48 protein-coding genes and 1 pseudogene (1 of these 49 only partly in view) are annotated in these 55,665 nt (G+C 75.2%); 26 read left to right on the top strand and 23 right to left on the bottom strand.

Annotated elements, in window-relative coordinates; genetic code table 11:
* Positions 1–132 precede the first annotated feature (132 nt).
* From ACPC54_RS34710 to ACPC54_RS34720, 3 genes are all read right to left on the bottom strand, one after another.
* Positions 133–1,500 carry a TolB family protein gene (locus tag ACPC54_RS34710; RefSeq protein ID WP_498970450.1) on the bottom strand — a complete coding sequence of 456 codons (1,368 nt, stop codon included), beginning with the start codon at positions 1,498–1,500 and terminating at the stop codon, positions 133–135.
* A 174-nt stretch (positions 1,501–1,674) separates the two neighbouring features.
* Positions 1,675–2,445 (bottom strand): lysophospholipid acyltransferase family protein, encoded by a 771-nt coding sequence (locus ACPC54_RS34715; protein ID WP_498970451.1) that lies wholly within the window; start codon positions 2,443–2,445, stop codon positions 1,675–1,677.
* A gap of 291 nt (positions 2,446–2,736) precedes the next feature.
* Positions 2,737–3,162: a DUF4395 domain-containing protein gene (locus ACPC54_RS34720; RefSeq protein WP_498970452.1), complete on the bottom strand. Its 426-nt coding sequence runs from the start codon at positions 3,160–3,162 to the stop codon at positions 2,737–2,739.
* 226 nt (positions 3,163–3,388) lie between these two features.
* On the opposite strand from ACPC54_RS34720, the gene ACPC54_RS34725 reads away from it, so the two are divergent.
* From ACPC54_RS34725 to ACPC54_RS34745, 5 genes are all read left to right on the top strand, one after another.
* Complete coding sequence (locus ACPC54_RS34725; protein ID WP_498970453.1) at positions 3,389–3,799, top strand: thioredoxin family protein; 411 nt, start codon at positions 3,389–3,391, stop codon at positions 3,797–3,799.
* Positions 3,800–4,070: 271 nt separating this feature from the next.
* On the top strand, positions 4,071–4,856 hold the full coding sequence (locus ACPC54_RS34730; RefSeq protein ID WP_369182496.1) for an electron transfer flavoprotein subunit beta/FixA family protein: 786 nt from the start codon (positions 4,071–4,073) through the stop codon (positions 4,854–4,856).
* Positions 4,857–4,901: 45 nt separating this feature from the next.
* Positions 4,902–5,864 (top strand): electron transfer flavoprotein subunit alpha/FixB family protein, encoded by a 963-nt coding sequence (locus tag ACPC54_RS34735; protein WP_498970454.1) that lies wholly within the window; start codon positions 4,902–4,904, stop codon positions 5,862–5,864.
* A gap of 224 nt (positions 5,865–6,088) precedes the next feature.
* Positions 6,089–7,504 (top strand): acyl-CoA synthetase, encoded by a 1,416-nt coding sequence (locus ACPC54_RS34740; RefSeq protein WP_498970455.1) that lies wholly within the window; start codon positions 6,089–6,091, stop codon positions 7,502–7,504.
* A 268-nt stretch (positions 7,505–7,772) separates the two neighbouring features.
* Positions 7,773–8,639, top strand: a complete 867-nt coding sequence (locus ACPC54_RS34745) for a C40 family peptidase (protein ID WP_498970456.1) — start codon at positions 7,773–7,775, stop codon at positions 8,637–8,639.
* 72 nt (positions 8,640–8,711) lie between these two features.
* On the opposite strand, the gene ACPC54_RS34750 is transcribed toward ACPC54_RS34745, so the two are convergent.
* Positions 8,712–9,629 carry a PfkB family carbohydrate kinase gene (locus ACPC54_RS34750; RefSeq protein WP_498970457.1) on the bottom strand — a complete coding sequence of 306 codons (918 nt, stop codon included), beginning with the start codon at positions 9,627–9,629 and terminating at the stop codon, positions 8,712–8,714.
* Positions 9,630–10,005: 376 nt separating this feature from the next.
* On the opposite strand from ACPC54_RS34750, the gene ACPC54_RS34755 reads away from it, so the two are divergent.
* Both ACPC54_RS34755 and ACPC54_RS34760 read left to right on the top strand, forming a co-directional pair.
* Positions 10,006–11,073, top strand: a complete 1,068-nt coding sequence (locus tag ACPC54_RS34755; RefSeq protein ID WP_498970458.1) for an NUDIX hydrolase — start codon at positions 10,006–10,008, stop codon at positions 11,071–11,073.
* 136 nt (positions 11,074–11,209) lie between these two features.
* Positions 11,210–11,818 (top strand): annotated as a pseudogene (locus tag ACPC54_RS34760) (DUF4184 family protein); the annotation flags it as partial.
* A gap of 414 nt (positions 11,819–12,232) precedes the next feature.
* On the opposite strand, the gene ACPC54_RS34765 reads toward ACPC54_RS34760, so the two are convergent.
* A complete protein-coding gene (locus tag ACPC54_RS34765) occupies positions 12,233–13,597 on the bottom strand; it encodes a dipeptidase (protein WP_498970459.1) in 1,365 nt (454 codons plus the stop codon).
* Positions 13,598–13,982: 385 nt separating this feature from the next.
* On the opposite strand from ACPC54_RS34765, the gene ACPC54_RS34770 reads away from it, so the two are divergent.
* The gene (locus ACPC54_RS34770; RefSeq protein ID WP_498970529.1) at positions 13,983–15,215 is read left to right on the top strand and encodes a geranylgeranyl reductase family protein; all 1,233 of its coding nucleotides are present in this window, start codon (positions 13,983–13,985) and stop codon (positions 15,213–15,215) included.
* 226 nt (positions 15,216–15,441) lie between these two features.
* Here the strand turns inward: ACPC54_RS34770 and ACPC54_RS34775 are convergent, their stop codons facing one another.
* From ACPC54_RS34775 to ACPC54_RS34785, 3 genes are all read right to left on the bottom strand, one after another.
* A complete protein-coding gene (locus tag ACPC54_RS34775) occupies positions 15,442–17,805 on the bottom strand; it encodes a glycosyl hydrolase family 18 protein (RefSeq protein ID WP_498970460.1) in 2,364 nt (787 codons plus the stop codon).
* A gap of 215 nt (positions 17,806–18,020) precedes the next feature.
* Positions 18,021–18,434, bottom strand: a complete 414-nt coding sequence (locus tag ACPC54_RS34780; protein WP_498970461.1) for a RidA family protein — start codon at positions 18,432–18,434, stop codon at positions 18,021–18,023.
* Between the two features lie 68 nt (positions 18,435–18,502).
* Positions 18,503–19,360: an ATP-grasp domain-containing protein gene (locus ACPC54_RS34785; RefSeq protein WP_498970462.1), complete on the bottom strand. Its 858-nt coding sequence runs from the start codon at positions 19,358–19,360 to the stop codon at positions 18,503–18,505.
* Between the two features lie 186 nt (positions 19,361–19,546).
* Here ACPC54_RS34785 and ACPC54_RS34790 point away from each other — a divergent pair, with 186 nt between their 5' ends.
* Positions 19,547–20,320, top strand: a complete 774-nt coding sequence (locus tag ACPC54_RS34790; protein WP_498970463.1) for an enoyl-CoA hydratase family protein — start codon at positions 19,547–19,549, stop codon at positions 20,318–20,320.
* 138 nt (positions 20,321–20,458) lie between these two features.
* Here the strand turns inward: ACPC54_RS34790 and ACPC54_RS34795 are convergent, their stop codons facing one another.
* Positions 20,459–21,220 (bottom strand): maleylpyruvate isomerase family mycothiol-dependent enzyme, encoded by a 762-nt coding sequence (locus tag ACPC54_RS34795; protein ID WP_498970464.1) that lies wholly within the window; start codon positions 21,218–21,220, stop codon positions 20,459–20,461.
* A 101-nt stretch (positions 21,221–21,321) separates the two neighbouring features.
* Here ACPC54_RS34795 and ACPC54_RS34800 point away from each other — a divergent pair, with 101 nt between their 5' ends.
* The gene (locus tag ACPC54_RS34800; RefSeq protein WP_498970465.1) at positions 21,322–22,083 is read left to right on the top strand and encodes an acyltransferase; all 762 of its coding nucleotides are present in this window, start codon (positions 21,322–21,324) and stop codon (positions 22,081–22,083) included.
* Positions 22,084–22,387: 304 nt separating this feature from the next.
* Here the strand turns inward: ACPC54_RS34800 and ACPC54_RS34805 are convergent, their stop codons facing one another.
* A complete protein-coding gene (locus ACPC54_RS34805; RefSeq protein WP_498970466.1) occupies positions 22,388–23,884 on the bottom strand; it encodes a PucR family transcriptional regulator in 1,497 nt (498 codons plus the stop codon).
* Positions 23,885–24,109: 225 nt separating this feature from the next.
* On the opposite strand from ACPC54_RS34805, the gene ACPC54_RS34810 reads away from it, so the two are divergent.
* Positions 24,110–24,997: an esterase/lipase family protein gene (locus tag ACPC54_RS34810; protein WP_498970531.1), complete on the top strand. Its 888-nt coding sequence runs from the start codon at positions 24,110–24,112 to the stop codon at positions 24,995–24,997.
* Positions 24,998–25,113: 116 nt separating this feature from the next.
* On the opposite strand, the gene ACPC54_RS34815 is transcribed toward ACPC54_RS34810, so the two are convergent.
* On the bottom strand, positions 25,114–25,710 hold the full coding sequence (locus tag ACPC54_RS34815) for a HutD/Ves family protein (protein WP_498970467.1): 597 nt from the start codon (positions 25,708–25,710) through the stop codon (positions 25,114–25,116).
* Positions 25,711–25,821: 111 nt separating this feature from the next.
* Positions 25,822–27,126 (bottom strand): MFS transporter, encoded by a 1,305-nt coding sequence (locus ACPC54_RS34820; RefSeq protein WP_498970468.1) that lies wholly within the window; start codon positions 27,124–27,126, stop codon positions 25,822–25,824.
* Between the two features lie 17 nt (positions 27,127–27,143).
* Here ACPC54_RS34820 and ACPC54_RS34825 point away from each other — a divergent pair, with 17 nt between their 5' ends.
* The 3 genes from ACPC54_RS34825 (at position 27,144) to ACPC54_RS34835 (ending at position 30,466) form a co-directional block, all read left to right on the top strand.
* On the top strand, positions 27,144–28,418 hold the full coding sequence (locus ACPC54_RS34825) for an ROK family protein (RefSeq protein ID WP_498970469.1): 1,275 nt from the start codon (positions 27,144–27,146) through the stop codon (positions 28,416–28,418).
* A gap of 141 nt (positions 28,419–28,559) precedes the next feature.
* Positions 28,560–29,750: a PLP-dependent cysteine synthase family protein gene (locus ACPC54_RS34830; RefSeq protein WP_498970470.1), complete on the top strand. Its 1,191-nt coding sequence runs from the start codon at positions 28,560–28,562 to the stop codon at positions 29,748–29,750.
* Positions 29,751–29,893: 143 nt separating this feature from the next.
* Entirely contained in the window at positions 29,894–30,466 is a 573-nt protein-coding gene (locus tag ACPC54_RS34835) for a TetR/AcrR family transcriptional regulator (protein WP_498970471.1), read from the top strand.
* A 185-nt stretch (positions 30,467–30,651) separates the two neighbouring features.
* Here ACPC54_RS34835 and ACPC54_RS34840 read toward each other — a convergent pair whose 3' ends face one another.
* The 5 genes from ACPC54_RS34840 to mscL all read right to left on the bottom strand — a co-directional run bounded on the left by ACPC54_RS34840 (position 30,652) and on the right by mscL (position 36,864).
* Positions 30,652–30,954, bottom strand: a complete 303-nt coding sequence (locus ACPC54_RS34840) for a DUF6191 domain-containing protein (RefSeq protein WP_498970472.1) — start codon at positions 30,952–30,954, stop codon at positions 30,652–30,654.
* 64 nt (positions 30,955–31,018) lie between these two features.
* Positions 31,019–33,550 carry a right-handed parallel beta-helix repeat-containing protein gene (locus ACPC54_RS34845; protein WP_498970473.1) on the bottom strand — a complete coding sequence of 844 codons (2,532 nt, stop codon included), beginning with the start codon at positions 33,548–33,550 and terminating at the stop codon, positions 31,019–31,021.
* A 393-nt stretch (positions 33,551–33,943) separates the two neighbouring features.
* On the bottom strand, positions 33,944–34,822 hold the full coding sequence (locus tag ACPC54_RS34850) for an MOSC domain-containing protein (RefSeq protein ID WP_498970474.1): 879 nt from the start codon (positions 34,820–34,822) through the stop codon (positions 33,944–33,946).
* 276 nt (positions 34,823–35,098) lie between these two features.
* Positions 35,099–35,884, bottom strand: coding sequence for a DUF6643 family protein (locus ACPC54_RS34855; RefSeq protein ID WP_498970475.1), 786 nt, complete (start codon positions 35,882–35,884; stop codon positions 35,099–35,101).
* A 530-nt stretch (positions 35,885–36,414) separates the two neighbouring features.
* Positions 36,415–36,864 (bottom strand): large conductance mechanosensitive channel protein MscL, encoded by a 450-nt coding sequence (mscL, locus tag ACPC54_RS34860; RefSeq protein ID WP_498970476.1) that lies wholly within the window; start codon positions 36,862–36,864, stop codon positions 36,415–36,417.
* 452 nt (positions 36,865–37,316) lie between these two features.
* Between mscL and ACPC54_RS34865 the strand changes: the two genes are divergently transcribed.
* The 3 genes from ACPC54_RS34865 (at position 37,317) to ACPC54_RS34875 (ending at position 40,280) form a co-directional block, all read left to right on the top strand.
* A complete protein-coding gene (locus ACPC54_RS34865; RefSeq protein ID WP_498970477.1) occupies positions 37,317–38,486 on the top strand; it encodes a glycosyltransferase family 4 protein in 1,170 nt (389 codons plus the stop codon).
* Between the two features lie 162 nt (positions 38,487–38,648).
* On the top strand, positions 38,649–39,323 hold the full coding sequence (locus ACPC54_RS34870) for a thiol:disulfide interchange protein DsbA/DsbL (RefSeq protein ID WP_498970478.1): 675 nt from the start codon (positions 38,649–38,651) through the stop codon (positions 39,321–39,323).
* A gap of 81 nt (positions 39,324–39,404) precedes the next feature.
* Complete coding sequence (locus ACPC54_RS34875; RefSeq protein WP_498970479.1) at positions 39,405–40,280, top strand: alpha/beta fold hydrolase; 876 nt, start codon at positions 39,405–39,407, stop codon at positions 40,278–40,280.
* 34 nt (positions 40,281–40,314) lie between these two features.
* Here ACPC54_RS34875 and ACPC54_RS34880 read toward each other — a convergent pair whose 3' ends face one another.
* The gene (locus ACPC54_RS34880; protein WP_498970480.1) at positions 40,315–41,061 is read right to left on the bottom strand and encodes an SAM-dependent methyltransferase; all 747 of its coding nucleotides are present in this window, start codon (positions 41,059–41,061) and stop codon (positions 40,315–40,317) included.
* A gap of 44 nt (positions 41,062–41,105) precedes the next feature.
* Complete coding sequence (locus ACPC54_RS34885; RefSeq protein ID WP_498970481.1) at positions 41,106–42,254, bottom strand: glycosyltransferase; 1,149 nt, start codon at positions 42,252–42,254, stop codon at positions 41,106–41,108.
* Positions 42,255–42,311: 57 nt separating this feature from the next.
* Between ACPC54_RS34885 and ACPC54_RS34890 the strand changes: the two genes are divergently transcribed.
* Positions 42,312–43,082: a glutamate racemase gene (locus ACPC54_RS34890; protein ID WP_498970482.1), complete on the top strand. Its 771-nt coding sequence runs from the start codon at positions 42,312–42,314 to the stop codon at positions 43,080–43,082.
* Positions 43,083–43,430: 348 nt separating this feature from the next.
* On the opposite strand, the gene ACPC54_RS34895 is transcribed toward ACPC54_RS34890, so the two are convergent.
* On the bottom strand, positions 43,431–44,528 hold the full coding sequence (locus ACPC54_RS34895; protein ID WP_498970483.1) for a polysaccharide deacetylase family protein: 1,098 nt from the start codon (positions 44,526–44,528) through the stop codon (positions 43,431–43,433).
* A gap of 364 nt (positions 44,529–44,892) precedes the next feature.
* Here ACPC54_RS34895 and ACPC54_RS34900 point away from each other — a divergent pair, with 364 nt between their 5' ends.
* Positions 44,893–45,165 carry a hypothetical protein gene (locus tag ACPC54_RS34900; protein ID WP_498970484.1) on the top strand — a complete coding sequence of 91 codons (273 nt, stop codon included), beginning with the start codon at positions 44,893–44,895 and terminating at the stop codon, positions 45,163–45,165.
* Between the two features lie 255 nt (positions 45,166–45,420).
* Positions 45,421–45,909 carry an NUDIX hydrolase gene (locus tag ACPC54_RS34905; protein ID WP_498970485.1) on the top strand — a complete coding sequence of 163 codons (489 nt, stop codon included), beginning with the start codon at positions 45,421–45,423 and terminating at the stop codon, positions 45,907–45,909.
* A gap of 25 nt (positions 45,910–45,934) precedes the next feature.
* Here the strand turns inward: ACPC54_RS34905 and ACPC54_RS34910 are convergent, their stop codons facing one another.
* On the bottom strand, positions 45,935–46,474 hold the full coding sequence (locus ACPC54_RS34910) for a PTS-dependent dihydroxyacetone kinase phosphotransferase subunit DhaM (protein ID WP_498970486.1): 540 nt from the start codon (positions 46,472–46,474) through the stop codon (positions 45,935–45,937).
* Between the two features lie 376 nt (positions 46,475–46,850).
* On the opposite strand from ACPC54_RS34910, the gene ACPC54_RS34915 reads away from it, so the two are divergent.
* From ACPC54_RS34915 to ACPC54_RS34930, 4 genes are all read left to right on the top strand, one after another.
* On the top strand, positions 46,851–47,063 hold the full coding sequence (locus tag ACPC54_RS34915) for a DUF397 domain-containing protein (protein ID WP_031071451.1): 213 nt from the start codon (positions 46,851–46,853) through the stop codon (positions 47,061–47,063).
* Positions 47,064–47,867: 804 nt separating this feature from the next.
* Positions 47,868–48,362, top strand: coding sequence for a hypothetical protein (locus ACPC54_RS34920; protein ID WP_045701883.1), 495 nt, complete (start codon positions 47,868–47,870; stop codon positions 48,360–48,362).
* A 66-nt stretch (positions 48,363–48,428) separates the two neighbouring features.
* On the top strand, positions 48,429–48,512 hold the full coding sequence (locus ACPC54_RS34925) for a putative leader peptide (RefSeq protein ID WP_350526312.1): 84 nt from the start codon (positions 48,429–48,431) through the stop codon (positions 48,510–48,512).
* 342 nt (positions 48,513–48,854) lie between these two features.
* Positions 48,855–50,039 carry an acyl-CoA dehydrogenase family protein gene (locus ACPC54_RS34930; RefSeq protein ID WP_498970487.1) on the top strand — a complete coding sequence of 395 codons (1,185 nt, stop codon included), beginning with the start codon at positions 48,855–48,857 and terminating at the stop codon, positions 50,037–50,039.
* Between the two features lie 236 nt (positions 50,040–50,275).
* Here the strand turns inward: ACPC54_RS34930 and ACPC54_RS34935 are convergent, their stop codons facing one another.
* Positions 50,276–51,490 carry an aminoglycoside phosphotransferase family protein gene (locus ACPC54_RS34935; protein ID WP_498970488.1) on the bottom strand — a complete coding sequence of 405 codons (1,215 nt, stop codon included), beginning with the start codon at positions 51,488–51,490 and terminating at the stop codon, positions 50,276–50,278.
* 475 nt (positions 51,491–51,965) lie between these two features.
* Here ACPC54_RS34935 and ACPC54_RS34940 point away from each other — a divergent pair, with 475 nt between their 5' ends.
* Positions 51,966–53,447 (top strand): DNA-binding protein NsdB, encoded by a 1,482-nt coding sequence (locus ACPC54_RS34940; protein ID WP_498970489.1) that lies wholly within the window; start codon positions 51,966–51,968, stop codon positions 53,445–53,447.
* 148 nt (positions 53,448–53,595) lie between these two features.
* Here the strand turns inward: ACPC54_RS34940 and ACPC54_RS34945 are convergent, their stop codons facing one another.
* The gene (locus ACPC54_RS34945; RefSeq protein WP_498970490.1) at positions 53,596–54,141 is read right to left on the bottom strand and encodes a PAS domain-containing protein; all 546 of its coding nucleotides are present in this window, start codon (positions 54,139–54,141) and stop codon (positions 53,596–53,598) included.
* A gap of 288 nt (positions 54,142–54,429) precedes the next feature.
* Between ACPC54_RS34945 and ACPC54_RS34950 the strand changes: the two genes are divergently transcribed.
* Positions 54,430–55,665 carry the 5' portion of a HEAT repeat domain-containing protein gene (locus tag ACPC54_RS34950; protein WP_498970491.1) on the top strand. 264 nt of this gene lie beyond the right edge of the window, so 1,236 of the gene's 1,500 nt are visible here — the first part of the coding sequence; its start codon is at positions 54,430–54,432; its stop codon lies off the right edge, out of view.

A 55,665-nucleotide genomic window follows, 5' to 3' on the forward strand; every position in this document is an offset into this window, starting at 1 on the left:
CGCCGATGGTACTGCAGGGGGGACCCTGTGGGAGAGTAGGACGCCGCCGAACAATTCTTCAGAGAAACCCCCATCCGGATTCCGGATGGGGGTTTCTCGCGTTTCCGATGAGGTCGGTCGATTGGCCTCGGATCACTGGTCGCTGTCGTCGAGCTGGGCGTCCTCGGTGTCCGGCTGCCCCTGGGCCCGGGCCGGCGCCTGGGCGGATGGCTGAGCGGACGGCCCGCCGGATGGCTGTGCGGAAGCGGCCGCAGAAGAAGCAGGGGGAGAAGCAGACGGAGAAGCCCCGGGGGACGACTGCGAGACGGCCTGGACCGCGGCCGTCGCCGTCCCCCAGGCCGGTCGGCTGAGCCACTTGTCCCCGTTGTTGGTCAGCCGGGCGACGCCCGTGCCGTCCGGCCGCATGGTGTAGAAGTCGGCGCCGGTGCCCGCGGCGGCCTGGGCGAAGACGATCGACTTGCCGTCCGGCGCGAAGGCGGCGGTCCCGTAGGCGGCGTCGGACGGTGCCGGGGTGAGCGCGCCGATGGCGGTGCCGTCCGGGTGGACGGTGTAGATGCCGCCGCCGGGGGCGTTGTCGGGGCCGGCCGGGTAGGTGGTGAAGAGGATCTGTGTGCCGTCCGGGGACCAGCTGGCCCGTTCGCCGGCGCGCAGTTCCCAGGGGGTGAGCTGGCGCAGGCCGGTGCCGTCCGCGCCGACGACGTAGACGGCCCGGCTGTTGGCGGGCTGGCCGGTGGCGCTGGTGCGGTACTCGAAGGTGAGCTGCTTGCCGTCCGGGGACCAGCTGGGGTTGCTGACGGTGCCGGAGTACGGCTTGTCGTTGGTGAGGAAGGTGAGCCGTTGGACCTCGGTGCCGTCCGGGCGCATCAGGTAGAGGTCGGAGTACTGGATCCGGGCGGGGGTGGCCTGGTCGAGGGCGCCCCAGGTGCGGCTGAAGGCGAGTTGCTTGCCGTCCGGGGAGTAGGCGGGGGCGCGCTCGTCCTCGTTGGCGCAGTCGATGGCGCCGCCGTCGCAGAGCTGGCCGATCTGGTGGGCGGCGTCGCCGGTGGCGGAGACGGTCCAGAGCCGGGCGGTGCCGGTCTGCGGGTCGGTGCGGTCGAAGGCGATGGTGCTGCCGTCCGGGGACCAGTCCGGGCGGTCGTCGCGGCCGCGGTCGGGGGGCTGGGTGAGCTGGCGCTGGCCGGTGCCGTCCGGGGCGAGGGTGACGAGGGCGCTGGTGCTGCGGGCCGGGTCCACGAAGGCGCTGCCGACGATCTGGCCGTTGTGCCCGGCGGCGGGGTTCGCGGCCGCGGCGCCGACGACGCCGGGGCTCGGGGTGGCGGGTGTCGGCTCGGGGGTGGCGGTGGGGGACTCCGGCCGGATCTCGGACAGTGGGATGTCCCCGGGCTCGGCTCCGCAGCCGGTGAGCAGGGCGCCCAGAAGCAGAAGGCCCGCACCGGCGCTTGCGCGGGTGCGGGCTCTGCTGGTTCCCGGGGACTGCCGTGTGCCGGTGATCCGTGTCATCTCCGTCTTCGACCTTTCCGACCGCTGCGACGTGGTGCCTCGTTCCCGACCGGGGGCGGGGCCTCGGAAAGGGAGCTGTCACTGTGTCAGAAGCGGGGTGTCGGCGGCCGGGCGACACGCTACGGAACGGGTCCGCTCGGTCGCACGGAGTAGAGGGGAGGGAGGGGCGGTCGGTCAGCCCCGGGCGGCGCGGCGCTCGGCCTTGGCGACGGCCTCCGCCTCGTCCTCGGCTTCGGCGACCTCCAGGGTGGGCGCGGTGCCGCCGAGGTGGGCGGGCAGCCACCAGCTGTCGTCCGGGCCGGCCGGCTTGCCGGGGTACTCGCGCTGGGCCTGGTCGAGCATCGCGCTCATGGCGGCGCGGAGCTTTCTGGTGACCATGACGGGCTTGTCGTCCGGGCCGAGGCCGATCGGTTCGCCGATCATGATCGTCACCGGGACGTGCCGCTTGGTCAGGGTCTTCGGACGGCCCTTGGTCCAGAGCTGCTGGGTGCCCCAGAGGACGACGGGCAGCAGCGGGGCGCCGGAGTCGGCGGCCATCCGGGCGGCGCCGGTCTTGAACTTCTTCAGCATGAACGAGCGGCTGATGGTCGCCTCGGGGAACACCCCGACGACCTCGCCGGCCTTGAGGGCGCGTACGGCGGCCTCGTAGGCGGGCTGCCCGTCGGTGCGGTCGACCGGGATGTGCTTCATGCCGCGCATCAGCGGGCCGGAGATGCGGTGCTTGAAGACGTCGTCCTTGGCCATGAAGCGCGTCTTGCGCTTTCCGCCGCGGTAGGCGCCGAGGCCGGCGAAAAGGAAGTCCAGGTAGCTGATGTGGTTGCTGACCAGGACGGCCCCGCCCTTGGCGGGAATGTGCTCGGCACCCACGATCTTGACCCGTACGTCGAGCGCACGGAAGGCGGTGAGGGCGGCGCCGATCACCGGCGGGTAGACGAACTCTGCCACGGTCAGTCCTGACTTCCACGGGCCGGGGCCCGGTTCGGCGGGGTGCCCGCGCCCGGGCGCGGGGGCCGACCGGAGCACGGCACGCCGCGGCGGTCACGGGTGATACCTGGAGATGATCCCCCGAATGAGTGCCCGCTGTCACCTGAGGCGTGCGGCGGACCGGATTTTCCCGGTGTGATCTCCGTGATGGGCCCGAACGGGAACTCTCCGCTCTTCCGACGTGTGCGGACCGCCCTGCGCCCGCCCGTCGCCCGCCCGTCGCCCGTCCGTCCCGAGCCGGGGACGGTCGGGTCAGGCGCCGGTGCCGAGGCGGCTGCGGGTGTGCCGGACGATCGGGTAGATCTCGCAGCCGACGCAGTAGCCGAAGGCGGCGCTGAGGAAGGCCGCGGCCAGCGCGAACGAGGCGGTCAGCAGGCCCAGCCACGGCACCCCGGTGAAGAAGCCGAGCGCCCCGATGGCGGTGAAGACCAGCCCGACGCCCTGGGCGAAGCGCAGCGGCCGGTCGTCGGCGGTCGCGGTCGGCGGCGCCAGGCGGGGGAGGACGAGGGCGTGGACGAGCCGGACGTACGGAGAGCGCTGCGGGCCGCCGAGGACGCCGAGGGTGAAGACGAGCGTCTGGGCGGCGAGCAGCAGGCCGCTGCCGGTGACCAGGGCGACGGTCAGGACGACGGAGGTGATCGCGGCGGCGAGGCGGGGTCCGCGGGGATCGATCTGCACGGGGGCTCCGGGAGGGTCGCGTCGGGCGGCAGCGGCAGTCGTGGCCTGGTGGTGGGGCCGGTCAGCGACGGCGGGAGGTGGTCGCACGTCCGTGGTCGACCACGCGACGGGAGGTCAGCAGTCGTGCTGGGGCGCGCTCGGAGTCCATCGGGCGATGGTACGGGTGCCCGGTGTCGGCGGTCGACCACCCTTTCGTGGGCGGCGGGCGATGCCGCAGACTGGAGGGATGCCCGGACGCGCGGTGAGTGCCGCCGTCCCGGCGGCGACCGTGTTCGGGCTGCTGCCGGCCGGGCGCGACGGGAGGACGAGGGTGCGGACCAGAGACGGTGCGGTGCGGCTGTCGGAGGCGGAGCTGGGCGGGGCGCTCGGCGCGCGGGCGACGCTGGTGCAGTTCTCGTCCGCGTTCTGCCAGCCTTGCCGGGCGACCCGCCGGGTGCTCGACGAGGTGGCCGGCATGGTCGACGGCGTCGCCCACGTCGAGGTGGACGCCGAGGCGCACCTGGAACTGGTCCGCCGGCTGGAGGTCCTGCGCACGCCGACCGTGCTGGTGCTGGACGCGGACGGCCGGGTGGTGCGCCGGGCGGCCGGGCTGCCGCGCAAGGCGGACGTGATCGCGGCGCTCGGCGAGGCGCTCTGACCGGGGGCGGGCGAGGAATCTCCCGGCGGTTGGACGGCCCTGCGGGGTGGAGTCGGGGTCGGCTGGGGCAGGATGGGCGCAGGGTGCGGCGGTGCGGGCTGCCCGGCGTAAGCTACTGGCCAGTAGTGACCACTGAGCTACTGGCGAGTATGCTGCCAGGAAGTTCCGGACCGGCACGGGAAAACCGCTGCCCGGAGCGGGTGCGTGCCGAGTTCGCGCCCCGCTTGCACAGCCGCAGCCGCCGGACGAGACCAGTACAGGAGACAAGGCCGTGAGCTTGAGGATCGTTGTCTGTGTGAAGTACGTGCCGGACGCGACGGGTGACCGTCGTTTCTCGGACGACCACACCACCGACCGGGAGGGTGTGGACGGCCTCCTGTCGGAGCTGGACGAGTACGGCGTGGAGCAGGCGCTGCGGATCGCGGAGGCGAACGAGGGCGCCGAGGTGACGGTGCTGACGGTCGGTCCGGACGACGCGAAGGACGCGCTGCGCAAGGCGCTGTCGATGGGTGCGGACAAGGCCGTGCACGTGAACGACGACGACATCCACGGCACGGACGTGATCGGGACGTCGGCGATCCTGGCGAAGGCGCTGGAGAAGACCGGTTTCGACCTGGTGATCGGTGGCATGGCGTCGACAGACGGTTCGATGGGTGTGCTGCCGGCGCTGCTGGCGGAGCGTCTGGGTGTGCCGCAGGTGACGCTGCTGTCCGAGGTGTCGGTCGAGGGCGGCGTGGTCAAGGGCCGTCGTGACGGTGACGCGGCGACCGAACTGGTCGAGGCCGCGCTGCCGGCCGTGGTCTCGGTGACGGACCAGTCGGGCGAGGCCCGCTACCCGTCGTTCAAGGGGATCATGGCGGCGAAGAAGAAGCCGGTGCAGTCGCTGGACCTGGACGACCTGGGCATCGAGGCGGACGAGGTCGGCCTGGCGGGTTCGTGGACGGCGGTCGAGTCGGTGGCGGCGCGTCCGGCGCGCACCGCGGGCACGGTCGTCAAGGACGAGGGCGAGGGCGGCAAGCAGCTCGCCGCCTTCCTCGCCGACCAGAAGTTCATCTAGTCCCACCGCCCCGCGCATCCAACGATCGATCAGGAGCAACGAATCATGGCTGAGATCCTGGTTCTGGTGGACCACGCCGACGGTGCGGTCCGCAAGCCGGCCCTGGAGCTGCTGACCCTGGCCCGCCGCATCGGTGAGCCGTCCGCCGTCGTGCTCGGCGCCGGTGCCGCGGCCGCCGACATCGCCGCGAAGGCCGGCGAGTACGGCGCCGCCAAGGTGTACGTCGTCGACGGCGCCGAGTTCGCCGACCAGCTGGTCGTCCCCAAGGTGGACGCCCTGGCCCAGATCGCCAGGACCGCCGCCCCGGCCGCCGTGCTGGTGACCTCCTCGGGCGAGGGCAAGGAGGTCGCCGCCCGCGTCGCGCTGCGGATCGGCTCCGGCCTCATCACCGACGCCGTCGACCTGGAGGCCGGCGACGGCGGTCCGGTCGCCACCCAGTCGGTGTTCGCCGCGTCCTTCCAGGTGAAGTCCAAGGTCACCAAGGGCGCGCCGGTCATCACCGTGAAGCCGAACTCGGCCGCCCCGGAGGCCGCTCCGGCCGCCGGCGTCGTCGAGAACGTGTCGGTCGAGTTCACCGGCAACGCCGCCAAGGTCACCTCGCGCACCCCGCGCGTCTCGACCGGCCGCCCCGAGCTGACCGAGGCCGCGATCGTGGTCTCCGGCGGCCGCGGCGTCGGTGCCGCCGAGGGCTTCGGCGTCGTCGAGGAGCTCGCGGACGTGCTGGGCGGTGCGGTCGGTGCCTCGCGCGCCGCCGTGGACGCCGGCTGGTACCCGCACACCAGCCAGGTCGGCCAGACCGGCAAGCAGGTCTCCCCGCAGCTCTACATCGCGGCGGGCATCTCCGGCGCGATCCAGCACCGGGCCGGCATGCAGACCTCGAAGACCATCGTGGCCGTCAACAAGGACCCCGAGGCCCCGATCTTCGAGCTGGTCGACTACGGCGTGGTCGGCGACCTGTTCGCCGTGCTGCCGCAGCTGACCGCCGAGGTCAAGGCCCGCAAGGCCTGATCCTCCGCAGGGCCCCCCGTACGGCCCGAGGCCCGTACGGCACGCGAAGGGCGCGGCACCCGGTACTCCGGGGCCGCGCCCTTCGGCGTCGGCCGCTGCCCGCCGCCGCCCGGCGTTCCCGGCGCCCCGGGCCCCTTCCCGGTGATCGGGTGCGCGGGGCCCGCCCCGTAGAGTCGGCGCGACAGCGTGAGGCGACGGCGAGGACGAGGGGCGAGGACGGAAGCATGGCACTGCTGACGGCACTTCAGGGCGGGTTCGGCGACACGGCGGACGCGCTGCGGATCGACGGGCGGGCGCTCTCCCGCGAGGAACTCCTGGGCGCGGCGACCGCCGTCGCGGACCGGGCGGCCGGCGCGCCCGCGCTCGCCGTGCTCGCCCGGCCCACCGTCGAGACCGTCGTCGCCGTGGTCGGCGGTCTGCTGGCCGGCGTCCCCGTGGTGCCGCTGCCGCCGGACTCCGGCCCCAAGGAGCGCGAGCACATCCTGCGCGACTCGGGCGCGGCGCTGCTCGCGCACGCCGTCGGCGAGGACGTGCCGGAGGGCGTGCCGGGGCTGCCGGTCGACCCGGCCGAGCGCTCCACGACCAGCCACCCCGAACCGGCCGACGACTCGACCGGCTTCGTGCTCTACACCTCCGGCACCACCGGCGCGCCCAAGGGCGCGGTGATCCGCCGCGCGGCGATCGCCGCCGACCTGGACGCCCTCGCCGCGGCCTGGCAGTGGACCGCCGAGGACACCCTCGTCCACGGCCTGCCGCTGTTCCACGTGCACGGGCTGCTGCTCGGCGTGCTCGGCGCGCTGCGCACGGGCAGCCGCCTGGTGCACACCGGGCGGCCCACCCCGGCCGGCTACGCGGCGGCGGGCGGCAGCCTGTACTTCGGCGTGCCGACCGTCTGGTCCCGGCTGGCCGCCGACCCCGAGGCGGCCGGGCGGCTGGCCTCCGCCCGGCTGCTGGTCTCCGGCAGCGCGCCGCTGCCCGTCCCGGTGTTCGAGAAGCTGGCGGCGCTCACCGGGCACGCGCCGATCGAGCGCTACGGCATGACGGAGTCGCTGATCACCGTCAGCACCCGGGCGGACGGCGAGCGGCGCCCCGGCAGCGTCGGCCTGCCGGTGGACGGCGTGCGCACCCGGCTGGTCGGCGAGGACGGCGCGCCCGTGCCGTACGACGGGGAGAGCGTCGGCGAGCTGCAGGTCGCCGGGCCGACGCTGTTCAGCGGCTACCTCAACCGGCCGGACGCGGACGCCGAGGCGTGGACGGCGGACGGCTGGTTCCGCACCGGGGACGTCGCGGTGATCGGCCCGGACGGCTTCCACCGGATCGTCGGCCGCGCCTCCGTCGACCTGATCAAGAGCGGCGGCTACCGGATCGGCGCCGGCGAGGTCGAGGCCGCGCTGCGCGACCACCCGGCGGTCGCCGACGCGGCCGTGGTCGGCGCTCCCGACGAGGACCTCGGGCAGGCGATCGTCGCCTACGTCGTCCCGGACGGCGCCGTGACGGGGGACCAGCTGACGGCCTTCGTGGCGCAGCGGTTGTCGGTGCACAAGCGGCCGCGCCGCGTCGTCCTGGTGCCCGAACTGCCCCGCAACGCCCTGGGGAAGGTGCTGAAGAAGCAGCTGCTCGCGGAGCACGGCGGCCGCTGACGGAGGGTCGCCGGACGCCGCCCGGTGACGGGTGTTCACCCTGATGCACCGTTGGTGCCCGCCCTGGCGCTCCGTCGCCCGGGAACCCTCCATTGGCTCACTCCACTGCGCGCTGTGAGCGGACGCGTGCCTAACGTGACACGCAGGCAGAGCCGGACTCTGCCGAGCCGGACGCCCCGGCACCTGCCGGGGCGTACCGCGTGTCCGCAGCAGTTTCCGCAGCCGCCCAACGGCGGCGGCGGTCCGCAGCAGTGAGGAAGTCAGCAGGATGACCACCGTCAACACCGGCGCACCGGATGCCGCCGACGAGCCGACCGGGCAGCACGCCGTCCCGGCCCCCGCCCGCACCGCCCGCCCGTCCCGGGCCGCGAGACTCCGTCGCGGGATAGGCATGGTGGCCGTGATCGCGGCCGGCGCGAGCGTGATCGGGCTCGGCACGAGCGTGAGCCCCGCGGCCGCCGAGACGGCCCCCGCGCACGCCGGCTGGGACGGCTCGCGGTACTGGTTCAAGAACAGCCAGGGGCAGTGGCGCTGGACCACCCACTACAGCGTGTACGTGGCGCGCACCGGCGGCGGGACGGCGGCGTCCTCCTCCGCCGCCCGGTCGAGCGGCGGGATCAAGCAGGGCTGGGACGGCTCCCGGTACTGGTTCAAGAACGCCAAGGGCGAGTGGCGCTGGACCACCCACTACGACGTGTACCTGGCGCGCACCGGGGGCGGCTCGTCCTCCTCTTCCTCGTCCTCCGGCTCGTCCGACTCGGTGGCCGCCGACCGGGACGTCGAGACGGCCGTGGAGTACGCGCTCGCGCAGCTCGGCAAGCCGTTCGTGACGGCGGGCAACGGGCCGAACGGGTACGACTGCTCGGGTCTGGTGCAGCAGTCCTTCCGGCGCGGCGGCATCGACCTGCCGCGGGTCGCGAACGACCAGTACGCGGCGACCACGCCGATCAAGGCCAGTCAGCTGCGCCGCGGCGACCTGCTGTTCTGGTCGCCGGACGGCACCGCGCGCGGCATCCAGCACGTGGCGATCTACCTCGGCGACAACCGCTACGTCGAGGCGGCGCGGCCGGGGACGCTGGTGCGGACCTCGGGGATCAGCAGCGGCTACTACCCGACCTTCATGGGCCGGCCGTAGCCGGTCCGGCCGAGCGCGCGTCAGGGGTGTCCGCGCCCCTGACGCGCGCTCCGCGCTGTGCCGGACGGGGCGTCAGAGGTCGGCCGGGCGGGGGAGGGCGCCGCGGGCGCCGAGGGCGGTGACGGCGAACGCCCCGGCGGCGACGGCGGTGGCGGCCGCCTCGGGCAGCGCGGCGCCACGGGCGAGCCCGGCGGCGAGGGCGCCGCAGAAGACGTCCCCCGCGCCGGTGGTGTCGACGACCCGGACGGCGGGGGCGGGCAGCCGGGTCAGCCGCCCCCCGGCCGCGACCAGGGCGCCGTCGCCGCCGAGGGTGACCACCGCGCCCTCGGTGCGGTCGGCGAGCGCGCGGGCGGCCCCGGTGACGTCCCCGGCACCGGTGAGCTGCTGGGCCTCGACGGCGTTCACGACCAGCAGCGGGCGGCGGCCGGCCGGGCCGGTGTCGGGCAGCGCGCCGGCCGGGGCGGCGTTGTGCAGCCACCGGGTGCTCCGGCCGGCGGAGTCGGGCGCCGGCAGCGCGGCGGCGGCCGCGCGGACGCACGCGGCGGGCACCTCGTTGCTGGTGAGGACCACGTCGACCGGCAGCAGGCGCAGCCGGGCCAGGGCGGCGGCGACCTCGGCGGGCGTGAGGTGGGCGTTGGCACCGGGGACGACGACGATGCTGTTCTCGCCCTGCGGGTCGACCATGACGACGGCCTGTCCGGTGGGCGCGTCCGGATGCGTGAGCACGGCGCCCGTCTCGACCTGCGCGCCGTGCAGATCGGCGAGCGCCGCCCGGCCGTCCTCGTCGCGCCCGACCTTGCCGACCAGGTGCGTCGCCGCGCCCAGCCGGGCGGCCGCCACCGCCTGGTTGGCGCCCTTGCCGCCGAAGCCCCGGTCGGCGCCGGCGGCGAGCACCGTCTCGCCGGGGGAGGGGAGCACGGGGCAGCGGAGGATGCGGTCGGTGTTGACCGACCCGATGACGACGACGCGACCGGCGGGGAGCAGCTTCATCGTTCCTTCGTAGGCGCTGGGGCACGGGCGGCGCAAGGCGGCCCGGACGCCGGACGGGCGGGATCGTGGGGCGCGGGCGGGGCGCGAAGGGCGTACGGGCGGGGCGCGCGCGGAAACCGACCCGCCCGAGGTGCTGTGCGTGAGCCGTGGGGGAGGGGTGCAACTTTGATGCGGACCGGTCTACATATTTCCCCGTAGGCCGTCCCACCTGGGCACATGCCCCTGTCAAGGGGCGCGTGGGCGCGCGGCGGAGGGCGTGTCGCTCAGGCATGGGGAGCGGCGTGGCGCGGGTACCACCACGGGTGGCACCGGTCCGGGTGGACGGGCCGCCGCCCGGTGCGAACGGCACCGGGGCGAGTCGAAAGCAGGGGGCATTGTGATCGTCTGGGTCAACGGCACATTCGGGGCGGGCAAGACCAGTGCCTGTCGCGAGCTGGTGGAACTGCTGCCCGGGAGCGTGCTCTTCGATCCCGAGCAGGTGGGCTTCGGCCTGCGCCGGATGCTCCCGGCGGACCGGCTGGCGACGGTGTCCGACTTCCAGGACCTGCCGGCCTGGCGCCGGCTCGTCCCCGAGACGGCGGCGGCGCTGCTCGGCGAGGTCGCGGGGCCGCTGGTGGTTCCGATGACGCTGCTCAGAGAGGACTACCGGGACGAGATCTTCGGCGACCTCGCCTCGCACGGCATCGCGGTGCACCACTTCGTGCTGGACCCAGAAGAAACGATCCTGCGCGAGCGCATCGCGCGCCGCGAGGAGTGCCCGGGCGACCCGGCGGCCAGCGAGCGGGTCCGCCGCTGGTGCCTCGACCACCTCCCCCGCTACCGGGCCGCCCGCCGCTGGCTGGTCGAGGACGCCCGGATGATCGACACCGGCGCGCTCACCCCGCGCGAGACCGCCCAGCGGATCGCCGAGCTCATCCGGGTCGGCGCCGCCCGCTGCCCGATCGTCCAGGCCCCGGACCCGACCGGCGACACCGTCGCCTCCGCCGTCCTCCTCTTCGACGAGGAGGACCGGGTGCTCCTCGTCGACCCGGTCTACAAGCCCGACTGGGACTTCCCCGGCGGCGTCGTCGAACGCGGTGAGGCGCCCACCGACGCCGCCCTGCGGGAGACCGCCGAGGAGCTCGGCCTGCGGCTCGACCCGACCGCGCTGCGCCTGCTCGCCGTCGACTGGGAGCCGCGCACCGGCCCCCGCCGGGGCGGGCTTCGGCTCGTCTACGACGGCGGGCTGCTCGACGCGCAGGGGCGGCAGAGCGTGCTGCTCCAGGCCGAGGAGCTGCGGGGCTGGCGCTTCGTCACCCTGGACGAGGCCGCCGAGCTGCTGCCGCCCAGCCGCTACCGGCGGCTCGCGGCCGCGCTGGACGCGCGGCGGTGCGGGGAGCTGCGGTACCTGGAGGCGGGCTCCCGGGTCGCGATGGGGCTGGCGAGCGCGGCGGACGCGGCGTGACGGGCTGAGGCGGGGGCGGGGCGGAGGGTTCGCGGGCGGGGCGTACCGGGCGGGGCGTACCGGGCGGGGCGGCGCGGGGCGGCCGCGGGCCGGCGCTCGGAGGGTGCTCGGCCGGGGCGTGCGGGAGGATGGGCGCATGCCCTTCACGCTCAGCCACCCCGCCGCCGTCCTGCCCCTGCTGCGTGCCGCCGGGCGGCGCGGGCCGCTGGTGGCCTCGGCGCTGGTCGCCGGGTCGATGGCGCCGGACGTGCCGTTCTTCGCGGAGTCGCTGCTGCCCGGGGTGTACGGCCTCGGCGGGCTGACGCACCGCTGGTGGGCGGTGCCGACGCTGGACGTGGCGGTGGCCGGCGCGCTGGTGGCCGGCTGGCACGGGCTGGTGCGGGCGCCGCTGGTCGGGCTGCTGCCCGAGCGGTGGGCGGGCGGCGCCGAGGCGCTGACGGCCCGGCGGGCCGGCGGTGGCGGCGGGGGTGAGGACTCGCGCGGTGTGCCGGGCGGCGGCCGCCGGGGTGCGGGCGCGGCCTGGTTCGCGGCCTCGGCGGCGATCGGCGCGGCCACCCACGTCGGCTGGGACGCGTTCACCCACAGCGGCCGGCTGGGGGTGCGGCTGCTGCCCGTCCTGGACCGGACGGTGGCCGGGGTGCCGCTCTACGAGGCGGCGCAGTACGGGAGTTCGGCGCTCGCGCTGGCCGCGATGGGCGGCTGGGCGGCGCGCGCGGTGCGGGCCGTGGAGCCGGTGCAGCCGGCCGTGCGGCCCTCGCCCCCGGTCCGCCGGGCGGCCGTCGCGGCGCTGGGCGCGGCGACGGCCGCCGGGGTGCTGCACCGGATCGGCCCGCTGCGGCGGAACCTGGTCCCCGAGGTGTGCTTCGGTGCCGGGGCCGGGCTCGCGGTGGGCGCGGTCGGCTGGGCCGTGGTGGCGGCGGGGGCCCCCCCCGGGGGGGGGGGGGGGGCGGGGGCGGGGGCGGCGCCCCCCCCCCCCGGGCCCGGGGGCGGGGCGGGGGGGGGGGGGGGGGGGGGGGGCGGGGGGGGGGGGGCCCGCCCGCGGGTGGGGGGGGGGGGGCCCGGGGCCGGTGCCGGCGACCCGTCAGGAGTCCGGCGGGGGTTCCGGGCGGGAGTCCGGGCAGGGTTCCGGGCGGGAGTCCGGCAGGGCCTCGAACTCCCGTCAGGCGGAGCGCAGTTCGGCGTAGCGGCGGAGGAACAGCGCCTCGGTGAGGGCCATCCGCTCCAGCTCCCGCGGGTCGACGCTCTCGTTGACGGCGTGGATCTGGGTGGTCGGGTCCTCGACGCCGATCAGCACGATCTCGGCCTGCGGGTAGAGCGTGCGCAGGGTGTTGCAGAGCGGGATCGAGCCGCCCTCGCCGGAGGCCACCATCGGGGTGCCGAACGCCTCCTGCATGGCCTCGCCCATCGCCTCGTAGGCCGGGCCGCTGGTGTCCGCGCGGAACGGCGAGCCGTTGCCGTGGCGCTCGACGGTGAGGCGGGCACCCAGCGGGGTCCGCGCCTCCAGGTGGGCGACCAGCGCGGCCTGGGCCTCGGCGGCGTCCATGCCCGGCGGGACGCGCAGGCTGATCAGGGCCTTGGCGGCGGCCTGGACGGAGGAGGTGGCGCCGATCACCGGCGGGGCGTCGATGCCGAGCACGGTGACGGACGGGCGGGCCCAGAGGCGGTCGGCGACGGTGCCGGTGCCGGTCAGGGCGACGCCGTCGAGCACCTTGGCGTCCGCGCGGAACTGCTCGTCGGGGTACGCCACGCCCTCCCAGGTCTGGTCGGCGGCCAGACCGTCGACCGCGACGTCGCCGTGCTCGTCGTGCAGCGAGGCGAGGACCCGCACCAGGCACTGCAGGGCGTCCGGGGCGGCGCCGCCGAAGGCGCCGGAGTGCAGGTTCCCGGCCAGGGTGGTGATCGAGGCCTCGACGACCGTCATGCCGCGCAGCGAGGCGGTCACGGTGGGCAGGCCGGGGGCGAAGTTGCCGGTGTCGCCGATGACGATGACGTCGGCGGTGAGCAGCTCGGGGTGGGCCTCGGCGTAGCGCTCCAGGCCGCCGGTGCCCTGCTCCTCCGAGCCCTCGACGATGATCTTCAGACCGACCGGGTACGCGTCGCCGTACACCTGGCGCAGCGCGCGCAGGGCGGTCAGGTGCATCAGGATGTTGCCCTTGCAGTCGGCCGCGCCGCGCCCGTACCAGCGGCCGTCACGCTCGGTCAGCTCGAAGGCGGGGCTGTGCCAGCCGGCCTCGTCGAGCGGCGGCTGGACGTCGTAGTGCGAGTAGAGCAGGACGGTCGGGGCGCCCTCGGGGCCGGGGAGCTCGGCGTAGACGGACTGGGTGCCGTCCGGGGTGTCGAGCAGCCGCACGCCGGTCAGGCCCTCGGCGGCGAAGGCGTCGGCGACCCAGCGCGCGGCCTTCTCGCACTCCTCGACCGGGAACTGGCGCGGGTCGGCGACCGAGGGGAAGGCGACCAGTTCGGCGAGGTCGGTGCGGGCACGGTCCATCAGGGACCGGACGGCGTCGGCCAGGGGCTGTGACATCGGTGCTCCGTGGGGAGGGGCCGCCGTCCGAGGGGTGCGGGCGGGGCGTTCGGTTGGGGTGTTTCCGATCATAGGCTGAGCCGATCGGCGTGGTTCGGAGCCGGTCGGGCCGTGCGCGGGGCCGGTACGGGGCCGGTACGGGCCGAGCGCGGGGCGGGGGCGCGTGGCTGGGGCCGGTCGGGGTGTGCTGCGGCCGGTCGGGGTGGTGCGGCGTCCGGACGGGTCGGTCGGACGCATAGGATTGCTCGACGTGACTGACTCCGGAAGCCCCGATTCCCGTAGCCCGCTCGACACTCCGGCCGACACTCCGGCCGAGGCCGTGACCGCGGCGGATGAGACCGCGGTGGACGAGGCCGCGGCGGATGAGACCGCGGTGGACGAGGCCGTGGCGGACGAGAACGCCGTGGACGAGGGCGGCGCGTCCGCCGCCCCGGACCCGCGGCTCGACGGCGTCGTCTGGGACGTCGTGGTGGTCGGCGCCGGACCGGCCGGGTCCTCGGCCGCGCACGCCGCCGCCGTCCAGGGCCGCCGGGTCCTGCTGCTCGACAAGGCCGAGCACCCCCGCTACAAGACCTGCGGCGGCGGCATCATCGGCCCCTCCCGGGACAGCCTGCCGCCGGACTTCAAGCTGCCGCTGCAGGACCGGGTGCACGCCGTCACCTTCGCCTACGACGGCCGGTACACCCGCACGCACCGCTCCGAGCGGATGCTGTTCGGCCTGGTCAACCGGGACGAGTTCGACCTGCGCCTGGTGCAGGCGGCCGAGCAGGCGGGCGCGGTGCTGCTCACCGGAGTGACCGTCACCGGCGTGGAGCAGCGCGGCGGCGACCAGCGGACGGTGCGGGTGACGGCCGCGGACGGGCGGGTCTTCGAGGCGCGCGCGGTGGTCGGCGCGGACGGCAGCGCGAGCCGGATCGCCCGGCACGTCGGGGTCACCTTCGACCAGATCGACCTGGGGCTGGAGGCGGAGATCCCGGTGCCGCCGGAGGTCGCCGCCGACTGGCAGGGCCGGGTGCACCTCGACTGGGGCCCGCTGCCCGGCAGTTACGGCTGGGTGTTCCCGAAGACGGACTCCGGCAGCCTGACCGTCGGCGTCATCTCGGCGCGCGGCGACGGCGAGCGGACGAAGCAGTACCTGGCCGACTACATCCGGCGGTTGGGCCTGTCCGGGTTCACCCCGAGCGTCGAGTCGGGCCACCTGACCCGCTGCCGGGCCGAGGACTCGCCGCTCTCCCGCGGCCGGGTCCTGGTGGCCGGGGACGCGGCCGGGCTGCTGGAGCCGTGGACCCGTGAGGGCATCTCGTACGCGCTGCGCTCGGGCCGGCTGGCCGGTGAGTGGGCGGTGAAGGTCGCGGAGGCCGGTGAGGCGGCGGGCGTGCGGCGCGAGGCGCTGAACTACGCGTTCGCGATCAAGGCCGGGCTGGGGGTCGAAATGCGCGCCGGCAAGCAGCTGTTGGCGGCCTTCGAGCGGCGGCCGCAGCTGTTCCACACGGCGGTCTGCACGGTGCCGGCCGCGTGGCGGGCCTTCGCCCGGACCACCCAGGGGCACACCGACTTCGCCCGGCTGCTGCGGGAGAACCGGGCGGCGCGCAAGCTGCTCGGGATGGCCGCGCGCTGAGCACCGGGCCCGGGGGGGGGGCCCCCCGGGGGGGGGGGGCCCCCCGGCGGGGGGGGGGTTTTTGGGGGGGGGTTTACGGGGCCCCCCCCGCGGGCGCGGGCGGGCGGGGGCGGGGGGGGGGCCCGCCGCGGGGGGGGGGGGGGCCCGGGCCCGCCCCCCGGGCCCGGGCCCCCCCCGGGGGGCCCGGGCCCCCCCCCCGGCCCGACTCGGTTTTTTCGGGGGGCTGTTACCCGAGACCGTGCGGCTGGGTGGGGCCCGGCTGGGTGAGGCCGGTGTCGAGGGCGGACATCAGGGTGCCGGACGGGGTGTCGCCCGACATCTCCCAGATCATCCCGCCGAGCAGGTTCTTCGACTTGAGGTAGGCCGCCTTCCGGGCGATCGACCAGGCGTCGTCGAAGGTCCACCACTGGCCGCCGGCGCCCGTGTAGCCGTACGTGGCCACGGAGTTGGGGTCGTGGTAGACGGTGAGGCCGGGGACGCCGGTGATCAGGTTGTTGTACCCGCGCGTCCCGGCCTCCTCGGCGAACTGGCCGGGCGCGGCGCCGGTCGCGGACTGCCAGGCGCCGTTCGCGCCGGCCCCGCCCGCGGCCACACCCTGCCAGCCGCGCCCGTAGAACGGGAAGCCGATGGTGAGCTTGCGCGGGTTGACCCCGGCGTTCAGGTAGGTCTGGACGGCCGTGTCGATGCTGAAGTGGACGTTGTACGGGTCGTTCGGGTCCGGGTGGAGGTTGCTGGCCTGGCCGGTGCGGTTGGGCTCCCAGGAGTTGTCGCTGCCGGCGCCGTGGAAGTCGTAGCCCTGGACGTTGGCGATGTCCAGCGAACCGAAGATCCTGGACAGGTCCCAGCCGGCCGCGACCTTCGCCGGGTCGGCCGGGGTGAAGGCGGTGAGCAGCTTGTGCGAGCCGCCCAACGCGTCGAGCTGCTTGCGGAATTCGGCCGCCAGCAGGGTCAGGTTGGCCTTGTCGTCGGCGCTCCAGTGGTTGCCGGCGTGGCCGTCGCCGGAGCCGGGCCACTCCCAGTCGAGGTCGATGCCGTCGAAGATGCCCGCCGCCACGCCGTCGCCGCCGGCGCCGTTGTAGACCGGCAGGTTGCCCCTGATCCAGGTGTCGACACAGGACTTGACGAACTTCTGGCGGGAGGCGTCGGTGGCGGCGACGTCGGAGAAGTACGTGGAGTAGGTCCAGCCGCCGAGCGAGACGACCACCTTCAGGTTCGGGTACTTGGCCTTGAGCTTCTTCAACTGGTTGAGGTTGCCCCGGAGTTTGCCCCAGCCGTCATCGGCGACGCCGTCCACGGACTGGTCGGCGCTCATCGGGCGGGCGTAGTCGGCATCGGCGTCACCGGCGCCGGTGCCCTGGTCCGGGTCCTGCGGGTTGCCGGTGGTGCCCTTGGTGACGCCCGCGAGGCAGGTCAGGTTCACCGGATCGATGTTCTCGAAGGCGTAGTTGATGATGTCGAGCTTGGCGGCGCTGCCCGAGGTGTCGAGGTTCTTGACGAAGTACTGACGGCCGTAGATCCCCCACTGGACGAAGTAGCCGACCCGGGCGTACTTCCCGGCGCCGACGACGTCCGAGGTGGTGACGGAGAGCGGGGTGGAGGCGGCGGACGTGTTGTCGGCGGGGTCGCGGGCCTTGACGGTGAAGCTGTAGGCGGTGGACGGCGAGAGGCTGCCGATGGTCGCGGTGAGCGTGGCGCCGGTGACCGTCGCGGCCAGGGTGGCGCCCCGGTAGACGTCGTAGGCGGCGACCCGGACGTTGTCCGTCGCGGCGTTCCAGGCGAGCGTCACATCCGACGAACTCACCGCCGTGGCCCGCAGGTTGGTCGGCGCGGTGGGCGGGACGGTGTCGGTCGACGGGTCGAAGGTGGCGGCGGTGACGGGCGCGCTGACCGGGCCGGTGTTGCCCCGGCTGTCCTTCGCCCGGACGGTCAGGGTGTACGAGGTGGCCGGGGTGAGGCCGGTGACCAGGGCGCTGGTGGTGGTGCCGGAGGCGAGCACGGTGCTGCCGTTCAGCACGTCGTAGGAGGCGACCGGGAAGTCCCCGCGGGCGGCGCCCGGCCAGCTCAGGGCGAGCGTGTGCGCGGTGGACTCGGTGACGGCGGGCGTGCCCGGCGCACCCGGCGGGACGTCCGGGGTTCCGTCGCACCTGTCGCCGTTGACCCGGCAGTTGAGGGGTGCGGCGACCGGACCGGTGCCGACGAACCAGAAGCTGTACGGCTCGGTGGTGCTGTGGGCGTTGACCGTGGAGTTGTAGAACGCGGCGGTGGCGGTGACGTGTTGGCCGCTGACGGTGGCGGTGCCGTTGTAGGTGTTGCCGATCGTGACGCCGGCCGGGAGGTCGAACTCCAGCGACCAGCCGGAGACGGCGGCGGCGTTGTCGTTGTGGACGATGTACGTGCCCTGCCACCAGGAGCCGTTGTCGGCGGTGGTGAAGGTGGCGGTGAGCTTTCCGGCGGCCGGGGTGGGGGTGGTGCCGGCGTTCGCGGGGGCCGCCAGCGCGGTGAGCAGCGCGAGCGGGAGCAGCAGGGCGGAGAGCAGTGCGAGCAGCCTGCCGCGCGCGGGTGGGCGCCCGGACCGGGATCGAGCGGACATGGTTCTCCCTGTGGCTGTGGGGGTTGGACAGGGTGGCGTAGAACCGGATGTGCTGCGTGTGCGATCGGTGCCCGCGCTGTGGGGAGGCGGGGGCATGGGCACTGTAGGAGGACTGGACCAATGCGTCAACAGGTCTGTACCAGTGGCGAGTTGGGGTGCTCCTGCCCGATCCCGGGCGGGCGTCGGCGGGGAAACGTGCTCCTGCTGCCCCGGTGCTACTCCGGGAGGATCGCCATCGCCTCGATCTCGATCAGCACCTCGGGCCGGAACAGGGCCGCGACCTGCATCGCGGAGGCGGCCGGCAGCGGCAGGTCGCCCAGGTACGCGTCGCGGGCCTCCCGGATGGCCGCGAGGTGGGCGATGTCGGTCATGAAGAAGGTGAACTTCACGACGTGGGAGAAGTCGGCCCCGGCGGCTGCCAGGCAGCGGCGCAGGTTCTCGAAGATCTGGTGCGCCTGCGCCTTCGGGTCGCCCGCGCCGACCAGGGCCCCCTGCTCGTCGAAGGCGACCTGGCCGGACACCTGGACGAGCCGGCCGGTGCCGGTGACGACGTGGGTGTAGCCCGCCGCCCGGGCGACCCCGGGCGGTTCGGCGATGTGGGTGAGGTGGGAGTGGTTTTCGGTGGTCATGGCGCCGATCGTGGGGCACCCGCCGCCCGGGCGCAATCCGTTTCGGCAGGCCGGGCCGCCGCCGGCCGTCAGTCCGTCACCTCGGGGAGCTCACGCAGGAACGGGCGGTCGGCCGCGGCCACTCGGGAAGCCGGCCCGGCCGAGCGCAGCACCGTGTCCAGCACGCCCTCCGGGTCGGCGGCGTAACCCCCGCTGGCCCAGGCCGCGTTGGACTCGACCACGGCCCAACCGCCGTCCGTCCGGCCGACGTCCACCACCGCCGCGCTCGGCAGCGGGGCGCCGGAGGCCGAGGTGTCGGAGGCGTCGGAGGCGTCGGAGGCATTGGAGGCGTCAGCGGCGCCGGAGGCCGAGGCTGCCAGGACGTCGCGGGCGAAGGCGAGCACCTCGGCGGTGTCCGGCCCCAGCGGTGCGGCGGACAGCTCCCCGTCCACCGCGTACCGCGAGCCGGCCACGACCTCGCCGTCCAGCACGAACAGCCGGTACTCCGTACGGAACCGCACCACCTCGCTCACCAGCACCGGCGTGTCGCCGTCCAGCAGCTCCGGCCCCGGAAGCGCGCCGCCGTCCGGGTAGACGCGGGCCGCGAACAGCTTGTCGACCGGCGGCTTGACGAACGCCGGGCCGCGCAGGCGACGGGCCTCGGCGAGCGTGCCGTACGACACCCGCCGCCCGGTGAGCGCGCCCGGCAGCCGGGCCAGCCAGTCCGCGGCCGGCTCCAGCAGGGCCAGGCCGAGCGCGCGCCCGACCGCGTCGGCGAACAGCGGCCCGCCGTACAGGTGCACCGGCGAGCCGGCCAGGCCCTCCGGCGCCCGCCAGGACGCGGCCGTGCACGCCCGCAGGCCGCGGTGCCCGGCGACGGTGCGCAACTGGTGGCCCGTCTCGGTGACGCGCGGGGAGAGCAGCAGGACGGCGGCGTCGGTGATCATGGCGCAGATGCTGCCGTGGGCGGGGCGACGGGCACCAGCGGTTTTCCGCCAGGACCGGGGGAGCGGGAGACGGGAGGCTCTGGCCGAGGGGCGGGTGGGCGTGCCAGAGTCGTCCGGGCGCCGCCCGGGCACCCCGGACGGCGCCAGCGGTCCGACCCACCCTCAGCCGGAAAGCAGGCCCCGCCGATGACCAGCGCAGCGCCCCTCGTCCACGTCACCACCGCCGACGCCGTCACCACGCTCACCCTCGACTCGCCGCACAACCGCAACGCTCTCTCCTCCCGGCTGATGTCGGAACTGCACGCCGGACTGGCGGTCGCGGCGGCGAACCGGGACGTCCGCGCGGTCGTGCTCACCCACACCGGCAAGGTGTTCTGCGCCGGCGCGGACCTGTCCGAGGCGACCGGCGCCGACCCGACGGTCGGCCCGCGCGGCCTGGTCGAGCTGCAGAAGGCGATCGTCGACTGCTCGAAGCCGGTGATCGCCGTCGTGAACGGACACGCCCGGGCCGGCGGCCTCGGCCTGATCGGCGCGGCCGACCTCGCGATCGCCGGCCCCGCCGCCACCTTCGCCTTCACCGAGGTCCGGCTCGGCCTCGCGCCCGCCGTCATCTCGCTGCCGCTGCGCCCCAAGCTGGACCCGCGCGCCGCCTCCCGCTACTACCTCACCGGCGAGGTCTTCGACGCCGCCGAGGCCGCCCGGATCGGGCTGCTCACCCGCGCGGCCGACTCCACGGACGGAGTCGAGGGCGCGCTGAAGGAGCTGCTGGACGCGCTGCGCCAGGGCTCGCCGCAGGGGCTCGCCGAGTCGAAGCGGCTGGCCAACGCGGACGTGGTGCGTTCCTTCGAGCGGGACGCGGACGAGCTGGTGCAGCTGTCGGCGCGGCTGTTCGGCTCGGCGGAGGCGCAGGAGGGGATGCGGGCGTTCCTGGAGAAGCGTCCGGCGAACTGGGTGCGCTGAGCGGCGGCCGGTGAACCGGGTGCGCTGACGGGCGGCCGGTGAACCGGGCGCGTTGACCGGCGGCCGGTGGACGGGTGCGTTGACCGGCGTCCGGCGGGTCGGCTCGGTGGGTGCCGGGCCGGCCCGCCGGTCCCGGCCTCAGACCCCCGCGGTCTCCTGCCACAGGCGGAGCAGGTCCGCGTCGCCGTCGACGGCGATCCGCGAGCGCTCGTCGGCGGGGAGCCGGTTCCACAGCAGCAGGTAGAGGTCGTGCGCCGGGCCGGTGAGGGTGAGCTCGGCCGGCGTGTCCGGCCCGCCGGCCGTGACGGCCAGCGGCTCCGGGCTGATGGTCAGGTGCCAGGCGCCGGGGCTGTCGGCCGTCCGGACCAGGACGGTGCGCGGGCGGTCGCTGCGCAGCGTGGAGCGGTCGCGGGTCAGGAAGCCGCGCAGCAGCTCGTCGATGCCGTCCGCGGCGAGGGCGCTGTCCACCTCGGGGCCGGCCGTACCGGCCGCGGAGTCGGCGTCGATGCGGTGGATGGCCGTCTCGTGCGCCTGGCGCCGGGCCCAGAACGCCAGCGGGCTGGGCGCGGGGATGAAGGTCCAGCACTCCACGTCGGCCGGGGCGTTGGTGAGCGTGTCCAGCAGCGCGGCGTGGCCCTCGCGGTACCAGTCGAGCAGGTCGGCGTCGGCCGGCTGCGGCCCGAGCACCTCGCCGGCGTCGGCCTCGTCCAGCCGGGCGAGCAGGCCGCGGGCCGGGTGGGCGGCGGCCCAGCGGTGGACGTTGCCGATGTGCCGCAGCAGGTCGGCCAGCCGCCAGTCCGGGCAGGTCGGGACGGGCGCGGCCAGGTCGGTGCCGGCGGCGGCGTCGGCGAGCAGCGCGCCCTCGCGGCGCAGTGCGTCGATGTGAGCGGAGATCTCCATGGCAGGAGTGTGCCCCGCCGCCCCGGGTGCGACGGGTCCGCGGCGTGTGATCTTGGCCGCCCGGCGTCCGGGCGGAGGCTACGGGCCGGTAACGTGAGCGCATGCCGATAACCCGTTCCCTTCTCGCCGCCGCCCGGGCCGGCGGCCGCCGGGCCGCCGGACGCCTCGTCCACCGCGGCTGGCGCTGGGTGCAGCGGACCGGCGCGGTCACCAACCGGAGCCCCGGTCCGTACCGCTTCGGCGAGTTGGGCGACGGCACCACCCTCGCCTTCCCGCTCGGCGCGGTGTTCAACGAGCAGTGGATCACCATCGGGCCGTTCTCGATCATCGGCGAGCGGGTCACCATCAGCGCCGGCTTCCTGCCCGGCCTCGACCTCGGGCCGGAGCCGATCGTGCGGATCGGCGGCGGCTGCGTGATCGGCCGGGACAGCCACATCGTCGGCCACCAGTCGATCGTCATCGGCGACGACGTGTGGACCGGCCCGGGCGTGTACGTGAGCGACCAGGCGCACGAGTACCGGGACACCGACCTGCCGATCGGCAAGCAGTGGCCGCGCAACGAGCCGGTGGAGATCGGCGCGGGCAGCTGGATCGGCACCGGCGCGGTGATCCTGCCGGGCGCGCGGATCGGGCGCAACGTCGTCGTCGCGGCGGGCGCGGTGGTGCGCGGCGAGGTGCCCGACCACAGCGTGGTGGCCGGGGCGCCGGCCAAGGTCGTGCGCCGCTGGACCGAGGCGGACGGCTGGCAGCCGCCGCTGCGCCACGACGCGCCGCAGCCGGTGCCGGACGACGTGACGGCGGAGCAACTGCGTGCCCTGGTGGGGTGGGACCTGCGGCTGCCGGGGGAGCAGGCGGGGGCGTAGCGGCTGCGGGGGTTCTCGGGGGCGGGGCCGGCCTGCGGGGTGCGGGCGGCGCGTCGTGCCGAGACCGCGCCCGTTCGACGCCGTCCGACGCCTCGGGGCCTTGCCCGTCGCGGAGGTCCCCGAGCAGGTCGGTGAGCAGCCGGGGCGCACCCACGGGCACGCCCTCCGCCCGGCCGGGCCCCGAACCGCCCGGGCCCCGAACCGCCCGGGCCCCGAACCCGCCTGGGCCCCCGAACCCGGCCGGTGCTCGACCTGCTCGCCGCCGGGACCGGCCGGGAGGAACCCGGGCCGGTCGGCGCCGGGACTACCCGGCGGGGGCGGCCTGTTCGGCGGTGCGGGCGGCGATGGCGGCGGTGATCCGCAGGACGTCCGCGGGCTGGGTCGGGTCGAGGCCGGTGAGCGCGGCGATCCGGCGCAGCCGGTAGTCGACGGTGTTCGGGTGCAGGTGCAGGGCGCTCGCGGTGTGCCGCCGGTTCAGGCCGCCGGCCAGGTGGGTGCGCAGGGTAGTGAGCAACTCGCCGCCGTCGACCAGCGGTTCGAGGAGCGCGGCGAGCCGGGAGCGGGCCTGGCTGGGCCGGGTCAGCTGGTATTCGAGGAGCACGTCGTCCAGTCGGTGCAGCCCGGGCGGTCGGTCGAACGCCCGGGCCACGTCCAGGACTTCGCAGGCGAGCGCGGCGGCCCCGGGCACCTCGGCGGGGACGGCGGCGGCCGCGCCGGCCTGGACGGACGCGCCGGCGGCCCGGGCCACGGCCGTGACGGCGTCGGCGAGTTGTGCCCAGGTGGCCTCGGCGGGGGTGTCCGCCGGCAGGGGGCCGGACGAGGCGTCGGTTCTCCGGTGGGTGTCCGGGCCGATCCGGATGTTCTGGTCGCGTTGGTCGCGTTGGTCGCGTTGGTTGTGCTGGTTGTGCTGGTTGTGCTGGTGGTGCTGGTCGTTTTGGTCGGGTGCGAGCGGGACGAGCACCAGGCCGCCCGAGGGCGTCAGCGCGCAGAGCGCCGACCGCCGGGTCCGGTGGTCGAGTTCGGTCCCGAGGCGGCGGAGCTTGCGCAGGGCGGCGATCCCCGGGTCCACCCCGGGCGCGCGCTCGTCGGCGTGGTCGGCGACGGACAGGCAGAGCACGGCGTAGGCGGCGGGCAGCCGCAGGCCGGCGCGGGCGGCGGCGTCCTCGGCGGGGGCGCCGGCGAGCAGCGCCGTGAGCAGTGACTGCCGGGCAGCGGACCGGTGTTCGGCGGGCCGGCGCCGGCCGTCCTGGTAGCCGGCGCCGGCCGCGGCGGTGGCCTCGCGGAGCTGGTCCAGCAGCAGCCGGTTGAGCGCGAGCAGGTCGGCGGCGTCCCCGGCGCGGGCGTGCCGGGTGGCGAACTCCCAGCAGATCTCCAGCCCGAGGTGGTGGGCGAGCAGGACGGCGTCCAGCGGCAGGCCCTCCTCGGCCCGGCGGGCGGCGGCCTCCCGGACGGCGGTGAACTCGGCCTCGGGGGCGGGCCGTCCGGTCCGGGCGGTGTGCGCGAGGGCGCGGATGCGGCGTTCGGTGTCGCGGGTGAGTTCGCCGGTCAGCTGCTCCTGGGGCAGGCGGCGGTAGACCGGTACGCGTTCCACCAGGGCGGCGATCACGGTCGAGGCCAACTCGCGGGCGCCGCCGAGGATGCGGAGGTCGGCGGGGAGGCCGCCGATCACCGGGACGCGCCAGTCCGGCGCGGGGGCGTCGGCCGGGGTGGCGTCGGCGGGGGTGGCGTGCGCGGCTGCGTGCGTGGGGGCTTGGGCGGGGACTTGGGTGGGGGCGCAGTGGGGCGCGTTGTGACCGGTCACAGAGAACACCGTCCAGGTCTGGGGAACGCCCAAGGGCCGGGCCGGAGGGGCGACCGCATGATGGAGCCACTCGGGTTACCTGTTGGTAACAAACTTCCGCTGTGGAGGCAACAGTTGAGAACCCCACTTCTCCGCTTCTCCCCAACTCACCTGCGCCGGAGAGTCCGTGGCGGGCGTCGCGGTGCGCTCGGCGGTACGGTCGGCGGCGCCCTCGGCGCGGCCGTGCTGGCCGGGGCACTGCTGCTCGGCGCGGCGGCGGCCCCGGCAGGTGCGGCCACCGCGTCCGCGTCCGCGACCACCGTGGCCGCCACCGCACTCCCGCCGGACGGCGACTCGGTGGCCTCGCCGCCCGGCGCCAACGACTGGAACTGCCGCCCGACCGCCGCGCACCCCAACCCGGTGGTCCTGGTGCACGGCACCTTCGCCAACCGCTACGAGAACTGGCTGACGCTGTCCCCGCTGCTCAAGGGGCTCGGCTACTGCGTCTTCGCCCTCGACTACGGGACCGTCCCGGGCATCACCTCGACCGGAAGCGGCCTGCTGCTCCCGATCGGCGGGCTCCGCGCGGTGCCCGAGTCGGCGGCCCAACTCGCCCACTTCGTGGACCTGGTGCGCACCGCGACCGGCGCGGCCAAGGTCGACATCGTCGGGCACTCGCAGGGCGGCATGCTGCCCAACTACTACCTGAAGTTCCTCGGCGGAGCTGCCAAGGTCGGCACGCTGGTCGGGCTGGCCCCGTCCAACCACGGCACGACGCTCGACGGCATCACCAAGCTCGCGCCGTACTTCCCCGGGGTCGCCGACCTGATCTACACCGCCTGCCAGGCCTGCCGCGACCAGGCGGTCGGCTCGGACTTCAACCAGGCGATGGCCTCCCGGCCCGACATCGTGCCGGGCGTGCGCTACACCGTGATCTCCACGGTGTACGACGAGGTCGTCACTCCGTGGCGGACGCAGTTCCTGAGCGGCTCGAACGTGGACAACGTGGTGCTGCAGGACCACTGCCCGGTCACGTTGGTCGAGCACGTGGCGATCGCCTTCTCGCCCACGGCGATGCACCTCGTGACCAACGCCCTGGACCAGGCGCACGCCACGCCGGTGCTCTGCGGCTGAGTCGAACCGCGGCGCCCCTGCCGCCCGCCAGGTCGGCAGGCGGCAGGGGCGCCGTTGCGGTCAGCCGGTCAGCCGGTCAGCCGGTCAGCCGGTCAGCCGGTCAGCGGGTCGGCCGGTCAGCGGGCGGCCGGGTGGAAGGTGACGACGGCCACGGCTCCGCCCTCGCTCCCGCCGTCCACCGGGATCCGGAGCTCGTACGGGCCCGGCGCCTCGACCAATGCGGCGTCGTAGCGGGTGAGTTCGACGTCGTCGAGGTCGGCGGCGCCGGCGAGGCAGACCAGCAGGACGGTGCCGGAGGGCGGGACGTCGACGGTGGCGGACGCGGTGCGGATCTCGACGGTCGCCTCGACGCGCCCGCGCCGCGTCATCACGTTGAAGTCCACCACCGGTCCGCCCAGCAGCCGGCAGTCCGTCGCGGCGTCCCCGGGGAACGCGAACGGGCGCAGCGGGGCGTCGACCGGCTGCTCGGCGCCGTCCACGGTGAGCACCATGCCGGCGCCCTCGACGAGCGTGATCACCCGGTCGATGCCCGGGAACACGGAGAACGGTCCGGCCGCGGCGACGTCCGCGAGACTGACCCGCCAGTCGAAGCCGTCCAGCCCGGCCCCGGCCGGGAAGCCGGCCACCTCCCTGGTCACCCCGCCCCCGTTGAGCCACGGGGAGGCCGGGCGCTCGCTCGCCCGCAGTACCTGGATGCGTCCGGAGGTCGTCATGGGGCCGCATCCTGCCACAGGCGGACGACCGACAGCGAACAGCTGACAGATGATGAAAGCTGTCAGCTGTTATCTGTTCGCTGTCAGTTGTTCGCTGTGATCCGTCAGCCGTCAGCCGTCGCCGGTCGCCCTCCCGCCCGTCGCCGAGCCGTCCGCGCGCCCTCGCCCCACCGCCAGTGGCAGCAGGGCCGCCGTCGAGGCGGCGACCGCGACCGTGGTCAGGGCGAGCGGCAGCCCGACCGCGTCGGCGAGGAAGCCGATCACCACCGGGCCGATCAGCATCCCGCCGTACCCGAGGGTCGAGGCGAGCGCGACGCCCTGCGGGCCGCCCGCCGCACCGGCCCGGGCGATGGCGAGCGGGAAGAGGTTGGCGAGCCCGAGGCCGACCAGGACGAACCCGGCGATGGCCGGTGCCGCCGCCGGGGCGAGCGCCGCGAGCACCATCCCGGCCGCCGCGAGCAGTCCGCCGAGCAGCATCAGCCGGGTCTGGCCGAGCCTGATGGACAGCCAGGTGCCGCCGACCCGCCCGCTGGTCATCGCGAAGGCGTACGCGGCGTACCCGGCGGCGGCCGTACCGGCGCCCGTGTGCACGTCGTCGGTGAGGTGCAGGGTGGTCCAGTCGGCGACCGCGCCCTCGCCGTACGCGGTGCACAGCGCGGTGAGCCCGAGCAGCAGGACCAGCAGCCGGACGTGCCCCGCCCCCGTGCGCCCCGGGCGGCGGCCGTCGCCCCGCTCCGCCGTACCGCTGTCCGGCGTGACCATCGGCGCCGCCGGGCTGCGCAGCAGGAGGGTGCCCGCGCCGGCGGTGACCGCCAGCCCCAGTATCCCGCCGAGCGCGAGTGCCCAGGCGGTGGTCAGCCGGTCGGCGAGCAGGCCGCCCAGGCCCGCTCCGAGCAGTCCGCCGAGGCTGTATCCGGCGTGGAAGCTGGGCATCACGGGCCGGCGCAGCTGTGCGACCAGGTCGACGGCGGCGCTGTTCATGGCGACGTTGGCGCCGCCGTACCCAGCGCCGAAGAGCAGCAGGGCCGCGCCGAGCGAGGTCACCGAGTGGGCGTGCGCGGGCAGTGCGACGGCGAGGCTGAGGAGGGTGAGCGAGCCGACCGTGACCGGGCGCGAGCCGTATCGTAGGCAGAGCCGTCCGACCGCCGGCATGGTCAGGACGGCGCCGATGGACAGGCAGAGCAGGGCGAGCCCGAGGGCGCTGTGGGTGGCGTGGACCTGGCTGCGGACGTCGGGGATGCGGACGACCCAGGCGGCGAAGAGGAAGCCGTCGACGGCGAAGATCGCGGTGAGCGCGAGGCGCGCGGTGCTCCAGGGGCTGTCGGTCGCCGGGGGTGTGCTGCGAGACTGGGTCGGGGTCCGGTCGGGGCGGGATAGGGGCCGGGGGAACGAGCGGATTTTGTTTCGAAGCGGCACAAAGTCACAATAGGGGCGTGCAGCTTTCACCTTCAAGTCCTCGGCCCGGCACCGGGAACGGCTCCGACGCGCAGCGCGACGCCCACCGCCGCGCGGCCCCCGACCGCGGTCGGACGCTGCTCGGCCCCGCGCTCTCGCTCATCCACACCGGCCAGGCGCCGACCCGCTCGGCGCTCACCCGCGCGCTGGACGTCACCCGGGCCACCGCCGGTGCCGTCACAGCCGAGCTGGAGGCGCTCGGCCTGATCACCGTCGACTCCCGCCCGGCCGGCGGCGGCCGCGGCCGCCCCTCGCACCGGCTGGCGATCGACCCGCAGGGCCCGGTCGTGGTCGCCGGGCAGATCCACGCGGACGGGCTGAGCGTCACCCTGGCCGGCCTCGGCGGGCTGCTCGACCCGCCCGTCCACCTGCCGCTGCCCGCCGCCACCGACCCGGTGCGGATGCTGCGCGCGGTCGCCCAGGCGGGCGCCGAGCTCACCCGGGCGACCGACCGCCGCTGCCTCGCCGCGGCCCTCGCGCTGCCCAACCCGGTCACCGAGCCGGACGGCACCGCGCTCGCCGCCCTGCACTTCGCCTGGCCCAGCGGCACGCCCGTCGCGGACCTGTACGACGTCGAGGTCGGCCGCGCGGACCACGGCCCGAACGCCCTGAACCCGCTGCCCGCCGCCATCGCCAACGACGCCAACCTGGCCGCGCTCGCCGAGTACCGGCACGGCGCCGGCCGCGGCGCCCGGCACCTGCTGCTGGTCACCTCCGGCCACCGCGGCGTCGGCGGCGCGCTGGTGATCGACGGCCACCTGCACACCGGCAGCGCCGGCCTGGCCCTGGAGGTCGGCCACCTCACCGTCGACCCGCAGGGCCGCCCCTGCATGTGCGGCAACCGCGGCTGCCTCAACTCCGAGACCGATCCGGACGCGCTGTTCGCCGCCGCCGGCCTCACCCCGGAGCCGGGGCGCCCGCTGCTCGACCAGGCGCGCGACCTCTGCCGGGCCGCGGCCACCGACGAACGGGCGCGGGCGGCGGTCGAGCACGTCATCGACCGGCTCGGCCTCGGGCTCGCGGGGGTCGCCAACATCCTCAACCCGGACCGGGTGGTCCTGAGCGGCCTCCACCTCGACCTGCTGGAGGCCGCGCCCGAGCGGCTGCGCGCGGTGGTCGCCGAGCGCTGTCTGTGGGGGCGCAGCGGCCGGGTGCCGATCGTCGGCGCGGAGCTCGCGCACGGCGCGCTCGCCGGGGCGGCCGAGCTCGGCTGGGGGCCGTATCTGGCGGACCCGCAGTCGGTGCAGGCGTAGCGGGCGGGGAGCACGCGACAGGGGTTCCGGGCGGGTCGCTCCGGAGGCGATAAGCCGAAGCTGGACCGGCAGAAATGGTCACTTATCGTGACCCTCGTACACTCGTAGTGAGCACGAGGGGGGATCGACGAGGGAGAGACCATGAGCACCCAGCACGGTACGGACGGCGCGGCCAGAACCGGCGCGACGGGCAGCGCGGGCGGCGCGGGCGTCGCCGGTGTCGCGGACGGCATCGAGCCGACCGTCGACGTCGACCGCACGGACCCGCAGTACCGCGCCTGGCTCAAGGAAGCGGTGCGCAAGGTCCAGGCCGACGCCAACCGCTCGGCCGACACCCACCTGCTGCGCTTCCCGCTGCCGCCCGAGTGGGGCATCGACCTCTACCTCAAGGACGAGTCCACCCACCCGACCGGCTCGCTCAAGCACCGCCTCGCCCGCTCGCTGTTCCTGTACGGGCTCTGCAACGGCTGGATCCGCCCCGGCAAGCCCGTCATCGAGGCCTCCAGCGGCTCCACCGCCGTCTCCGAGGCCTACTTCGCGAAGCTGATCGGCGTGCCCTTCATCGCCGTCATGGCCAAGACCACCAGCCAGGCGAAGATCGACCTGATCCAGTTCCACGGCGGCGAGTGCCACCTCGTCGAGCGCTCCTGCGAGGTGTACGAGGTCTCCGCCCGGCTCGCCGAGGAGACCGGCGGGCACTACATGGACCAGTTCACCTACGCCGAGCGGGCCACCGACTGGCGCGGCAACAACAACATCGCCGAGTCCGTCTTCGCCCAGCTGCGCCTGGAGCCGCACCCGGAGCCGGCCTGGATCGTCGCCACCGCCGGGACGGGCGGCACCTCGGCGACCATCGCCCGGTACGTGCACTACATGCAGTACGACACCCGGATCTGCGTGGCGGACCCGGAGGACTCCTGCTTCTTCGACGGCTGGGTGAACCACGACCCGGACGCGGTCTGCGAGACCGGGTCGCGGATCGAGGGCATCGGGCGGCCCCGGATGGAGCCGAGCTTCGTGTCCGGCGCGATCGACCGGATGATGAAGGTGCCGGACGCCGCCTCGATCGCGGCGGTGCGGGTGCTGGAGGACGTGCTCGGGAAGAAGGCCGGCGCCTCCACCGGGACGGGACTGTGGGGCGCGCTGCGGGTCGTCGCCGAGATGCGGGCGGCCGGCCGGACGGGCAGCGTGGTGAGCCTGATCTGCGACCCGGGGGACCGCTACCTCGACAAGTACTACTCGGACGACTGGCTGGCCGGTGAGCGGATCGACATCGCGCCGTACCGCGCGGCCATGGAATCGTTCCTGGCGGGCGGTGCCTGGACGGGCTGACGCCGAACGGCCGGCCGCCGGGCTGCTGCGCACGGAGCAGCAGCCCGGCGGCTTTTTCGCGCTCCCGTTCCTGTCGGTGCTAGAAATGAGAATGGCGAAAGGTCGTTCGCCGCTCGTTTGCCTAGCGGTGCTAGGGTCTGGATATGTCGATTCATCAGCGCCGCGAGCGCGAACGCGCCGAGCGGCACCAACTGATCATCAGGACCGCCCGGGAGCTGGCCGAGGCCGAGGGCTGGGACGCGGTGACGACGCGCCGGCTCGCGGAGCGGATCGAGTACAGCCAGCCGGTGCTCTACAGCCACTTCGCGGGCAAGACCGAGATCGTCGCGGCCGTCGCGGTGGAGGGGTTCGCGGAACTCGGCGCGAGCCTGCGCGCGGTGGTCGCCGAAGCGGACGGGCCGGCGGCGGCGTTCGCGGCGGCGGCGAAGGAGTACCTGGCCTTCGGCCTCGCCAACCCGGCGCTCTACGACGCGATGTTCACGCTCGTCACGGACCTGCCGTTCGGCCGGCCCGAGGCGCCCGCCTCGCTGCACGAGGCCTTCGGCGTACTGGCCGGGACCTTCGCGGAGGCGTCGGGGGAGGAGGACCCGGTCGTGTTCGCCGAGGTGGGCTGGGCGTCCCTGCACGGGCTGGTGACCCTGGCGCGCGGCGGCCGGCTGCAGTCGGATCTGGCGGAGCGGCGGGTGGACCTGCTGGTGCGGTGCCTGCTGGGGTAGCGGCCGCCCGGGCCGGCGGGCGGCGAACGGCTGGCGGATGTCAGCGAACGGATAACAGATTTCAGATTCTGTCAGCTGACATCTGTTATCTGTTATCTGTCCGCTGACATCTGTTAGCCGTCAGCCGTCAGCCGTCAGCCGTCAGCCGTCGTCGGTCAGCGGCCGGCGACCGGCCGTCGCGCCCGTCAGCCCTCGGGACGGCGCCGGATCACCACCCGGCCGTCCACGATGTCGATCCCGCTGCGCTTCGGCGCCCCGTCGAGCTCGTCGTCCCGCAGCACCAGCTCGACCCGCCGCTGTTCGAGCTGGACGCGCTTGCTCGGGTAGAGCAGCGCGTGCAGTTCCTCGGTCGCCGTGGCGCCCGCGCCGCGGTCTCCGGCGGCCGGGCGGGCGCGGAGCCGTCGCACCACCGCCGCGAGGAAGAACAGCGCCACCAGTCCGGCCGGCAGCAGCAGCCCGCCCGCGGCGCCCGTCAGAAGAACGTCCATATCCGCCTCAACGCGCCTGCGCCGTCGCCGAGTTCCGGACGTGCGCGGCAGCCGGGGGAGCCGGTCAGGGCAGCGGCGTGGTCGGCAGGTCGGCGGGGACGAGGAGTTGCAGCTCCTCGGTGGACGGGTCGGCGAGGTGCGCGACCCGGACGGCGTGGCGCTCGACCATGGTCTCGAACACCTGCCGCGCGGTGCGCCCGTTGCCGAAGTTGGGCCCGCGCTCCAGCCGGGCGAAGTGGCCGAGCAGCGCGCTCTCGGACTCCTCGGAGAGTGCGTACTCGTGCTCCGCGCACTGGGCCCGGGTGATCTCCAGCAGCTCGTCCGCCGTGTAGTCCGGGAAGCTGATGGTGCGTGAGAAGCGGGACGAGACACCGGGGTTGGCGGAGAGGAAGCGTTCCATCTCGGCGGTGTAGCCGGCCACGATGACGACCACCTCGTCCCGGTGGTCCTCCATCAGCTTGACCAGGGTGTCGATGGCCTCGCGCCCGAAGTCCCGCGCGCCGTCCTCCGGTGCGAGCGCGTACGCCTCGTCGATGAAGAGCACCCCGCCGCGTGCCCGGTCGAAGGCGGCGGCGGTGCGGATCGCGGTGGAGCCGATGTGTTCGCCGACCAGGTCGACCCGGGCGACCTCCACCAGGTGTCCGCGCTGGAGGACCCCGAGCGCGGCGAGGATCTCCCCGTAGAGCCGCGCGACGGTGGTCTTTCCGGTGCCGGGGGCGCCGGTGAAGACCAGGTGCCGGCGCAGCGAGGGTGCCTTGAGGCCGGCCTGTCGGCGCCGCCGCCCGACCGAGATGAGGTCGATCAGGGTGCGCACCTCCTGCTTCACGGTGGCGAGCCCGACCAGTGCGTCGAGTTCGGCGAGCGCCTCCTCGGCGGGTCGGCAGTCGGGGATCGGCGCGATCGCCGCGGTCGCCGACGCGCCGCCGGCGGTTGCGGTGGCGGTGGCCAACGCGGCTGCCGCGGTGCTGAGTCGGGAGGCCCGCGGCGCCGGCAGCTCGGTCGATCCGGCGCCCGCCCCGAAGCCCGTACCCGCCCCGAAGCCCGCGCCCGATCCAGCCGAGAAGCCCCCGCCCGTCCCGGCCCCGAAGCCCGTTCCCAGCCCCGCGGCCGTCCCGAAGGCCGCCCCGACGTCGTCCGAGGTGCACCCCTCCGCGACCGGTCCCGGTTCGGAGAACTCGAACCCGGCTCGCTCGTTCTGTTCGGCCCGGCACCGGGTGAGCTGGGTGCGGCACCCGTCGATGATGTGGAACCCGAAGCCCTTGCCGTGCGAGACCCGGCAGTCCTCGAAGGTGCCCCGGCCCTGCGCCGAGACGTACACCCCGGCGTCGGTGCTGGCCCGGACGGTGCAGTCGCGCAGCACCGGGTCGGCGCCCTTGGTGACGATCACCCCGGTGGCGACGTCCGAGATCTCGCAGTCGGTGAGCAGTCCACCGCTGCCGTGGTCGCGGAACCACAGCCCGGTGCCGGCTTCCTGCACCCGGCAGGCGGTGAGGGAGGCCGTCGCGCCGCCGCTGACCGAGACCGCCGAGCTGCGGATCCGGCTGAAGGAGCAGCCCGCGGCGGTGGCGGCGGAGTCCCGGTCGAGGACGAACAGGGCGTCCGGGAGGTCGTGCAGGGAGCAGTCGGTGAGGGTGAGCCGGGCGCCGTCGCTGACCCACAGGGCCGGGTACTCGCCGGTGGAGCCGTGGATCTGGCAGGACTCGGCGACGGCTTCGGTGCCCTGGTCCCAGACGGAGAGCGCCCCGCGTCCGAAGTCCCGGATGGTGCTGTTCGCGAGGCTGAGCCGGGCGCGTCCGCGCAGGTCGGCGCCGTTCTCCGGGACGTCGTGCACCCGGCAGCCGGTGAGCGCGAGTTCGGCTTCGCCGTCGAGGGTGAGTCCGTTGCCGGTGACCCGGTGGATCTCGCAGTCGACCAGCCGTCCGCCCGCGTGGGCCTCGGCCTGGACGCCGCTGCCGCGGATCTCGTAGATCTCGCAGCCGGTCAGTTCGGCCGCGCTGCCCGGGTCGGAGAGCAGGACGCCGGCGCCGGCGGCGTGGTGGATGCGGCAGCGGTCGAGCGCGGCGGTGGCGCCGCCGAGGACGGCGAGCCCGGCCTGTCCGGCGGCGGCGACCTCGCAGTCCTCGAAGGCGGCGGCGGTGTCCTCGCCGCGCAGCCGCAGGCCGAGGCCGGCGGGGTTGGCGATCACGCAGCCGCGCAGGGTGGGCCGGGCGCTGTCGGTGATCTCGACGCCGGTGGCGGAGCGGGTCTCGATCCGGCAGCCGCTGAACGCCGGGGTGGCCTGGGCCCCGGTGACCAGGACGGCGGGGGAGGAGCTGTCGGTGGCTTCGACGACGAGGTCGCGGACGGTCGCGGCGGCGGTGACGGTGAGCGCCACTCCGCCGGCCGGTTCGATCCGGACGGTGCCCGGTCCCTGGGCCGGGACGATGGTGACCGCCTTGTCGAGCAGCACGTTCTCCCGGAAGGTCCCGGGCCGGACGGTCACGGTGTCGCCCGGTTCGGCGGCCGCCAGCGCCTCCGTGAGGGTGTCGTACTCGCCCGCGCGGCGACGCCAGCGGGATGCGCTGTCCTGGGTGACCCGGACCCTGTGCTCAGCCATGACGGTCTGTCGTCCCCACCTTCGTCACCTCGGTCGTCCCCACCTTCGTCGGGCCCACCTTCGTCGGGCCGGCGAACGGGCCGGCGATCGACGGTCCGTCCGCGCGGGGCGTGCCGACCGTCCGCCGCCCACCGTAGCGCGCCCGCGCGGGTGCTCCGGCCGCCCGCCGTGGTGCGGGGGCCGGGCGGACACGGGTGGCACCCGCCGCGGCCACAGGTTCCGACCACTTGTTTCAACGAGCGCGCACAGCCCTGGTTCCGTACCGGCCGGGGCACGGGCGCCGGTTCAGCGCCCGCCGCCGGGCCGGAGCGCCCCGCCGCAGGTCAGCGCAGGTCGGCGCCCGCCGACTCGCCGCCCGCCGACTCGCCGCCCGCCGGCCCGGCACCCGCCGGTTCAGCCCGCGGCGGTCACCGGCCAGTGCGCCCCGTCCTCCAGCACCTCGACCTCGTCGCCGAGCCGCAGCGTGCCGAGCACGTCGCCCTCGACGCCGGCCGGCCGCTCGGGGATGAGGTTCTGGCCGAACGCGGCCTTGCCGAGCAGTCGGTGGTGCCGGGCCAGGGTGCGCAGCGGCTCCTTGCCGCGCCGCTCGCCGGACTCCTGGTCGGTGGTGGTGATGATGCAGCGGCCGCAGGGCTTGACGACCTTGAAGGTGAGCTCGCCGATCCGGATCCGGCGCCAGCCGTCCTCGGCCCAGGGCTCGGTGCCGGAGACGACGACGCTGGGGCGGAAGCGCTCCATCGGCAGGGGCTCGTGGCCGTCCGGGTTCTCGGCGGCGATCAGTTCGTTGAGCCGGTCCCGCGAGGCGGTGGTGGTGACCAGCAGCGGGTAGCCGTCCGCCATCGAGACGGTCTCGCCGGGCTCGCTGAAGTCGGGCTCGATCGCCCGGGCGCGCGGGTCGTCGAGGTGGATCAGGCGGTAGTCGCCGAGGTGCTCGGCGATCCAGGCGTGGGCCTTCTCGTCGGCTTCGGCGGCGTGGAAGTGGTCGCCCCAGACCTCGACGTCGGCGCGGGGGGCGCCGGTCGCGACGCTGGGGGCGGCGATCTCGATCCGGGAGCCGTCCGGGGCGGTGAGCCGGAGCGCGCCGCCGGGCAGCAGGTCGGGGCGGATCTGGCCGAGGGCGGTGTTCTCGCGCTGGCTGACGAAGCGTCCGGTCGGGTCGGCGAGCATCCAGCGGCGGTCTCCGGCCAGGCCCCAGGGCTGGACGTCGGCGCTCTCGGGGCTGAGGCGGTACATCGACTTGACGGGGTAGACGTGGAGTCCGGTGAGCTGCATTCCCCCATCCTGCCAGCCGGGTGCCCGCAGTCCGGAAGGCCCCCCGGGCTGCGCGGAGGCCGTCCGGCGGCGCCTTCGGGAGGGCTGCCCGAGCGGCCGGGAACGTCGAAGTGCCCCTGTACGCGCACGGACCGCCCGGGTCGCCGTGAGGGGCGTACCGGGCGGTCCGTGGATGACCCGTTTCTCCGTTCGCCCGGCGTTCAGGGGGCGCCGGGTGGTGCTCAGGTGGTGCGGGTTCGGGCCGGTGGGGGCGGCCCGGGGTGTTCGGTCAGCGGCTCAGTAGCCCTGGCCCTGCGGCTGGTAGCCGCCCTGCGCCCCGGCGGTGAACTGGCCGGGCTCGCCGTACCCGCCGGGCCGCTGCGGCTGCATCGGGCGGACGGGCGCGACCGGCGCCATGGCCGGGAGGAGCTGGGTGCTGCCCATGGCCTGGTCGGCGCCCGGGCCGGGGAAGCCGGGGCCGGCGGGCTGCGGGCCGCCGAAGCCCTGCGGGGCGCCGAAGCCCTGGGGCTGGCTGCCGGACTGCGGGTGGCCGAAACCGCTCGGGCCACCGGCGGGCTGGGCGCCGAAGGTCTGCGGGCCGCCCTGGCCGACGAAGGTGTTCTGCCCGCCGAAGCTCTGGCCGCCGGTCGGCTGGTAGCCGCCCTGGCCGAAGGAGGGCGCGGCGGGCTGCGGCCGCTGGTACGGCTGGGGGGCGCCGTAAGCGGGGACGGGCGGCTGCGGAGCGGCGGCGTACGCCGGCGCGGGCTGCGCGGGGATGTACGCGGTGGCCGGGCCGGCGGAGGGGGCGCTGCTCGGGCCGGGGCCCAGGGCGAGGCGGGCGGGCGGCAGCGCGGGGAGGTTGCTGCCGGCGCTCTCGTACCCGGTGCCGTACCGGTTGTCGTAGGACTGGCCGAGGCCGCTCCCGTAACCGGACGACAGTGCCGGCGGCAGGGCGGCCGGCACGTTGATGGGCGCGATCTGGGGGACGCCGCGCTCAGCCACGAGGCTGTCGTAGATCGGCGTGCTGGAGGAGAAGGACGGAGAGGGGTAGCCGACTCCGTCGTAGGAGCGGGGCGAGGTCATGGGGCATACGGTAAGCCCACAATGCGCCTGCTGAGGAGAGCGGGAGGGGGAGCAGTTCGAGTGTTTACACAGTCTTCGCTCGCACAAAGGTTTCGAAAGTAGGAAGAACGGACAAACCGGCAACCAGTTCCGGACAACCCCGACGTACCGTCAGTGATCGAACAGCGCCCGGACGGCACCGCCGGAACTCCTTGCGGTGGCCGGATGGTGGACGGTCAGGGCCCCTCTGGAGAAACTTTTACGGACGGGGCGTGCGCCGGCGCATTCGAGCCCCCGCCGACCTGGCGACGGGGGCTCGTGAATGTTTCGGGGATAAGGTCCCCGTCAGCGCCTCGGAGCCGGCGCCGAGCCCACCGGTCGGCGGCCGCCGACCTGCGTCGGGACGGGTGGCCGCGGCACGGCGGACGGCCCCGGCCGGACCGGTCGCCCGGCAGGGCCCGGCGGCACTGGCTGGTTCGGTCGCCCCGGTGCGGCCCGCTGGCCCGGTGCGGCGCGTGGCCCCGGTGCGGCCCGCTGCCCCTGGCCGGAACTCAGCTGGACTGCAGCGCCTGGGACTGCGCGGGCAGCCCCGGCCGGACGGCGACCTCCGAGGTGCAGAACGAGCAGCGGCTGGCCGCGGCCGGGATCGAGCTGAGGCACTCCGGGCAGTCGACCTTGGCGACCGGCGCCGGCTTGTCCTTCTCGAAGCGCGACTGCAGCTTGCCGACCGGCACCACCACGGCGAAGTAGATCACCGCGGCGACGAGCACGAAGCTGATCAGCGCGTTGACGAAGACGCCGTACGGGAAGACGGCGCCCGCGATGTCGAAGGTCTTCTGGGTGAAGTCGCCGACCGCGCCGGTGGCGACCCCGATCAACGGAGAGAGGAAGGCGGTCACGAACCCGGTGACGACGGCGGTGAAGGCCGCGCCGATCACGATGCCGACCGCGAGGTCCACCACGTTTCCGCGCAGCAGGAAGCTGCGGAATCCCTTGAACACCGGATGACTCCAAAACCGTACGGGGGAGGGGGAGATGGGGCGGCTCGGCGCGCGCCCCGGTCGGACATGGTGCCGAGGCGGCCGGGCCGAGGTCCAACCGCGTTCACCCGATCCGCGTAACCGGATCCCCGCCGTCCTCCGGCCGGGTGCCCGCCGCACGCCCGCCGAGGCGGGTGCGGCCGGGCTGCGCGCGGGCCCTCTGCGTACCGGTCGATCCCGGGCCGCCGGGCGGGGCGGCCGGGCGGTGTGAGCCGGTCCTTGACACGGCGTGCGGCGGAGCTGTCGGAGGCGCCGCGGCGCGACCGGGGGCGAGTCGGGGCGCACGGCGGGCGCAACCGGCGCACGGCGGCGGCAGATCGGCGCACACCGGGTGTACGGGCGCGGGCTTACGGGCCACCGTCAGGTTGCGCGAAGGGGCTGTAACGCGCGTTGAGCTGTGCCAAGGTCGGTCCATGCCCGACCATACGGCGGCCGAACCGGCCGGAGACCGCCCTCGCGTGCTGCACCTGATCAGTGACCAACGCCGCGGCGGCGCCCAGAACTTCGCCCGTGACCTCCACCGGGAACTGGGCCGCCGGGGCCAGGCCTCCGCGCTCTGCGCCCTCGCCCCGCACCCGGCCGCGGGTGCCGGCTCCGACGCCCGCGGCGGGAGACCGGACGGGGTCTGCGCCGCGCCGGTTCCGGCCCCCGCCGCCGTCCTCGGGCCCGGCCGACTGCGCCCCAGCACCCTGCGCGCGCTGCGCATCGCCGCCCGCTCCGCCGACGTGGTGCTCGCCCACGGCTCGCACACCCTGGCCGCCTGCGCCCTCGCCCTGGCCGGCACCCGCACCCCCTTCGTCTACGTCTCCGTCGGGCACCCCTGCTACTGGACCGCCAACCGGCTGCGCCGCGCGCGCGGTGACGCGCTGCTGCACCGCGCGGCCGCCGTCACCACGCTCACCGAGGAGGCCCGCACCGTTCTGGAGGAGCAGTTCCGGCTGCCCGAGGGCAAGGTGCGGGTGATCCCCAACTCCCGTGCGGCGGAGAGCTATCCGCCCGCGGACGGCCGGGCCGACCGGCGCGCCGCCCGGCACGCGCTGGGCCTGCCCGCCGACGTCCTGCTGGTCGCCTGGATCGGCGCGATAGCTCCCGAGAAGCGGCTCGACCTCGCGCTCGACGTGCTCGACCGGCTGCCCGACGTCCGGCTCGCCGTCGCCGGCGACGGCCCGCTGCGCGAGACCCTGGCCCGCCACCCGGCCGCCGCCCGCGCCCACTTCCTCGGCCCGCTGCCCGATCCCGTCCCGCTCTACCGGGCCGCTGACGCCCTGCTGCTCACCAGCGACAGCGAGGGCGTGCCCGGCGCGCTGATCGAGGCCGCGCTGGCCGGGGTGCCCGCCGTCGCGACCGACGTCGGCTGGGTCCGCGAGGTGGTCCGGGACGGCGCCACCGGCGCGCTCGTCGCCCCCGGCGACCCGCTCGCCCTCGCCGAGGCCCTGGGCAAGGTGCTGGCCTGCAATCGCGACGGCCTCGGCGCGGCCGCCCGGGCGCACGCGCTGGAGCACTTCGAACTCGGCGCGGTGGTGGACGACTGGCAGCGGCTGGTCGACGAGGTGTGGGCCGGGAGCGAGGCGCCGCGCGACTGAGCCCGGCGCGGAGAACGTCGCTCGGAGGCCGGAGCACGTCGCCCGGAGCACGTCGCCCGGGGCACGGTGAACGGCCGGGTGCTGCGCCGATCGGGCGAATCCCGGCCCGGCCGAACCGTACCGACTCGCCGGTAACGGGTCGTCACCAGCACACTGCCCGGTGTGAACTCGAAGTCGCTGCTGCGCTCCACCGTCCTGCTCGCCGTCGCCGCCGGGATCGTCGCGTCCCCCGTCCAGGCCGGTGCGCTGAGCCGTCAACTTCCGTCCGAGGGCGTCCAGTTCGTCAAGCTCGACCACCCGCAGCCGGTGCGCGAGAGCGCCCGCACCGAGGCCGTCGAGTTCTTCTGGTACGACTGCAGCCACTCCCAGCAGCTCGAACAGCCGCTGGTGGGCTGGGCCGAGCGGCACCGCGCGGACGTCGCGCTGCGCCGTGTCCCGGCGATCTGGCCGGGCGGCCCGGAGGAGAACACCCAGCGCGCGCACGCCCGGCTCTTCTACACCCTCGATCGCCTGGGCCTGGTCGACCGCCTGCAGATCGCCGCCTTCCGCTCGATCCACACCGACCGGGCCGACCTCACCACCGAGGACGCCGCCACCGACTGGGCGGTGCGGCACGGCGTCGACGCGCAGCGCTTCCGCCAGACCTACCGCTCGGCCGAGGTGCGCCGGTCCGTCGACGAGGCCGTCGCCGACTTCGGCCGGTACGGCATCAACGAGCTGCCCACGGTGGTCGTCCAGGGCGAGTACCGCACCTCGCCGACCAAGGCCGGCGGCGTCGAGGCGATGCCCGAGGTGCTGGACTACCTGGTGCAGCAGGAGCAGCTGCGCAAGCACTGAGCCGCTCTCGCAGGATGACGATCGGTCAGCTCGCCCACCGCACACCTTGCCTAACCGTTCAGATGATGTTTAATGGTTAGCATGAGCGAGCTGACGATCCCGCACGTCCACCACCGCCACGTCGACCTCGACGGCCTGCGCGTCTTCTACCGCGAAACCGGCCCGGCCGACGCCCCCGTCCTCCTGCTGCTGCACGGCTTCCCCTCCGCCTCGCACCAGTACGCCCGCCTGCTCGACGCGCTCGGCACCCGCTACCGCCTGATAGCCCCCGACTACCCCGGCTTCGGCCACAGCGACAGCCCGGCGCCCGACGCCTTCCCGTACCGCTTCGAGACCCTCACCGACGTGGTCGAGCGCTTCTGCCTCGCCCTCGGCCTGGACCGCTTCGCGCTGTACGTCTTCGACTTCGGCGCGCCCGTGGGCCTGCGCCTGGCCACCCGCCGGCCGGACTGGATCACCGGCCTGGTGGTCCAGAACGGCAACGCCTACGAAGAGGGACTGTCCGACCAGGCACGGGATTTCATCGCCCACCGGCGCGGTGCCCCGGGCGCCGAGGAGGTCGCCCGGTCGATCCTCACCCTGGACGTCACCCGCAGCCAGTACGAGGGCGGCGCCGGTGACCCGAGCCTGGTCGCCCCGGACGGCTGGACGCTCGACCAGCACTTCCTCGACCTGCCCGGACGCAAGGACATCCAGGTCGAACTGGCCCTCGACTACTTCTCCAACGTCGAGCTCTACCCCGTCTGGCAGGAGTGGCTGCGCGCCAACCAGCCGCCCGCGCTGGTGGTCTGGGGGCGCAACGACCCGTTCTTCACCGAGGCGGGTGCCCGCGCCTACCTGCGCGACCTGCCCGGGGCCCAGCTGCACCTCTTCGACACCGGGCACTTCGCGCTGGAGGAGAAGCTGCCCGAAATCGCCCCGCTGATCGACGACTTCCTCGCCCGGACGCAGAAGTAGCGGGCGCCGCAGCACCGTTCAGGGGAAGAGCTGTTCAGTCGCGGCGCAGCAGGTAGGTGACGAAGCCGAAGGTGCCCCGGTAGCCGTGCAGCCACTCCGTCCGGTGCCGGTCCGCGGCCTCCCGGGCGGCTCCGGCGTCGGGGTCCTCCGGGTGCTCCAGCGCCCACTCGGCCAGTGTGCCCGTCCAGCTGAACTCGTAGGCGTCCCACTCCGGTCGGGAGCTCACGTAGCCGTCGACCGGGGTCCAGCCGGCCGTGATCACCCGGTCGGTGGTGGTCGCGAGGTCCGCGTAGTCCTCCCGGGCCGCTTCCAGGCCGGCCACCGCCGCCTCGGACGGCTCGCGCTCCCAGAAGCCCTCGCCGACCAGCAGCCGGCCGCCGGGGGCGAGGAGTTCGCGGGCCGCCGCCAGGGTCGGCAGCAGTCCGCCGAAGGCGTGCGTGGCGCCGACGCACAGCGCCAGGTCGAACGGCTCGCGGCTGCGGAACTCCCGTGCGTCCGTGTGGTGCAGGCTCAGCCGGCGCTCGACGCCGAGCGCCGTCGCGCTCTCCCGGGCCCGGGTCAGGCCGGCCGCGTCCAGGTCCACTCCGACCGCCCGCCAGTCCGGGCGCGCGGCCAACAGCCGTACCAGCCAAGCACCTTCGCCGCAGCCGAGGTCCAGCGCGCGGCCGCTCCCGGCGCCCGCCGCCGCCCGGTCCAGCAGACGGGCCACCGAGTCGTCCGACAGCGGCGCGGCGATCGGGTGGCGGGTGTGGGCGAGGCGGGAGATCCGTTGGCGGTCCATCCGCGCAGTATGGATCCGATCGGCAGGGTCCGCCAGGGAATTGTCTACCGGTGGGAGTACGTCCGGCCCTTCCACGCCGCTCCCCGCCCCCGCCAGTGCTGCACCGCCGAGTCGACCGTCATCAGCAGGTACAGACCGGCCGTGAACGGCAGCAGCAGCGCGGCCCAGCCCGGCTGCCCGTAGTAGCGCACCATCGGCCGGTACGTGCCGGTCATCAGCACCCACGCCGCCGCGCCCGCCGCCGCGAGCGGCGCCCACCCCGCCACCACCCCGGCCACCGCCGCCACCGGCGGCACCAGGTAGATCAGCGTCAGTCCCAGCACCGTGCCGAGCAGCAGCGGCGGCGAGTGCCGCAGCTGCGCGTAGGCGCTGCGAGACACCATCCGCCACAGCGGCTCCAGCCCCGGGTACGGGCGGACGCTGTCGACCGCGTCGGCCAGCCCCAGCCAGGTCCGCCCGCCCGAGGACTTCACCGCCCGCGCCAGCGACACGTCGTCGATCACCGCGCCCCGGATCGCCGCCACCCCGCCCGCCCGCTCCAGCGCCTCCCGCCGCACCAGCGAGCAGCCGCCCGCCGCGGCCGCCGTCCGGGCACCCGGCCGGTTGCTGCGGCGGAACGGGTACAGCTGGGCGAAGAAGTACACGAACGCGGGCACGATCAGCCGCTCCCAGCCGGTCTCCACCCGCAGCCGGGCCATCTGCGACACCAGGTCGAGCCCGTTGCTCTCGGCCGCCGCCACCAGCTCGGCCAGCGAGTCCGGGCCGTGCGCGATGTCCGCGTCCGTCAGCAGCAGGTACTCGGCGTCCGGGCCGGCCAGCTCCACGCCGTGCCGCAGCGCCCACAACTTGCCCGTCCAGCCCGGCGGCAGCGGGGGAGGCGTGGTGACGGTCAGCTCCAGCCCGTCCATCGACCGCAGCTCGGCCGCCAGCGCGCCGGTGCCGTCCGAACTGTGGTCGTCCACCAGGACCACCCGCGCCCGCCCCGGGTACTTCTGCGCCAGCAGCGTCGGCAGGCTCAGCGGCAGCACCGCCGCCTCGTCCCGGGCCGGCACCACGACCACCGCCTGCGGCCAGCGGACGGGGGGTCGGCGCGGCGGCAGCCGGACGTCGGTGCGCCAGAACAGGCCGTGGCAGCACGCCAGCCAGAGCCAGACCAGCAGGGACAACGCGGCGATCCACAGCAGGACGGTCACTCCGGCAGTCTGCCGCAGAACGGGGCGCGTCGGGCGGATCGACTAAAGTCTTGCCCCGTGAAGATCGCACTGATGGACTCCGGAATCGGCCTGCTGGCCGCCGCCGCCGCGATCCGGGAGCTGCGCCCGGACGCCGACCTGGTGCTCTCCTCCAACCCCGCCTCCATGCCCTGGGGGCCCCGCACGCCCGAAGAGGTCACCGAGCTGGCCCTCGGCTGCTGCCGCGCCGCCGCGGAGCTGGCACCGGACGCCCTGGTGATCGCCTGCAACACCGCCTCGGTGCACGCGCTCGCCACCGTGCGGGCCGAACTGGAGCCCGGGATCCCGGTCATCGGCACCGTCCCGGCGATCAAGCCCGCCGCCGCGCTCGGCGGCCGGGTCGCCATCTGGGCCACCCCGGCCACCACCGGCAGCGCCTACCAGCGCGGGCTGATCCGCGACTTCGGCGGCACCGCCGAGGTCACCGAGGTCGCCTGCCCGGGCCTCGCCGACGCGATCGAGTACGGCGCCGAGGACGCGATCGCCGCCGCCGTCGCCGACGCGGCCGCCCGCACGCCGGGCGGCACCGACGCCCTCGTGCTCGGCTGCACCCACTACGAGCTGGTCGCCGACCTCATCCGGGCCGCCGTCGCCCCGACCGCCTCCCCGGCGCTCACCCTGCTCGGCTCCGCCGAGGCCGTCGCCGCCCAGGCGCTGCGCCGCGTCGCCGACCCCACCCGCACCGGCACCGGCACCCTCACCGTCCTCCACGCCGGCACTCCGGCCACCCTCCCGGCCGTCGCCACCCGCTACCCCCAGGGCCTCACCCTCACCGCCCTGCCGGCCTGACGCCTCGCGAGCGCAGTTCCCGAGCGGCCGCCCGCTCGGCAGCTTCGCGGCGACGCGCGGGCTCGCACGAGAGGTCGGCGACGGCTCTGTTCGTTCGCTCGGGTTGCCTGCCCAAGGCTCCCGCACGGAAAGTCGAGGAATCCGACCTCCCGCGCTGTTTTGGCTCGAATGGCGAGGCCGCAGCTTTGCACGAGAAGTCGGCGGGCCCGACTTTCCGCGCGGCACCGTGCTGCGGCGCATGGTCTGTACGGACGTTCGTCCGTACATCACCGCTGAAGCGCGCGCAGGAAGTCGGTCGGCCCGACTTCCTGCGCGCGCTGCCGTCCAGCCCGCCGTCCGGCCCGCCGGCTAGGCGACGGCCTGGCGGCGCCAGCGGCGGTAGGCCGGTTCGAGGCCGGAGAGGATGGTGTCGAAGCGGCGGGTGCTGGTGGTGGAGTCGACCTGGAGGCGGCTGATCTGCAGGGGGCTGGTGGGGAGCCGGGGGCCCAGGCGGTGGTCGGAGAGGAAGCCGAGCTGGTAGCCGAGCTCCTGCAGGACGGTCTCGGCGCGCGGGTCGTGGCCCCCGTCCGGGTAGGCGAAGGCGGTCGGCGGTTCGCCGAGCCACCGGGTCAGGGCCTCGTGGGCGCCGGTGATCTCCGCCCGGACGGTCGCGTCGTCGCAGCGGCCGAGGCACGGGTGCCCCTGGGTGTGGTTGCCGATGGCGACGCCGCCGTCCCGGAGTGCGAGCAGGTCCTCCGGGGTGAGCTGGTCCTGGCCGGGCGGGCGCCGGTCGGCGCTGGCGCGCAGCTCGTGGAGGCTGCGGCGGCGGTCCGGGTCGGGCATGGCCTTGAGCCGGCGGAGCAGCTGGGAGGGGTGGCCGCAGTCGAGGGAGCGGGCGCGGCCGCCGTGGCGGGCGAGGAAGTCGGCCTCGTGCCACCAGAAGGGGCGCTCGGTGCCGATGAGTTCGGAGATGACGAAGGCGGTGGCCGGGATTCCCCGGGCGTCGAGGGCGGGCAGGGCGTGGGTGAGGACGCTCCGGTCGGCGTCGTCGAAGGTGACGAGGACGCTGCGGGGCGGCAGCGGCCGTCGTTCGGTGACGGCCTGGAGGACGGAGGCGAGCGAGACCGGGGTGGCGAGTCTTCGGAGCCGGTCGAGCTGGGCTCCGAAGGTCCGGTGGTCGGTCACCCCGTGGTAGGCGAGCACGGCGAGCCGCTGGGCGGCGCGGGCGCGGAACAGCGGCTGGACGGGGGCGAACCGCAGCCATTCGCCCCGTGCGTCCTGCTGGTCCTCGACGGTGGACGGCCGGTGCGGCAGGGCCGCCCGGCGCGGTCCGGTGCGTGCGCGGCCGGCGCCCCCGTGGCGGTCGGCCGCGCAGTTGCCCGCCCCCGGTGGCGGCAGCGCGCGCAGGTTCGGTGCGGGCCCGGTGGGGGCCCGGGAGATCGACGTGGTGGACTGGGACTGCGGCACGGTTCCCCCTCGGTCGCCGAGCGGCGTGGCGGTACCGCCGGAGGGCGGAGCCCGGCCTCCGACCCCAGGGTGCGGCGGTTCCGCCCCCTGGGAATTCCGGTTCGAGGTGGGGGGTGTACACCCTTCCCACGAACGGCTCCCGGATCACTCGATGCCCATGAGACCGCTGCACCGGGTGGATGGTTGTACCGGGGGGACGAGGATTTTTCGTGGACTGATTGTGGAGCTGGAATGCACTCCTTCACCTTTCGCTCCGGGCCGTCGTCCGGCTTCCGGAGGGCTTCGCGCGACCGGTGGCGCGGGGTGACCGGGTGCTGACTCCGCGCGTGCTGCCCGCGGGGCCGGGGCGGGGTACCTTGGGCTCATGGCAGATGCGGACCGTGATCCCCTCCACCTGCACGGCGCGACCCGGATGGCCCGTGCGTGGAGCGGCTGCGCCTTGGTGACGCACCAGATCCCGCTGGCGGTGGTGGGTGTGGCCTGTCTGGCGCTGGGCATCGTCGTGGCGGTCGTGGTTCCGGACAGTGACGGGCCGGCGTGGGCGATGGCGGTGGCCGGCTGCCTGGCCGCCGGTGTCCTGCTGCTCGGTCGGATCGCGGTCGGACGGCTGCGCTACCGGCGCCGTGCGGCGCTGTGACGGGTGACGACGGCGTTCTGGCGGCGTCCGCTGACGTTCCGCTGACAAGCGGCTGACAAGTGGCTGACAACGCGCCGCCCGGGCGTCCGGTTCGAAAGACCGAACGAATTTGGTCAGATCGACCGGAGTTCATACCGTCAGCCAATCTTCTTCGCTTCTCTTTCACCATTCCGGGCGCCGAGGGCATCCCCTTCTTCCCCGTGAATGCGTTCTCCCGGCGGCCCGCCGCCGGCCGCCCTCGGTAGGCTGCGCCGCATGGCCATTCCCGCGTTCCTCGCCGACCTCCGCGCCCTGGTGGGCACCCGACCGCTCTGGCTGAGCGCCGTCGTCGCCGTCGTCCGGGACGACGACGGCCGGGTGCTGCTCGCCCGCCGGGCCGACGACGGCCGGTGGGCCTCGGTCGGCGGGATCCTCGACCCCGGCGAGCAGCCGGCCGACGGCGTGGTGCGCGAGTGCCTGGAGGAGACCGGTGTGCGGGTGGTGCCCGAGCTGCTCGCCTCCGCCACCGTCACGCCGCGGGTGACGTACCCGAACGGCGATGTGACGCAGTACCTGGTGCTGACCTTCCGCTGCCGCGCGGTCGGTGGCGAGGCCCGGGTGAACGACGACGAGTCGCTGGAGGTCGGCTGGTTCCCGCTGGACGGGCTGCCGCCGATGATCGAGTCCGAGCACGAGCGGCTGCGCCACGCGCTGGAGTGCACCGGCCCGGCGGTGTTCACCTGGGAGGGCGTCGAGCGGCCCTGAGCGGGCCCTCCCGTCCGGCCCGCCCTCAGTCCTTGTGCTGCCGGTAGGCCTCCTCGGCCGCGTCCAGCACCGCCGTCAGGTCGCCGCCCGCCGTGGCGGTCGCGGTGGCGGCCACTGCGCCCTCGACGAAGGGCGCGTTCGCGAAGCGGACCGGGAACGGCAGCCCGTGCTCGTCGGCGTCGGCGAGCAGCGCCCGGACGGTGGTGACCGCGCCGCCGAGGTCGGCGAGCACCACCACCCCGTGGCCCTGGTCGACCCGCCGGGTGGCGGCGGCCACCAGCACCGCACTGATGCCCGGTCCGTCCGCCGGGTCGCCGCCGGTCGCCGCGACCGGGGCGGGGGAGTCGGAACCGGCCAGCGCGAGCGCGAGGGCCCGTACGGCGATGGCCAGTTCCCGGCTGTGGGAGACCAGGACGACCCCGACCCGCCCGTGCCCGGCCGGCCGGGCCGGGGTGGGCCGGGGCAGCGGGGTGGGCGCGGGTGGCGTCCGGGGCGCCGGGGGGTGGGCGGACGGGGCGTCGGAGATGGGGATGACGTCGGCGCGGGTGCCGTCCCGGCGGCTCATCGGCTGCTCCCTCGGGAGATCACGGGCGATCGCGGGCGATCACAGGCGTTTCGCGGGCCCTTCGCGGGTGTTCCGCACGGCCGCTCCCCACGCGGTGCCGTACGCGGGTGCCACGGTGGCCCGGCGGGCCCGCTGCCGGGCGCTCTGGCGCCACTCTGGCAGCTGCGGGGGCCGCGCGCCGGTCGGGACACGCCCCGCCGCCCCCTTGGGCGGCTCCGGGCGGGCGCCGGCCGCCCGCGCGGGGGAGACCTGGAGAAGCCGCTGACCGGGGTCCTGGGCTGTGGCTAGGCTGGCCCCCGGAATGCCGTCGGGAGGAGATCGATCAGTGGCAGTCAACAGCGGCACGGAGGTTCAGGCGGGCGGGGCGGAGCCGGAGCTGGCGCCGAGCGGGAAGCCGAAGGTGGACTTCACCGGCGCGGAGTGGCTGTGCAGCAGCCAGGGCGTCGGGGACGTCCAGATCGCGTTCGTGGACGGGTACATCGGGATGCGGGACGGCCGCCAGGAGGACGGGCCGGTCCTGGTCTTCACGCCGGCCGAGTGGCGGGCCTTCGTGCTCGGCGCCCGGGACGGCGAGTTCGACCTGACCTGAGGATTCTCCCCGGCCCTCGCCCCGGGCCCCGTCTGAGCCCTCGTCGGCCCGGGCGGGGCCCGGGGAGCCGGGGAACGCCGAGGAAGCGGAGCGGCCCCGTCCAGAACGGGTCCGCTCCGCCGCTGATTCCGGACGCGAACATCACCACTGATGATCGATTGAGCGTGCCCCGTCAGAATTTCTGTTGACTGTTAGACAAACGCAGCTCAGAGTATGAGCACAGGCAGACGCCGTGCCCACCGCCCCCACGCGGCCAGACACGGCGCCTGCTGTGCGGCCCGGCAGTGCTGCCAGGCCATCCTCCCAGTCTTCCCCTGCGCACCGGGGGTGCGTCGGCCGGTCCCGGCCCACGAAGGGCCGGCAGTCGCCGGGAGGCTGGCGCCGACACCCGAGAGCGACTCGGGTGCGGCACCTACGCTCGGGACCCGCACGCCCCCACGCGGCGGCGTCCCGAGCAAGATCCACGGGAGCGACGGGCCGGGGCCCCGCGGATCTGGCTTCTGATGGTGGAACTGTTGGCTTGTGTGTGGTGCTGTGTGCTGCGACGACGAAGCTGGGTGCTCGGCGGTTCGGCACGACAGGTGCACAGTGAGGGATACGCGGGTAGGGCCGCGTTGCGACATGCCGTCCCCCCGGAGGGTGAAACTCGAAACGGCTGTCGTGCTGAACCGAACGTAGCCCGGACGGTTGCTCAGAGTCAACATTGGTCTCTGAGCGTCGATCTCCCATCGGCCACCGGGGGGCCCTCCAGCGGTGCCCCACCCACCTCGCGAGGCTGGTGTGCCGGGCACGTACGATGGTCCCATGTCATTTCTCCGCCGTCGCTCCGGACAGCCCGCCGGCCCGGACTTCGACGTGCTCGCGATGGACCCGGGCGACTGGCCCGGCGACTTCGGTGCGGCCATGATGACCGGCCCGGACGGCTCCTGCCAGGGGATTTTCCTGCGCTACGACCTGTTCGGCGGCAGAGGCCCGGCGATGTTCATCGGCAACCTCCCCGAGGGCTCGCCCGCCCGGGAGACCGGCGACAACGTGCCCTTCGAGGTGCGGCAGCTGCTCGCGGCGCTGGAGAACGACGAGCCGGTCGAGTTCGTCTCGGCCGAGGACTTCCCGGTGATGCTCGGGGACGACCTGCTGATCGTGAAGAAGGTCAAGGTCAGCGAGGAGCGGGTGTTCTGCTCCCAGTTCGGCCGCAGCGACGGCGTCCAGGTCACCATCGCCTCCTGGGACCGACCGATTTCGGACGACCTGTATCAGCTGTTGAAGCCGCTCCCCGCGGACATGTTCCAGCAGGGGTGACCGGTCCGCGTCCGTGGCCCGGACGCTGCTTGACGGTATCGATCGACCGTTCGTACAGTCGCGGACATGCCGTGCCGTCTCCCGCTGTTGACCCGTCGCAGGCACCTCGACCTGCGACGCACCGCCAGCGCGGCGTGTCCGGGCCGCTGAGGGGAGCAGTCCCCGTGGCGGCGGGCGGCCGGCCGGACAGCGGTCGGCACCGAACCCGGGGGCGGGCCGTGCGCTGACCCCGGGGCCGCCGACCGGCAACCGCACGCCCGGACGGCCAGGGGGCCGCCGGGTGCGCCGCCCGCACGTGTCGAACTCACGCTGCTCACGCTGCCACCCGGAGGCACCAGCATCATGACGACCACCGCCGCCACCGACCGTCCCTCGAACGATCGTCCCCGAACGGGCCGTTCGGCCCCGAAGCGATCGACTCCGGCGCCGGCCGCTCCCGCGTCCCCGTCGCCCGCGCAGCCGGCGGACGACCCCTCGGCCGTCGAGGCCGCCGTGGCCGGATTGCCCCGGGTGGTCGACCTGCTCGCCGCCCGCGCCGAGGAGCACGACCGCGACGCCACCTTCCCGTACCAGGGCATCGAGGCGGTGCACGAGGCCGGACTGCTCACCCTGACCGTCTCCCCCCGGTACGGCGGACCGGGCGGCACGCTCGCCGACACCGTCCGGGTGCTCGCCCAACTCGGCCGCGGGGACGCCTCGGTGGCCGTGGTCACCGCCTTCACCCTGCTTGAGCACGCCGCGCAGGCCCGCCGCGCGCTCTGGCCGGCGGCCGGCTACCGGCGGCTGCTCACCGAGTCCCGGCGCGGGCCCGCGCTGGTCAACACGCTGCGGACGGAGCCGGGCGGCGGGCCGGGCGAACCACCCCGGACGCTCGCCCGGCGGGACGGCGACGGCTGGCTGCTGACCGGCCGGAAGACGTACTGCACCGGCGCCGAGGCGCTGGCCTGGATGGCGGTCACCGCCCGGACCGACGAACCCGAGCCGAGGGTCGGGACGTTCCTGGTCCGCGGCGAGAGCGAGGGCCTGGAGATCGACCCGACCTGGGACCAGCTCGGCCTGCGCGCCAGCGCCGGCCATGACGTGGTGCTCGACCGCGTCCTGGTGCCGGCCGACCTGGCGCTCGGCCTGCGCCCCGTCGAGCCGGCCGGGGCCCGGGAGGCCGCGGGGGTGGACGGGACGGCCGTGGCCGGGGATGGCGAGGAGACGGCGGAGGAAGCCGAACTCGCCCGCGCCTGGCACGATCTGGCCCTCGCCGCGGTCGCCCTCGGGGTCGCCCGCGCCGCCGAGGCCTGGCTGATCCGCTTCCTCAACCAGCGCACTCCGGCCAACCTCACCGAGCCGCTCGGCACCCTGCCCCGCTACCGCTGCGCCCTCGGCGAGATCGAGGCCCAGCTGATCGGCGCCGAGGAACTGGTCGCCGGCCTGGCCCCCCGGGTGGACCGGGGCGAGCCGGACGCCGTGGCCCGGACCGGCCCGGCGCACCTGCTGGCCACCCGGGCCGCCACCGCGGCCGTCCAGCAGGCGGTGGCGCTCACCGGCAACCCCGGCCTGAGCCGGCGTCACCCGCTGGAGCGCTACCTGCGGGACGTGCTGAGCAGCCGGGTGCACCTGGCCTCCGAGGAGACCGTGCTGGAGGCCGCCGGCCGGGCCGCCCTGGAGCGCGGCGCGCGGCGCTGAGGCGCTGAGGCCGGTCCCGCGGATCCACCGCGCCTCCCGCCGCCGGGACTTCGCGCCGGGGTGCCCCTGACCGGACGCCGCAGTCCGGTCAGGGGCACCCCGCCGGGCGCGCCGGAGGGCCCGTCCGCGCTCTCCCGTCGGCGGGACGGCGTCCGGGCTCGACCCCCGGCGCCGGTCCGCGAGGCGGCCCCGCCCGCGCCGTCCGGACGGAGGCGCGGGCGGCGCGGTACGGCGGGTCAGCGCGTGCCGACCGCCGCCCGGACGGCCCGGCGGGCCAGCGCGGCGTCGTCGTAGAGCCGGCGGATCATGATCCGCTGCTCCTCGCCCGCGCCCGGCACGTCGTACAGCCGGATCTCCCGCATCAGCACCAGCACCAGGTTCACCAGGAACGCGTCCCGGGCCATCGTGCCGCCGCTCTGGGCGAGTTGGCTGATCTGGCGGCGGGCCGCGGTGTCGCCGGAGAGCACGCTCCACAGCACCGCCAGGTCGTAGCCCGGCAGGTACCAGCCGGCCTGCTCCCAGTCGACCAGCACCGGGCCGGACGGCGCCAGCAGCATGTTGCTGAGCAGGGCGTCGCCGTGGCACAGCTGCAGCGGGGTGTGGCCGAGGCCGTGCAGCAGGCCGCGCAGGTCGCCGGCGTCCCGGTCGGTGAGCTGGCCCACCGAGTGGTAGCGGGCGATCTCCAACTGGTAGTCCAGGCGCGGCTGGAAGACGTCGCTCGGCGGCCGCCAGAGGTTCAGCGTCCGGACGGCGCCGAGCAGCGCCCGCACCTCGCCCGGGGTGGGCGCGTTGACGGGGTGGCGCTCGCGCGCGGCCGGCCGGCCGGGCACCCGCTCCATGACCAGCACGCAGCGGTCGTGGTCGGCCGCCACCAGCCGGGGCAGCCGCACCGGCGGGCGGTGCCGGACGAACGCCCGGTACACGGCGACCTCGTGGTGGAAGTCGGCCACCAGCTGCTCGAAGTACTCACTCCGCACCGCCTGCGGCGCCAGGCACTTGGCCACCACCGGGGCGCGCCCGATGGTGCCCGCCACCAGGATGTGGCGGCTGCCCTCGCGCAGCACCTGGCGCGGGGTGAACGCGGGACATATCCGCGCGACACCGGCCAGCGCGGCCCGGACCGCCGGGGTCTGCAGCGCGGACGGGTCGATCCGCTCGGCGCCGACCGGGGCGCCGGGCCGCATCGGACGGCGGATCAGCTGGCTGTCGGCCTGGCGGGCGAGCGGGACGCGCTGGCCGGCGGGCAGTGCGGTCTCGGGGGCGCGCAGCCCCAGCGCCGTACGGCCGACCGGGACCCGGGCGTCCGCGGACCGGCCCTCGGCACCGCGCGGCGCGACCGGTCGGACGCCCGGGGGCACCTGCTTGGGGCCGGGACGGCCGACGGCTGCGGTGGGGGGGCGCAGCGTGGTGCGGGTCGCGATGGGCGTCGGGGTGGTCGCTGAGGAGTACATGGGCTGAGGGTGGTCCCTTCCGGTCCGTCTGCGGGTGCGGCCCCGCTGGGCGGGGGAGGGCCGGCGCGCGTGCTTCCTGGGGGGCGCGCGGCGGCGACTCTGCTTCGGTCGGCGGGTGGTGCGCGGGCGCCGGGCACGGACGCGGGGTCGGAACCCCTGCGGCGGTCGACCGGCCGTCCGCACCCTGGGGAATGCGGTCGGCCGGACTGCCGTGGCCGTGCCCGGCGCCCCCGCGCCACCCGGCCGCGCCACCCCCTCGGGTGAGGACCGGGAGCGTCCCGTGCCACGGTCGGGGGACTGCCCCGACGCCGGTGGGACGCCGCCCGACCCGGGGGCGAGGTGGCGCACTCCTACAAGACACCCGCGACGCACTGGCTTAGTAGTCTGGCGGGCCCTGGCGAAGCGTGGCGAATGCTCGCCCGGCACATGCCGGACGCTCTAGCCTCGGATCAGCCGAGGAACCTGGGGGCTTCATTTGAGCAGGGGACCCAACACCCGACTGGCGGACCTGTTCGTCCTGACCGGATGGTCGAAGGGCGAGCTGGCGAGGCTGGTCAACCGCCGGGGTGCCGCGATGGGGCAGCAGCAGCTGTCCACCGACACGTCGAGGGTGAGGCGCTGGATCGAGCAGGGGGAGGTCCCCCGCGATCCGGTGCCGAGGGTGCTGGCAGCCGTGTTCACGGAGCGGCTCGGCCGTGTCGTCACCACTGAGGACCTCGGTCTGGAACGACACCGGCCCACCAGGTCCGGAGCGGCGCCGTCCGCAGCAGTCCCGTGGTCGCCGGATCGAACAGCCGCGGTCCTCACCGAGTTCACGGGAATGGACCTCATGCTGAACCGACGTGGATTGGTGGGCGCCGGTGCCGCGCTCACGGCCGGGGCGGTCATCGCCGACTCGTTGAAGGGCTGGCTGGGCGGGGACGCCGTCGCGTACGCGGCCGCGGTCCCCGGGCCGCGACAGGTGGTCACCGGGGGCGGGGCGCGCCCGATGGTGGACGTGTTCGACGCGGGCCCGGTCGGGCCCGACGAGGTGGAGTCGCTGGAGCACTCGGTGCAGGTGTTCCGCGCCTGGGACGCGGCCCGCGGAGGCGGGTTGCAGCGCAAGGCGGTGGTCGGCCAACTCAACGAGGTGGGCGGACTGTTGACCCACCGCCACGATCCGGCGGTGGAGCAGCGGCTGTGGCTGGTCGCCGCCAACCTGGCGGTGCTGGCCGGCTGGATGTCGCACGACGTGGGCCTGGAGCCCACCGCCCAGCGGTACTTCATGATCGCGGCGGAGGCGGCCAAGGAGGCGGACGACCGCCCGCGCGCCGGGGAGGCGATCTCCCGGGCGGCGCGCCAGATGGTGCACCTGGGCCGGGCGGACGACGCGATCGACCTGATGACGGCCGCGAAGGACGCCGGCGGTCGGCTGCAGCCCAGAACGCGGGCGATGTTCAACACCGTCGAGGCGTGGGCGCACGCGTCGATCGGGCACTCGCAGGACACCTACCGGCTGCTCGGCGAGGCCGAGGAGCTGTTCTCGGAGGGGTCCCCGGAGCCGCCGCCGTCCTGGATGCAGGTGTTCGACGAAGCCGAACTGCGGGGCATGCAGGCGCTGGTGCTGCGCACGCTGGCCGAGCACGACGCCACGGCGCTGCCGCAGGCCCGCCGGCACGCGGAGCAGGTGATCGCCCTGCGCGAGGGCACCGGGCAGCTGCGCTCGGCGCTGTTCGACCGGATCACGCTGTCCTCGGTGCACTGGCTCGCGGGCGATCCGGACGCTGCGGAGTTCCAGGCCAAGATGGTGCTGAACCTGATCGGCCAGAACTCCTCGCACCGGACCTGGGACCGGCTGCGGGAGATGTACCGGCTGACGGCGCGCTACCGGGGGGTGCCGGCGGTGGAGGAGCTGCGGGCGGAGCTCGGGCGGGAGCTGCGGGTGGCGGACGCCAAGAACCGGCCGAGGTCGTCCTGAGGGGCGGCCCGGCCGGGGTGGACGAGGCGGAACGCACGGATCGCACGAAAGGCGCGGAAGGCACGAAAGGCGCGGAAGGCACGGAAGGGACGGATCGCGCGGGAGCGGCGGAACGGCCCGGCCGGACGCGGGCCGCGCCCCGGCGGGCTCAGAGGGTCGGGACCGACCGGAGCAGCAGGCGCAGCGCGGTGACGGTGCCGTCCGCGCCGAGCACGGGTTCGCCCGCGCAGTCGACGCTGTCGTGGTGGCCGCCGTCCCGGCGGACGCGGATCGTCCCGGCGGTGGTGCGGCCGTGCACCAGGGCGTCGGTCATCATGCGGCGCAGTAGCGGCCGATCCGCCTCGGGGAGTCGGTCGGGCAGCCGGTCGAGGCTGAGCGGGGCGTCGGCGGGGTCGCAGCCGAGCAGCAGGTAGGTCTCGGCGTTCCAGCGGACGTCGTCGGTGAGGAGGTCCCATTCGGCGGCGCCGATGCCCTCGGGGCCGGTGTCGTGGTGGTGCTCGCCGGTCCGCCCGTTGAGGCCGGGGCCGGACGGCCCCTGCGCCGCGCCGTCCACTCTGCCGTCCGTTCCGCTGTCCGCGCCGTCCGTCTCCGGGTGGCTGCCGTCCCGGCCGTCCGTCGCGCCCGGCCGGGCGCCGTCCACCGTGGCGGCGTCCGGGGGGCGGAAGGCGGCCAGGGAGCCTAACGGCATGGTCATGGCAGGTCCATCGCTCGGGTGCGGCCCGCCTGGTGCGCGCCGTGGGGTGGTGAGAAGACTGTCGCACAGCGTCGTCATCCGTGCGGGCGATTTGGACAGAACGCAGGCAAAATTCCCGTGGCATATGCCACTGTGGCGGGAGCCTCCGTCGCCCTGTGTGCGGAAGGGGTCCCGAGGCGGTAACCTTCGGTGATTCCGGCGCCCGGGCGCCCACCGCAGTACCGACCAGAGACCCCCGGCGACGGAAATCCCGTTGCCACTACGACCGCCGCAACGGATGCTGACCTCATGTTCGAGCCAGTGATAGCACCTAGTGCCAGCCTCCTCGGCCTCCTGCAGCGAGGCCGCGGTGACGGGCAGCTCCACGCGCTGGCCGCCGACCGTACCGAGGCCATCGCCGCCCTGGAGGAGTGCGTCACCAGAGATCCGCGAGCCGACTGGCAGGTCGAGAGCCGCTCTCTGTACTACGCCCGCATCTACATGGACCTGGAAGCGCCGCTCGACGGCATCGAGGACCACCTGCACTCCGCCGAGGACCTCGTCAGCGATGACGAGTGCCGCACCGGTCTCGCCCTCTCCGTCCTCGGCCACCTCGCCGCCTACGGCCGTCGCGACGCGCTGCTGATGCTGCGCGAGTACGCCGCCACGGGCGCGAACTGGGCCTGGGCCCTCGACGAGCTCGCCCTGCGCGACGACGACCGCGGCCTGCTGCTGCTCGGCACCGCCGTGCTGGACCGCTTCGCGCCGGGCCCCGAGGGCGACGCCGAGCTGCGCGAGTTCATCCGCAACGCGTATGAGCCCCGGCCCTGGCGGCTGTGGGCGGCCTACCACCCGAGGGTGGCGGCGGCCAGCGAACACTCCCCCTTCGACCTCTGGCAGCGCCAGCTCAACCGCAGCGGCGTCACCCCCGGCTGGTCCACGGCCGACGTGCTGGCCTGGGCCGACCAGGGTGAACTGGGCGGCCTCGGCGCCGGCGCGTTCCTCGCCCGGTCCGAGCAGCCGCGCCCCGCCGAGGACCCGTCCGCCCCCGACGCGGTGGACCGCCGCGCGGCCGCGGCCGCCCGCTGCCTGACCGCCGTCGTGCGGCCCGAGGACCGCCCGCTGCTGCTGGAGGCCGCCGCGGGCGGCCTGCCCGGCGCGCGCCGGGCCGCCCTGCGCCACCTCGTCGACCAGCGCGACCCGGCCGCCATCGAGCTCATCGAGGCCGCCGCCGCGGACGTGGACGACCGGATCGTGCGTGCCGCCCTGGAGCTGCTCGGCCGGATGCGCGGCCCCGAGGTGCTGGCCCACGCCCGCCGCTGGGCCGACCCGGCCGGCGGCGCCGCCGACAGCGCGCTCGGCGAGGCCGCCGTCCGGCTGCTCGCCGATGTGGGCGAGCCGGCCGACGCGCCGCTGGTGGTCGCCGGTCTGCGCCGCTGGATCTCCGTCAGGGGCGTGGTCGGCTGCGGGCTCGGCTCGCTGGTCGACGGTGCGGGGCGGCTGGCCGCCGCCGACGCCGTCCCCGTGCTGCGCCACATCTACGGG

This window comes from Kitasatospora sp. NPDC094028, assembly GCF_049543595.1.
Taxonomy (GTDB): domain Bacteria; phylum Actinomycetota; class Actinomycetes; order Streptomycetales; family Streptomycetaceae; genus Kitasatospora.

Excerpts from the sequence above, each read along its gene's own strand:
- ACPC54_RS34710 (WP_498970450.1), bottom strand. The coding sequence starts at position 1,500 with ATGACACGGATCACCGGCACACGGCAGTCCCCGGGAACCAGCAGAGCC.
- ACPC54_RS34725 (WP_498970453.1), top strand. The coding sequence starts at position 3,389 with ATGCCCGGACGCGCGGTGAGTGCCGCCGTCCCGGCGGCGACCGTGTTC.
- ACPC54_RS34735 (WP_498970454.1), top strand. The coding sequence starts at position 4,902 with ATGGCTGAGATCCTGGTTCTGGTGGACCACGCCGACGGTGCGGTCCGC.
- ACPC54_RS34740 (WP_498970455.1), top strand. The coding sequence starts at position 6,089 with ATGGCACTGCTGACGGCACTTCAGGGCGGGTTCGGCGACACGGCGGAC.
- ACPC54_RS34745 (WP_498970456.1), top strand. The coding sequence starts at position 7,773 with ATGACCACCGTCAACACCGGCGCACCGGATGCCGCCGACGAGCCGACC.
- ACPC54_RS34750 (WP_498970457.1), bottom strand. The coding sequence starts at position 9,629 with ATGAAGCTGCTCCCCGCCGGTCGCGTCGTCGTCATCGGGTCGGTCAAC.
- ACPC54_RS34765 (WP_498970459.1), bottom strand. The coding sequence starts at position 13,597 with ATGTCACAGCCCCTGGCCGACGCCGTCCGGTCCCTGATGGACCGTGCC.
- ACPC54_RS34775 (WP_498970460.1), bottom strand. The coding sequence starts at position 17,805 with ATGTCCGCTCGATCCCGGTCCGGGCGCCCACCCGCGCGCGGCAGGCTG.
- ACPC54_RS34780 (WP_498970461.1), bottom strand. The coding sequence starts at position 18,434 with ATGACCACCGAAAACCACTCCCACCTCACCCACATCGCCGAACCGCCC.
- ACPC54_RS34785 (WP_498970462.1), bottom strand. The coding sequence starts at position 19,360 with ATGATCACCGACGCCGCCGTCCTGCTGCTCTCCCCGCGCGTCACCGAG.
- ACPC54_RS34790 (WP_498970463.1), top strand. The coding sequence starts at position 19,547 with ATGACCAGCGCAGCGCCCCTCGTCCACGTCACCACCGCCGACGCCGTC.
- ACPC54_RS34795 (WP_498970464.1), bottom strand. The coding sequence starts at position 21,220 with ATGGAGATCTCCGCTCACATCGACGCACTGCGCCGCGAGGGCGCGCTG.
- ACPC54_RS34800 (WP_498970465.1), top strand. The coding sequence starts at position 21,322 with ATGCCGATAACCCGTTCCCTTCTCGCCGCCGCCCGGGCCGGCGGCCGC.
- ACPC54_RS34815 (WP_498970467.1), bottom strand. The coding sequence starts at position 25,710 with ATGACGACCTCCGGACGCATCCAGGTACTGCGGGCGAGCGAGCGCCCG.
- ACPC54_RS34830 (WP_498970470.1), top strand. The coding sequence starts at position 28,560 with ATGAGCACCCAGCACGGTACGGACGGCGCGGCCAGAACCGGCGCGACG.
- ACPC54_RS34835 (WP_498970471.1), top strand. The coding sequence starts at position 29,894 with ATGTCGATTCATCAGCGCCGCGAGCGCGAACGCGCCGAGCGGCACCAA.
- ACPC54_RS34840 (WP_498970472.1), bottom strand. The coding sequence starts at position 30,954 with ATGGACGTTCTTCTGACGGGCGCCGCGGGCGGGCTGCTGCTGCCGGCC.
- ACPC54_RS34845 (WP_498970473.1), bottom strand. The coding sequence starts at position 33,550 with ATGGCTGAGCACAGGGTCCGGGTCACCCAGGACAGCGCATCCCGCTGG.
- ACPC54_RS34850 (WP_498970474.1), bottom strand. The coding sequence starts at position 34,822 with ATGCAGCTCACCGGACTCCACGTCTACCCCGTCAAGTCGATGTACCGC.
- ACPC54_RS34855 (WP_498970475.1), bottom strand. The coding sequence starts at position 35,884 with ATGACCTCGCCCCGCTCCTACGACGGAGTCGGCTACCCCTCTCCGTCC.
- ACPC54_RS34865 (WP_498970477.1), top strand. The coding sequence starts at position 37,317 with ATGCCCGACCATACGGCGGCCGAACCGGCCGGAGACCGCCCTCGCGTG.
- ACPC54_RS34875 (WP_498970479.1), top strand. The coding sequence starts at position 39,405 with ATGAGCGAGCTGACGATCCCGCACGTCCACCACCGCCACGTCGACCTC.
- ACPC54_RS34880 (WP_498970480.1), bottom strand. The coding sequence starts at position 41,061 with ATGGACCGCCAACGGATCTCCCGCCTCGCCCACACCCGCCACCCGATC.
- ACPC54_RS34900 (WP_498970484.1), top strand. The coding sequence starts at position 44,893 with ATGGCAGATGCGGACCGTGATCCCCTCCACCTGCACGGCGCGACCCGG.
- ACPC54_RS34905 (WP_498970485.1), top strand. The coding sequence starts at position 45,421 with ATGGCCATTCCCGCGTTCCTCGCCGACCTCCGCGCCCTGGTGGGCACC.
- ACPC54_RS34910 (WP_498970486.1), bottom strand. The coding sequence starts at position 46,474 with ATGAGCCGCCGGGACGGCACCCGCGCCGACGTCATCCCCATCTCCGAC.
- ACPC54_RS34920 (WP_045701883.1), top strand. The coding sequence starts at position 47,868 with ATGTCATTTCTCCGCCGTCGCTCCGGACAGCCCGCCGGCCCGGACTTC.
- ACPC54_RS34925 (WP_350526312.1), top strand. The coding sequence starts at position 48,429 with ATGCCGTGCCGTCTCCCGCTGTTGACCCGTCGCAGGCACCTCGACCTG.
- ACPC54_RS34935 (WP_498970488.1), bottom strand. The coding sequence starts at position 51,490 with ATGTACTCCTCAGCGACCACCCCGACGCCCATCGCGACCCGCACCACG.
- ACPC54_RS34945 (WP_498970490.1), bottom strand. The coding sequence starts at position 54,141 with ATGACCATGCCGTTAGGCTCCCTGGCCGCCTTCCGCCCCCCGGACGCC.